Origin of the sequence: Vibrio amylolyticus, assembly GCF_023145695.1 — a bacterium.
Taxonomy (GTDB): domain Bacteria; phylum Pseudomonadota; class Gammaproteobacteria; order Enterobacterales; family Vibrionaceae; genus Vibrio; species Vibrio amylolyticus.
On record NZ_JAJHVV010000008.1, the window covers coordinates 173,014 to 230,684 of the forward strand.

General features: G+C 43.3%; 59 protein-coding genes, 1 pseudogene and 1 riboswitch (1 of these 61 running past the window's edge). Of the genes and pseudogenes, 34 read left to right on the plus strand and 26 right to left on the minus strand.

Features of this window, described 5'->3' with window-relative positions:
• A protein-coding gene (locus KP803_RS14120; protein ID WP_248009487.1) for a DMT family transporter crosses the window boundary here: on the minus strand, nt 1-781 show its 5' portion. The gene continues 119 nt to the left of window position 1, outside the view; the window shows 781 of its 900 coding nt (coding positions 1-781); the start codon lies at nt 779-781; the stop codon falls past the left edge of the window.
• A gap of 127 nt (nt 782-908) precedes the next feature.
• On the opposite strand from KP803_RS14120, the gene KP803_RS14125 reads away from it, so the two are divergent.
• The 8 genes and pseudogenes from KP803_RS14125 (at nt 909) to tenA (ending at nt 8,414) form a co-directional block, all read left to right on the plus strand.
• Nucleotides 909-2,336, plus strand: coding sequence for an aminotransferase-like domain-containing protein (locus KP803_RS14125; RefSeq protein WP_248009488.1), 1,428 nt, complete (start codon nt 909-911; stop codon nt 2,334-2,336).
• 100 nt (nt 2,337-2,436) lie between these two features.
• The gene (locus KP803_RS14130; RefSeq protein WP_248009489.1) at nt 2,437-2,772 is read left to right on the plus strand and encodes a hypothetical protein; all 336 of its coding nucleotides are present in this window, start codon (nt 2,437-2,439) and stop codon (nt 2,770-2,772) included.
• Nucleotides 2,773-2,868: 96 nt separating this feature from the next.
• Nucleotides 2,869-3,792, plus strand: a complete 924-nt coding sequence (locus tag KP803_RS14135; protein WP_248009490.1) for a ParB/Srx family N-terminal domain-containing protein — start codon at nt 2,869-2,871, stop codon at nt 3,790-3,792.
• A gap of 134 nt (nt 3,793-3,926) precedes the next feature.
• Nucleotides 3,927-4,038, plus strand: a riboswitch (TPP riboswitch).
• Between the two features lie 100 nt (nt 4,039-4,138).
• Nucleotides 4,139-5,017: a bifunctional hydroxymethylpyrimidine kinase/phosphomethylpyrimidine kinase gene (gene thiD, locus KP803_RS14140; protein WP_248009491.1), complete on the plus strand. Its 879-nt coding sequence runs from the start codon at nt 4,139-4,141 to the stop codon at nt 5,015-5,017.
• Nucleotides 5,007-5,801: an ABC transporter ATP-binding protein gene (locus tag KP803_RS14145; RefSeq protein WP_248009492.1), complete on the plus strand. Its 795-nt coding sequence runs from the start codon at nt 5,007-5,009 to the stop codon at nt 5,799-5,801. The genes thiD and KP803_RS14145 overlap by 11 nt, the downstream gene beginning before the upstream one ends.
• Nucleotides 5,802-5,910: 109 nt before the next feature.
• Nucleotides 5,911-6,645: pseudogene (locus KP803_RS14150) on the plus strand (ABC transporter permease); the annotation flags it as partial.
• A gap of 108 nt (nt 6,646-6,753) precedes the next feature.
• Complete coding sequence (locus KP803_RS14155) at nt 6,754-7,704, plus strand: ABC transporter substrate-binding protein (protein WP_248009494.1); 951 nt, start codon at nt 6,754-6,756, stop codon at nt 7,702-7,704.
• A gap of 29 nt (nt 7,705-7,733) precedes the next feature.
• Nucleotides 7,734-8,414 carry a thiaminase II gene (gene tenA / locus KP803_RS14160; RefSeq protein ID WP_248009495.1) on the plus strand — a complete coding sequence of 227 codons (681 nt, stop codon included), beginning with the start codon at nt 7,734-7,736 and terminating at the stop codon, nt 8,412-8,414.
• Nucleotides 8,415-8,479: 65 nt separating this feature from the next.
• Here the strand turns inward: tenA and KP803_RS14165 are convergent, their stop codons facing one another.
• Both KP803_RS14165 and KP803_RS14170 read right to left on the minus strand, forming a co-directional pair.
• A complete protein-coding gene (locus tag KP803_RS14165) occupies nt 8,480-9,631 on the minus strand; it encodes a winged helix-turn-helix domain-containing protein (RefSeq protein ID WP_248009496.1) in 1,152 nt (383 codons plus the stop codon).
• A 57-nt stretch (nt 9,632-9,688) separates the two neighbouring features.
• Entirely contained in the window at nt 9,689-10,147 is a 459-nt protein-coding gene (locus KP803_RS14170; RefSeq protein ID WP_248009497.1) for an Lrp/AsnC family transcriptional regulator, read from the minus strand.
• A gap of 133 nt (nt 10,148-10,280) precedes the next feature.
• Between KP803_RS14170 and KP803_RS14175 the strand changes: the two genes are divergently transcribed.
• The 3 genes from KP803_RS14175 (at nt 10,281) to KP803_RS14185 (ending at nt 12,424) form a co-directional block, all read left to right on the plus strand.
• A complete protein-coding gene (locus tag KP803_RS14175; RefSeq protein ID WP_248009498.1) occupies nt 10,281-11,162 on the plus strand; it encodes an EamA family transporter in 882 nt (293 codons plus the stop codon).
• Between the two features lie 126 nt (nt 11,163-11,288).
• Nucleotides 11,289-11,963 (plus strand): glutathione S-transferase, encoded by a 675-nt coding sequence (locus tag KP803_RS14180; protein ID WP_345791563.1) that lies wholly within the window; start codon nt 11,289-11,291, stop codon nt 11,961-11,963.
• Nucleotides 11,964-12,256: 293 nt separating this feature from the next.
• Nucleotides 12,257-12,424 (plus strand): hypothetical protein, encoded by a 168-nt coding sequence (locus tag KP803_RS14185; protein ID WP_248009499.1) that lies wholly within the window; start codon nt 12,257-12,259, stop codon nt 12,422-12,424.
• Between the two features lie 65 nt (nt 12,425-12,489).
• Here KP803_RS14185 and KP803_RS14190 read toward each other — a convergent pair whose 3' ends face one another.
• Entirely contained in the window at nt 12,490-12,708 is a 219-nt protein-coding gene (locus tag KP803_RS14190) for a DUF6500 family protein (protein WP_248009500.1), read from the minus strand.
• A 297-nt stretch (nt 12,709-13,005) separates the two neighbouring features.
• Between KP803_RS14190 and KP803_RS14195 the strand changes: the two genes are divergently transcribed.
• A complete protein-coding gene (locus KP803_RS14195; protein ID WP_248009501.1) occupies nt 13,006-14,025 on the plus strand; it encodes a polysaccharide deacetylase family protein in 1,020 nt (339 codons plus the stop codon).
• Between the two features lie 83 nt (nt 14,026-14,108).
• Here the strand turns inward: KP803_RS14195 and KP803_RS14200 are convergent, their stop codons facing one another.
• From KP803_RS14200 to KP803_RS14210, 3 genes are all read right to left on the minus strand, one after another.
• Nucleotides 14,109-14,510, minus strand: a complete 402-nt coding sequence (locus tag KP803_RS14200; protein ID WP_248009502.1) for a hypothetical protein — start codon at nt 14,508-14,510, stop codon at nt 14,109-14,111.
• Between the two features lie 112 nt (nt 14,511-14,622).
• Complete coding sequence (locus KP803_RS14205) at nt 14,623-15,171, minus strand: outer membrane beta-barrel protein (RefSeq protein WP_248009503.1); 549 nt, start codon at nt 15,169-15,171, stop codon at nt 14,623-14,625.
• A gap of 306 nt (nt 15,172-15,477) precedes the next feature.
• Nucleotides 15,478-16,398 (minus strand): LysR family transcriptional regulator, encoded by a 921-nt coding sequence (locus tag KP803_RS14210; RefSeq protein ID WP_248009504.1) that lies wholly within the window; start codon nt 16,396-16,398, stop codon nt 15,478-15,480.
• A gap of 375 nt (nt 16,399-16,773) precedes the next feature.
• Between KP803_RS14210 and KP803_RS14215 the strand changes: the two genes are divergently transcribed.
• Entirely contained in the window at nt 16,774-17,928 is a 1,155-nt protein-coding gene (locus KP803_RS14215; RefSeq protein ID WP_248009505.1) for a DUF1254 domain-containing protein, read from the plus strand.
• Between the two features lie 88 nt (nt 17,929-18,016).
• Here the strand turns inward: KP803_RS14215 and KP803_RS14220 are convergent, their stop codons facing one another.
• On the minus strand, nt 18,017-18,418 hold the full coding sequence (locus KP803_RS14220) for a MarR family winged helix-turn-helix transcriptional regulator (RefSeq protein ID WP_248009506.1): 402 nt from the start codon (nt 18,416-18,418) through the stop codon (nt 18,017-18,019).
• Between the two features lie 144 nt (nt 18,419-18,562).
• On the opposite strand from KP803_RS14220, the gene KP803_RS14225 reads away from it, so the two are divergent.
• Nucleotides 18,563-20,164, plus strand: a complete 1,602-nt coding sequence (locus KP803_RS14225) for an MFS transporter (protein ID WP_248009507.1) — start codon at nt 18,563-18,565, stop codon at nt 20,162-20,164.
• Nucleotides 20,165-20,303: 139 nt separating this feature from the next.
• On the opposite strand, the gene KP803_RS14230 is transcribed toward KP803_RS14225, so the two are convergent.
• Nucleotides 20,304-20,792, minus strand: a complete 489-nt coding sequence (locus KP803_RS14230) for a type II secretion system protein (RefSeq protein ID WP_248009508.1) — start codon at nt 20,790-20,792, stop codon at nt 20,304-20,306.
• A gap of 85 nt (nt 20,793-20,877) precedes the next feature.
• Nucleotides 20,878-22,524 (minus strand): hypothetical protein, encoded by a 1,647-nt coding sequence (locus KP803_RS14235; protein WP_248009509.1) that lies wholly within the window; start codon nt 22,522-22,524, stop codon nt 20,878-20,880.
• 462 nt (nt 22,525-22,986) lie between these two features.
• On the opposite strand from KP803_RS14235, the gene KP803_RS14240 reads away from it, so the two are divergent.
• Nucleotides 22,987-23,685, plus strand: coding sequence for a response regulator transcription factor (locus KP803_RS14240; RefSeq protein WP_248009510.1), 699 nt, complete (start codon nt 22,987-22,989; stop codon nt 23,683-23,685).
• Nucleotides 23,682-25,025, plus strand: a complete 1,344-nt coding sequence (locus KP803_RS14245) for a HAMP domain-containing sensor histidine kinase (RefSeq protein ID WP_248009511.1) — start codon at nt 23,682-23,684, stop codon at nt 25,023-25,025. The genes KP803_RS14240 and KP803_RS14245 overlap by 4 nt, the downstream gene beginning before the upstream one ends.
• Before the next feature lie 62 nt (nt 25,026-25,087).
• Here the strand turns inward: KP803_RS14245 and KP803_RS14250 are convergent, their stop codons facing one another.
• A complete protein-coding gene (locus KP803_RS14250; RefSeq protein ID WP_248009512.1) occupies nt 25,088-26,236 on the minus strand; it encodes an iron-containing alcohol dehydrogenase in 1,149 nt (382 codons plus the stop codon).
• Nucleotides 26,237-26,407: 171 nt separating this feature from the next.
• On the opposite strand from KP803_RS14250, the gene KP803_RS14255 reads away from it, so the two are divergent.
• The 3 genes from KP803_RS14255 to KP803_RS14265 all read left to right on the plus strand — a co-directional run bounded on the left by KP803_RS14255 (nt 26,408) and on the right by KP803_RS14265 (nt 29,952).
• Nucleotides 26,408-27,271, plus strand: a complete 864-nt coding sequence (locus KP803_RS14255) for an AraC family transcriptional regulator (RefSeq protein WP_248009513.1) — start codon at nt 26,408-26,410, stop codon at nt 27,269-27,271.
• A 245-nt stretch (nt 27,272-27,516) separates the two neighbouring features.
• Nucleotides 27,517-29,472, plus strand: coding sequence for an alkyl/aryl-sulfatase (locus tag KP803_RS14260; RefSeq protein WP_248009514.1), 1,956 nt, complete (start codon nt 27,517-27,519; stop codon nt 29,470-29,472).
• A 9-nt stretch (nt 29,473-29,481) separates the two neighbouring features.
• A complete protein-coding gene (locus KP803_RS14265) occupies nt 29,482-29,952 on the plus strand; it encodes a hypothetical protein (protein ID WP_248009515.1) in 471 nt (156 codons plus the stop codon).
• 100 nt (nt 29,953-30,052) lie between these two features.
• On the opposite strand, the gene KP803_RS14270 is transcribed toward KP803_RS14265, so the two are convergent.
• Complete coding sequence (locus KP803_RS14270; protein ID WP_248009516.1) at nt 30,053-30,967, minus strand: LysR family transcriptional regulator; 915 nt, start codon at nt 30,965-30,967, stop codon at nt 30,053-30,055.
• 151 nt (nt 30,968-31,118) lie between these two features.
• On the opposite strand from KP803_RS14270, the gene KP803_RS14275 reads away from it, so the two are divergent.
• Together KP803_RS14275 and KP803_RS14280 are read left to right on the plus strand one after the other, a co-directional pair.
• Nucleotides 31,119-32,930, plus strand: a complete 1,812-nt coding sequence (locus tag KP803_RS14275) for an alkyl sulfatase dimerization domain-containing protein (RefSeq protein WP_248009517.1) — start codon at nt 31,119-31,121, stop codon at nt 32,928-32,930.
• A gap of 80 nt (nt 32,931-33,010) precedes the next feature.
• Nucleotides 33,011-33,454, plus strand: a complete 444-nt coding sequence (locus KP803_RS14280; protein ID WP_248009518.1) for a hypothetical protein — start codon at nt 33,011-33,013, stop codon at nt 33,452-33,454.
• Nucleotides 33,455-33,504: 50 nt separating this feature from the next.
• Here the strand turns inward: KP803_RS14280 and KP803_RS14285 are convergent, their stop codons facing one another.
• Entirely contained in the window at nt 33,505-34,419 is a 915-nt protein-coding gene (locus tag KP803_RS14285; RefSeq protein ID WP_248009519.1) for a LysR family transcriptional regulator, read from the minus strand.
• Between the two features lie 102 nt (nt 34,420-34,521).
• On the opposite strand from KP803_RS14285, the gene KP803_RS14290 reads away from it, so the two are divergent.
• From KP803_RS14290 to KP803_RS14305, 4 genes are all read left to right on the plus strand, one after another.
• Nucleotides 34,522-35,976 (plus strand): sulfatase-like hydrolase/transferase, encoded by a 1,455-nt coding sequence (locus KP803_RS14290; protein WP_248009520.1) that lies wholly within the window; start codon nt 34,522-34,524, stop codon nt 35,974-35,976.
• A 95-nt stretch (nt 35,977-36,071) separates the two neighbouring features.
• The gene (locus KP803_RS14295; RefSeq protein ID WP_248009521.1) at nt 36,072-37,271 is read left to right on the plus strand and encodes an anaerobic sulfatase maturase; all 1,200 of its coding nucleotides are present in this window, start codon (nt 36,072-36,074) and stop codon (nt 37,269-37,271) included.
• A gap of 102 nt (nt 37,272-37,373) precedes the next feature.
• Nucleotides 37,374-37,934 (plus strand): dihydrofolate reductase family protein, encoded by a 561-nt coding sequence (locus KP803_RS14300; RefSeq protein ID WP_248009522.1) that lies wholly within the window; start codon nt 37,374-37,376, stop codon nt 37,932-37,934.
• Nucleotides 37,935-38,159: 225 nt separating this feature from the next.
• Nucleotides 38,160-38,489 carry a hypothetical protein gene (locus tag KP803_RS14305; RefSeq protein WP_248009523.1) on the plus strand — a complete coding sequence of 110 codons (330 nt, stop codon included), beginning with the start codon at nt 38,160-38,162 and terminating at the stop codon, nt 38,487-38,489.
• Between the two features lie 132 nt (nt 38,490-38,621).
• Here the strand turns inward: KP803_RS14305 and hpf are convergent, their stop codons facing one another.
• The 3 genes from hpf to KP803_RS14320 all read right to left on the minus strand — a co-directional run bounded on the left by hpf (nt 38,622) and on the right by KP803_RS14320 (nt 41,375).
• On the minus strand, nt 38,622-38,978 hold the full coding sequence (gene hpf / locus KP803_RS14310) for a ribosome hibernation-promoting factor, HPF/YfiA family (RefSeq protein ID WP_248009524.1): 357 nt from the start codon (nt 38,976-38,978) through the stop codon (nt 38,622-38,624).
• A 297-nt stretch (nt 38,979-39,275) separates the two neighbouring features.
• Nucleotides 39,276-39,884, minus strand: a complete 609-nt coding sequence (locus KP803_RS14315; protein WP_248009525.1) for a bifunctional 4-hydroxy-2-oxoglutarate aldolase/2-dehydro-3-deoxy-phosphogluconate aldolase — start codon at nt 39,882-39,884, stop codon at nt 39,276-39,278.
• A gap of 114 nt (nt 39,885-39,998) precedes the next feature.
• Entirely contained in the window at nt 39,999-41,375 is a 1,377-nt protein-coding gene (locus KP803_RS14320; RefSeq protein WP_248009526.1) for a GntP family permease, read from the minus strand.
• 180 nt (nt 41,376-41,555) lie between these two features.
• Between KP803_RS14320 and KP803_RS14325 the strand changes: the two genes are divergently transcribed.
• Nucleotides 41,556-42,086, plus strand: a complete 531-nt coding sequence (locus KP803_RS14325; protein ID WP_248009527.1) for a gluconokinase — start codon at nt 41,556-41,558, stop codon at nt 42,084-42,086.
• Nucleotides 42,086-43,882: a phosphogluconate dehydratase gene (gene edd / locus KP803_RS14330; protein WP_248009528.1), complete on the plus strand. Its 1,797-nt coding sequence runs from the start codon at nt 42,086-42,088 to the stop codon at nt 43,880-43,882. The genes KP803_RS14325 and edd overlap by 1 nt, the downstream gene beginning before the upstream one ends.
• A gap of 90 nt (nt 43,883-43,972) precedes the next feature.
• On the opposite strand, the gene KP803_RS14335 is transcribed toward edd, so the two are convergent.
• A complete protein-coding gene (locus tag KP803_RS14335) occupies nt 43,973-45,001 on the minus strand; it encodes a LacI family DNA-binding transcriptional regulator (protein WP_248009529.1) in 1,029 nt (342 codons plus the stop codon).
• A gap of 272 nt (nt 45,002-45,273) precedes the next feature.
• On the opposite strand from KP803_RS14335, the gene KP803_RS14340 reads away from it, so the two are divergent.
• Nucleotides 45,274-45,567: a 4-fold beta flower protein gene (locus tag KP803_RS14340; protein ID WP_248009530.1), complete on the plus strand. Its 294-nt coding sequence runs from the start codon at nt 45,274-45,276 to the stop codon at nt 45,565-45,567.
• Nucleotides 45,568-45,662: 95 nt separating this feature from the next.
• Here KP803_RS14340 and KP803_RS14345 read toward each other — a convergent pair whose 3' ends face one another.
• Complete coding sequence (locus KP803_RS14345; RefSeq protein ID WP_248009531.1) at nt 45,663-46,034, minus strand: hypothetical protein; 372 nt, start codon at nt 46,032-46,034, stop codon at nt 45,663-45,665.
• Nucleotides 46,035-46,426: 392 nt separating this feature from the next.
• Between KP803_RS14345 and KP803_RS14350 the strand changes: the two genes are divergently transcribed.
• The 3 genes from KP803_RS14350 (at nt 46,427) to KP803_RS14360 (ending at nt 48,395) form a co-directional block, all read left to right on the plus strand.
• The gene (locus tag KP803_RS14350) at nt 46,427-46,912 is read left to right on the plus strand and encodes a VOC family protein (protein WP_248009532.1); all 486 of its coding nucleotides are present in this window, start codon (nt 46,427-46,429) and stop codon (nt 46,910-46,912) included.
• 177 nt (nt 46,913-47,089) lie between these two features.
• On the plus strand, nt 47,090-47,782 hold the full coding sequence (locus KP803_RS14355; protein WP_248009533.1) for a DNA-3-methyladenine glycosylase I: 693 nt from the start codon (nt 47,090-47,092) through the stop codon (nt 47,780-47,782).
• Between the two features lie 40 nt (nt 47,783-47,822).
• On the plus strand, nt 47,823-48,395 hold the full coding sequence (locus KP803_RS14360) for a YdeI/OmpD-associated family protein (protein ID WP_248009534.1): 573 nt from the start codon (nt 47,823-47,825) through the stop codon (nt 48,393-48,395).
• A gap of 113 nt (nt 48,396-48,508) precedes the next feature.
• Here KP803_RS14360 and KP803_RS21990 read toward each other — a convergent pair whose 3' ends face one another.
• Both KP803_RS21990 and KP803_RS14370 read right to left on the minus strand, forming a co-directional pair.
• The gene (locus KP803_RS21990; RefSeq protein WP_248009535.1) at nt 48,509-50,164 is read right to left on the minus strand and encodes an ElyC/SanA/YdcF family protein; all 1,656 of its coding nucleotides are present in this window, start codon (nt 50,162-50,164) and stop codon (nt 48,509-48,511) included.
• Between the two features lie 348 nt (nt 50,165-50,512).
• Nucleotides 50,513-51,520, minus strand: a complete 1,008-nt coding sequence (locus KP803_RS14370; protein WP_248009536.1) for an AraC family transcriptional regulator — start codon at nt 51,518-51,520, stop codon at nt 50,513-50,515.
• A 251-nt stretch (nt 51,521-51,771) separates the two neighbouring features.
• Between KP803_RS14370 and KP803_RS14375 the strand changes: the two genes are divergently transcribed.
• Nucleotides 51,772-52,191 (plus strand): hypothetical protein, encoded by a 420-nt coding sequence (locus tag KP803_RS14375; RefSeq protein WP_248009537.1) that lies wholly within the window; start codon nt 51,772-51,774, stop codon nt 52,189-52,191.
• 503 nt (nt 52,192-52,694) lie between these two features.
• Here the strand turns inward: KP803_RS14375 and KP803_RS14380 are convergent.
• From KP803_RS14380 to KP803_RS14395, 4 genes are all read right to left on the minus strand, one after another.
• Nucleotides 52,695-52,952, minus strand: coding sequence for a hypothetical protein (locus KP803_RS14380; RefSeq protein ID WP_248009538.1), 258 nt, complete (start codon nt 52,950-52,952; stop codon nt 52,695-52,697).
• 278 nt (nt 52,953-53,230) lie between these two features.
• Nucleotides 53,231-54,082 (minus strand): glyoxalase III HchA, encoded by an 852-nt coding sequence (hchA, locus tag KP803_RS14385; protein WP_248009539.1) that lies wholly within the window; start codon nt 54,080-54,082, stop codon nt 53,231-53,233.
• The gene (locus KP803_RS14390) at nt 54,045-54,287 is read right to left on the minus strand and encodes a hypothetical protein (RefSeq protein ID WP_248009540.1); all 243 of its coding nucleotides are present in this window, start codon (nt 54,285-54,287) and stop codon (nt 54,045-54,047) included. The genes hchA and KP803_RS14390 overlap by 38 nt, the downstream gene beginning before the upstream one ends.
• Nucleotides 54,288-54,314: 27 nt before the next feature.
• Nucleotides 54,315-55,136 (minus strand): AAC(3) family N-acetyltransferase, encoded by an 822-nt coding sequence (locus tag KP803_RS14395; RefSeq protein WP_248009541.1) that lies wholly within the window; start codon nt 55,134-55,136, stop codon nt 54,315-54,317.
• A 191-nt stretch (nt 55,137-55,327) separates the two neighbouring features.
• Here KP803_RS14395 and KP803_RS14400 point away from each other — a divergent pair, with 191 nt between their 5' ends.
• Together KP803_RS14400 and KP803_RS14405 are read left to right on the plus strand one after the other, a co-directional pair.
• The gene (locus tag KP803_RS14400) at nt 55,328-55,753 is read left to right on the plus strand and encodes a GNAT family N-acetyltransferase (protein ID WP_248009595.1); all 426 of its coding nucleotides are present in this window, start codon (nt 55,328-55,330) and stop codon (nt 55,751-55,753) included.
• Between the two features lie 40 nt (nt 55,754-55,793).
• Complete coding sequence (locus KP803_RS14405) at nt 55,794-55,964, plus strand: hypothetical protein (RefSeq protein WP_248009542.1); 171 nt, start codon at nt 55,794-55,796, stop codon at nt 55,962-55,964.
• On the opposite strand, the gene KP803_RS14410 is transcribed toward KP803_RS14405, so the two are convergent.
• Nucleotides 55,961-56,152, minus strand: a complete 192-nt coding sequence (locus KP803_RS14410) for a YwbE family protein (RefSeq protein ID WP_248009543.1) — start codon at nt 56,150-56,152, stop codon at nt 55,961-55,963. The genes KP803_RS14405 and KP803_RS14410 overlap by 4 nt on opposite strands.
• Before the next feature lie 136 nt (nt 56,153-56,288).
• A complete protein-coding gene (locus tag KP803_RS14415; RefSeq protein WP_248009544.1) occupies nt 56,289-57,587 on the minus strand; it encodes a DEAD/DEAH box helicase in 1,299 nt (432 codons plus the stop codon).
• Nucleotides 57,588-57,671 lie beyond the last annotated feature (84 nt).

Genomic DNA, 57,671 nt, shown 5'->3' on the forward strand with positions numbered 1-57,671 from the left:
CAAACATGAGCCACGCTTGAATAGCGGTTGTCGGTGGAACGAGATAGAAAACAGACGCCACACTCGACGACGCTCCGTGCTCCACCATATACAGCAATAACAATACCGCAACACAAGAAAGCACACCCACCAGCCACACAAGGGTAAAGATAAACTCAGGTGTCCAGTTCACTTGCATAGTCTCAAACATAAAGGCACTAGGCATAAATAACATCGCGGCTGCCAAATATTGAACCATGGCACTTCCTATCATGTCTGCGCCTTTACAAAATCGCTTCTGATAGAGTGTACCCAAGGTAATGCCAAACAAAGAGGAAATACAGATCGCCACAGCTTGCCATTGATGCGCTTTAGACTGCCACTCTATGTTGCCCCCCAGCACCAATGCGATACCGATGAAACCAAGCCCCAGTCCTAGCCACTGTGATGCTTTGAACTTCTCATTGGCCCATACAATCAGCAACACAGCGGTCAAAATCGGCTGAATACCGACTAACAATGAGCTGAGCGCGGCTGGCATTCCAAGCGATATCGCCCAGTATGTACCACCAAGGTAAAATCCATGGATTAATACACCGACCACGCCGCTATGAAATAACATTCGGCCACGAGGAATTGAACGTTTTAAAAGTACTATCAGGAGCATGAACAACGCGACATTACCGATCATTCGAATAGAGAGTAGCGTTGCGGGTTCTGCATATTGAAGGCCGTAACGCGCACCAACAAAACCAGATGCCCACAGCACCACAAAAACAAACGGGATCATTCGAATCAACATAAGTACCCTCCTCTTCCATAAACGGTACTATTTCAATACCAGTACTATTCCATTAACAATGCTGTTACTTTAGTTGGGTACAGAAATTCAAAAAAGGCACACATATAACTATTTTAATGGGTACAGAATGGACGTAATCAATAAGTATGACCAAGTAGAGCAGCATCTCAGACAAGCCATTAACGCTGGGGTGTATCAGGCCAACGATAAACTGCCTTCCATTCGCCAACTGAGTACAGATTTAAAAGTGAGCAAGAATACCGTTATTCGTGCATATCAAGAGTTAGAAGCGGTAGGGGTAATCTATTCCGTGGCGAAATCAGGCTACAGAGTGAAGTCAAGCGAAGCCTCATCTAATCAGAACGGTTCGACTTATCATCCACCAAGTAAGGTAGACCTGCTTTCTATTTGTAAATCAATTCTCACTTATTCCAATGAAACCGAGTTGCTTCCAACTGGTTCGGCGCACCCAAATATAAACTTTCCAGCAATCAAAAGCCTGTACGCTGAGATTGGCCGTCATGCTCGCATGCAAAGCCAGTTGCCAAGTCACTATCAGGTTCCCCCTGGGAATAATTCTCTGATAAAGCAGCTGCTGAAAATCAGCCACGACCTAGGTGTGCCTGCACAATACAAAGACATCGCTGTTACCCATGGCGCTCAACAAGCGATAAGCCTGGCGCTTCGAGCGTTGACAGAGAAAGGGGATATCGTTGCCGTTGAGTCTCCATGCTACTTTGGTAACTTGCTATTAATGGAATCACTCGGGCTAAAAGTGATAGAAATCCCTAGCAGTGTCACTACAGGATTAAACCCAGATGCATTAGCCGAAGCCATTGAACTGTGGAACATCAAAGCCATCATTGTTACTCCAAACTTCGCTAATCCGACAGGTTCACAAATGCCGTTGGATAAGCGTCATGCGCTGCTCAACGTTTCAAAAGAGATCCCTATTATTGAAGACGATGTATTCGGGGCTTTAAGCTTCGATGAAAGCCTGCCAAGTCTTAAGTCTCTGGATACCCAAGATCGTGTAATCTACGTAAACTCCCTGTCTAAAACCCTCGACTCTCGGCTTCGCATTGGCTGGATATTGTCAGGCCGCTATCAGGCGAAAATAGAGAAGTTTCTCATCAGTGACAACATGGGTAGCCTTAACCTGATGCAGTCTGCAGTAGCGGAGTTTTTGACAACAGGTAAGTACCGTTCACACACCAATAAAATGCGCCGTTTGTATCAATCCAATGGGAAAAAGTTATATCAATGGCTCACCTCAGCTCTGGATCAATACTCCTCCTTGAAAGGACATTACCACCTCACCCAATCCAATGGTTCATTCATTATGTGGCTAACCCTTCCTGAATATATCGACACGCATGAGATTCACTTAGAGTGTAAACAGGACAAGATCAGTGTTTATCCAGGTTTAGCGTTCGGCACCAACAATCGATATTCACATTGCTTACGATTAACTTACGCTAATTTCGAGGGCAGAGAATCAGAGCAATATGGCGTTGAACGACTAGCTCAAATCATTGCCAGCCACATAAAGTAGGTGTTAGCGGTGGGGCTTGAAGAAAGAGAGTGATGAAAAAGCAAACCAACAGAGCTTGTCTATACTTAAAACAGTTTCTAAGGTGAGAAAGGATTGGTTTATGAACCGCTTACTGTTGCTATTCTTATTGGTTTCTTCATCGGCTTTCGCGGCAGAATCAGGTTCTCTACCGCTAAAGTGTCAGTTACTTGATACCAGTGATCATTTCTGGTTTTACAACGAACAGATCGTTTACAAAAGTGACCAGTTTGCCGTATTTCAAAACTTCAAAGGTCGAGTTGTGACTCAGATTGACCTGAAAACCAATGAGCTGATACGTACGACCTACATTGGCGACCCCTTTGATCCTGAATATCAGATCTTGCTAGGAAAGTGTGACGATGCCTTACACGTGCTCGATATGTGGGCAATGAATCAATTACCCCTCGACAACTAGTCTCTCCTTTCTGATTCAACAACTTAATTAATGCGTCATTTAGGTGAAATATAAAAGACTTATTTTATTTAAATATTTCAGACTAGGTACTAAATGATGCTCAACACGACTAAAACTGTATTCATAGGGGGCTTTTTCCTGATTGCTCCAACCGCTTTCGCCTCTAATATTGCCCAAGGCGATGTCATTCAAGTCCAGCTCAATGAAGTTATCCCTACTCAACCATCGGTAGGTTATGATCAAGTGTTCTATAAATTAGGACGCTTTGAGCAAGACAAGAAGAAACTGTTCGATGAGATCTGCGAAGCAAATGGTCAACGCGGTTTAGCCTCTTTTGATAAAGAGACATCCAACGCTCATGACGCGTCAAGTTTTGTGTGTAAAGAAACGGTTGGTGAGCGTAAAAAAGACATGAAAACCATCGTCATAGCCCCTAACGGCGATTACTACCTGACCGACGGACACCATACATTTAATGTGTTCTGGACCATGGAAGAAGGCGGTGAAGACTTCCCTGTTCATGTCGTCGTCGAAAAGGATTACCGTAACCTTAACAACATGGCGGCATTCTGGGATGCCATGATTGAAGACGGTAATACCTGGCTATTTAATAGCGAAGGCAAGCAGATTACGCCTGCTCATTTACCGATGTCTTTAGGACTTAAAAACTTTGAAAATGACCAATATCGTTCATTGATGTACTTCTCTCGTGACGTCGGTTGGAACAAGCCTAAACAGCCAGTTCCGTTCCTTGAGTTCTATTGGTCAAAAGAAGTGCGCCAAGCCATCAATCTTAATAATTATGACCTTACCTCTAAGCCTGGTTACAGCAAAGCCATCACTGATGTGAGTCAGTTCCTGCTTTCTTTAGAATCCGATAACGTTGGTGGCTCTGACAAGTCAGCCAAAGAGATGGGGCAATTCGACGCATTCAATCAAAAAGGCTTAGACAAGTTATTACGTGAAGGGAAAGGCAAGGTAAGCTATTCACTGCAATACAAAGTCGCTCAAACCCAATAGATTGAGTGGCTTATAAAATACATCCCTGAAAAGCTGATGAGTCGCTCATCAGCTTTTTTATTGGATCTTATTTCAGTATTCAACGAATCAAAAATAAAACCAGTACACCTAATGTAAAAGTGCTGTTATGATTATTTTAATAGTCGGGGAGCCAATGCAGTTATCTGTGTTTGCTGAGATCGAGATTCGAGACCCGTTGAACCTGATTCAGTTTGTACTGACGTAGGGAACTATAAGCACTTGATCTGCATAGTACTTCAAGGGGGTCTCACTCTCATCAAATCAGTACTTCGCTTTCATCGATCTGTGCCTATTCTCCTGCGTCTTTTAGATAGTAGGAGCGACCATGACACAGCTTACCAATACGCAAGCATCTTCAAATACTCAATTTTCATCCGAAGCCGTAACGCCCAACACGCCAATTGTTTTAACCATTGCGGGCTCTGATAGCGGTGGTGGTGCCGGCATTCAGGCCGACATTAAAGCGATGTCTGCTACGGGTAGCTTCGCCTGCTCTGTCATCACTGCCATCACATCGCAAAACACGCAAGGCGTTTCCGCCATATTCCCGATTCCTTTAGACCATGTTGCTAGCCAGCTTGATGCGGTCTTCACCGACTTAAACATCGTTGCAGTAAAAGTAGGGATGTTAGCGGATTCCGAAATCATCAAAGTGGTTGCTGAAAAAATCAGACAATACCAACCTCAGCATTTAGTCATCGACCCTGTCATGGTCGCCACTAGCGGTGATTTACTGCTAGAAGATTCAGCAATCAGCACACTAAAACGAGAGCTGATCCCACTGGCCGATATTATTACACCTAACTTACCTGAGGGCGCGGCATTAACCGGTAAGTCAGTGCCTGAAAGCGAAACAGAGATGCAAGACATGATTGATGACCTACGAGCGCTCGATGCGAAAGCCGTCCTGTTAAAAGGTGGTCACTTAGAGAAAGATGAGAACAGTAACGATCTACTCATTCTGCCGCAAAGTTCTGCGCTCATCAGTGCAAAACGCTTTCCAACCAAAAACACTCATGGCACGGGCTGTACGCTCTCTTCTGCTATTGCCTCTTTTCTTGCACAAGGGAACACACTTGAACAAGCCGTTCACTTGGGTAAGCAGTACATTACTCACGCCATTGCACACGCTGATGAGCTGCAAGTTGGGCAAGGCCACGGCCCAGTAAACCACTTTTATGCTGGGCATGCTGATGTTAGCTAGTTCAACCGACAGCAATACGGTTACTGCCAAACCCGGTGTCGGGGTTGAGTTAAATAGCGCCAGTTTACGCTACCTCGACAGTGCAAAGGCGACACTCTCAGGGTTAGACCTAACATTCGTTGCCGCTAAATGGACAGTACTCCTCGGCCGAAGTGGTTGTGGTAAAACCACCGTTTTACGTTACCTTGCGGGCCTGCTTGATGATAGAGTGGAATGGCAAGGATCGTTAGTGACATCGGACAACAAGCCGTTACATGATCGAATCGCTTACATGGCGCAGCAAGACTTACTGTTGCCTTGGTTATCGGTTCTCGACAACGTGTGTTTAAGTCATCGTTTTTCTTCAGATGCAGAGCAAGCGATAGAGCAAGTTCGAACTAAAGCCGAGAAACTGTTAAACGACGTGGGCCTCGCGGATTATGCCGACGCTAAGCCAGACCAACTCTCTGGCGGCATGCGACAGCGTGTTGCGCTAGCTAGAACGTTAATGCAAGACAAGCCTGTAGTGTTGATGGATGAACCATTCTCAGCGCTCGATGCTGTTACAAGGCATAAGCTGCAAACTCTAGCCTGTCAGCTATTACAAGGTAAAACAATCGTGCTTATCACGCACGACCCGCAAGAAGCGGTTCGCTTGGCTGACAACCTCTACGTTTTACAAGGTACGCCAGCCAGTGCTCGCGCTTTACCCGTACCGTCCACCAGCACGCCAAGAGTGTTAGATGGTGAGTGCGCCATACTTCAGCAGGCGATTTTAAACCAATTGGAACAAGACTATGAGTGATCTATCGAACCCTCAATTAGCTTCGAATCAAAGGTTAAGCCAAGCTGAAAATGCAAGCTCAGAGAATAGGATCGGGAACGAAAGCAACGGCAAAGAACGCGTGACTCATCCCGCTCTGCGGCTCACTATCAGTGCCGCGTTCATTCTTGGTTTATGGCAACTGGTTGTCGTTGTGTTTGACATGCCGAGCTTCATCCTGCCCGCGCCAATGGAAGTGTTCCAAAAGCTAATTGAACGCCACGACGTTTTGATGAAACACACATGGGTAACGGCGCAAGAGATCCTACTCGGCTTACTACTTGGGCTTTCAATGGGGCTGTTTTTCGCCCTGCAGATGTTGATGTTTGAACCATTGAAACGCTGGTTACTGCCTATCTTAATTGCTAGCCAAGCGATACCTGTATTTGCCATTGCGCCAGTATTAATGCTTTGGCTTGGCTATGGCATTGCCTCAAAAGTGGTAATGGCCGCGATCATTATCTTCTTCCCTGTCACCACCTGTTGTTACGACGGTCTACGTAATACGCCAACGGGATACCTCGACTTGGCAAAAACCATGGGGGCATCGAAGTGGCAGCTATTGCGTCATATTCAGCTTCCTGCTGCCTTGCCTACGCTAGCTTCAGGTATACGTGTCGCCGTAGTGATTGCGCCAATTGGGGCGGTTGTCGGCGAATGGGTTGGGTCTAGCGAAGGCTTGGGCTATTTAATGTTGCAAGCCAACGCCCGAATGATCATTGATGAAATGTTCGCGGCACTATTTATCTTAGCCGTGCTCTCGATTTCACTTTATTTCATTACCGACAAATTACTTAAGAAAGCCATTCCATGGGAGAACAAGTAACACGTTTTCCCTCATAAATTAGCTGAGGCTATTCCCCTATAAACAGAGATCACTTCAGCTTTGCTCAGCAAGACTAAAAATAAAATCATTCAAAAGGACAGAATCACAGTGAAAAACACAAAAATACTCAGTGCCGTTGCACTACTTGCTTCTCTAACTTCAGGCCACGTTTTAGCCGCAGAGAAGAAAATGACATTAATGCTCGATTGGTTTGTTAACCCAAACCACGGACCAATCGTGATCGCCCATGAGCGTGGATATTTCAAAGAACAAGGCATTGAAATTGAGATTCAAGAGCCTGCCGATCCAAGCACACCAGCAAAGCTCGTGGCTGCTGGCCGCGTTGATCTAGCAGTATCTTACCAACCAAGCTTGACCATTGACGTAGCAGCTGGTCTGCCTTTGGTTCGCGCATCAACGCTGATTGCGACACCACTTAACACCCTGATGGTGCTAGATAACGGCAAGAACGATTCATTAGCGGATCTAAAAGGCAAGAAAATCGGCATCGCTATCGCGGGTAACGAAGAAGCTACCATCGGCACCATGCTAGCGCAAGAAAACGTGGCATTTGAAGACGTTCAAACCATCAATGTGGGTTGGGCACTTTCCTCTTCTTTAGCTTCTGGAAAAGTCGATGCAATCTGGGGTGGTCTGCGTAACTTTGAAACCAACCAGCTCGCTCTCGAAGGCTTTAAAGCAAAAGCATTCTTCCCAGAAGAGCACGGTGTTCCCGCTTACGATGAGTTAGTCTTTGTTGCTAACGCCAACAATCACGATGTCGACGCAATCAAAGCGTTCAACAAGGCGCTTGAGCAAGCCACAACTTACATCGTTAACCACCCTGAAGCATCATGGAAAGAGTTTGTAGCGTATTCACCAGATACTCTAAACAACGAGCTCAATGAGCGTGCTTGGAACGATACCCTAACTCGTTTTGCACTTCGTCCATCGGCTGTCGATCTTAAACGTTATGACGATTACGCCGAGTTCATGTTCAACAAAGGCATTATCAAGTCTTTGCCACAAGCAGAAAGCTACGTACCTGCCTTTAACTAGAGCAGGCTCAAATCAATTAAGGAAAAAACATGAAATACCAAGATTTGATTAAGGCTTGCGAGCAAGATTGGCAAGACTACACAGAGCATGCTTTTGTTAAGCAGCTAGCCCAAGGCACATTAACTCAACCGTGTTTTCTTCATTACCTGAAGCAAGATTTCTTGTTCTTAAAACAGTATGCACGCGCTTACGCCTTAGCGATTTACAAGGCAAAAACACTGGCGGATATGCGCCGAGCTTTGCCTAGCGTTCATGCTCTACTCGACTCTGAAATCTCCCACCACGTAACCTACTGTGGTCAATGGGGTTTAACTGAATCTGATCTAGAGAATGAGCCTGAAGACTTTGGTACGGTGGCGTACACCCGCTACGTGCTCGACGCAGGAATGACCGGTGATTTGGTTGACCTGTATGCAGCGCTCGCACCTTGCTCTATCGGCTATGCCGTGATTGGTAAAGCGCTGGGGGAGAGTGAATCAACTGTATTGGAAGGTAACCCGTACGCAAGTTGGATTAACCTCTACGGTGGTGAAGAGTTTCAATCAGGTGTAGCAACAGGCGCTGAGTACTTTAACCAGCTGTTGGCTGAGATTGACATTAACAGCGAACGTGGCCAAAACCTTATCCATATATTTAAAACCGCAACACGTATGGAAGTGGCATTTTGGCAGCAAGGACTAAACGCCGACGAGACGTTGATAGCTAAATAAACACGCTCTTCACATCCTCATAAAAATCAAAACGACCAGCAATTACTTATATTGGCTGGTCGTTTTTATTCCACCGATACTTTATGAATCACATGACTCTCACAACCATTGAAACGGGTAAAGCGAGACAACTCAACGTCTAGATCATCCCAAAATGCATCTGTAGATTTTGAAGCTACATCAACAAACAGGTGAATGACGTTCAATACACCTAACTTCTTATCTACCTTACAATCAGCTCTCCCGACAAGTTCCCCACCCCACAAAATAGGCAGGCAAAAGTACCCATACTGACGCTTCTTCTCCGGCACGTAGCACTCAAGAAGGTAGTCATAATCGAAAATAGATTTCGCTCTTTTTCGTTGAATCAGCAAATTATCAAACGGAGACAGGATCTTGGCGCGCTTTCGGTTTACTCGTTTATCAAGTAACGATAATGCTTCTCGGCTAACGTAGTATGGTGAATTGGCAATCGTCACCTTAGTTACCTCATCTTCTTCCACCAATTCGTTCAGTGCTTGAGTTGCTTGCGTTTTCATGCCTTTTAGCAAGTACGACATTTCTGAGAGATTACCAAAGCCGTGAGACTTCAAGTAACGCATCACCCGAAAGCGCCCATGCTCATAATCACTTGGTAAGGAGATATCGATATCGCTTGGCAAAACACGTTCAGTTAAGTCATAGACTTTATGAAAATTTCGCCGCTCGGAGATCATCAGATCCCCTTGCATGAACAGACACTCCAATGCCTGTTTCGTTGGCTTGCTTCCCCACCCTTGGCTTTTTCGATTCTCTGAAACGAAATCCTTCGCCATTAATGGCCCTTCCTGCTCGATCCGTTTTAGAACGTTAGACATCAGCTCTTTGTCGTGGCGGTACCAATGCGTTTGTTCACCAGTTTTGAACGCCATCTTACGAGGGAGGCTAAAGCGGTATTCCGGCATTGGAAGATAGGCCGCTGCGTGAGCCCAATATTCAAAGACCCGTTTGCTCGAGACGAGTTGATCAAGATGTTTGGTTTGATAATTGGGATTACGGCTCCACAGTGTATGGTGATGCGCTCTTTGTACCACCGAGATGGTATCGATCTGCACGTAACCCAACCGCTCAAACACACGAAGAGTAGTCGAATCACTTTTTGTCTTAGAGGATTTTTCTGGTAGCCCTTGCGAAAGCAGAGCGAGTTTTCGCGCTTGAGGTATTGAGAGTGATTCCATTGTGTTGACGCCTTTGACAGTCCACTTTGTTCAGAAATGAGTACGCTATTTTCAAAGTTAAGGCGCGGGAGGAATGGCGCCGCTCTCTTTTGAATGCCTCATTACCACTAAGGTCTTGAAGTTCTTAACGCTATCATCTTTGTGCAAGACACGTTGTGTAAACTCATCAAACCCTTCCATGTCGGTCGCGATCACTTGCAAAATCAGATCATAATCGCCCGTCACGTACCACGAATCTAAAACTTCAGATTGCTTATTCATGCGTGCCAAAAACTGATTCACGATCGAGCTGTGGTCACGTTCAAGTGTGACTAGCACCATCATACTCAGAGGCCAGCCCATGCTTTTGGGTTTGACTATCGCCACTTCACGTTCAATTACACCGCTACTACGAAGCTGTCGAACGCGTCGATAACACGCGGGTTCTGACAAACCGATCGTATCGGCAATCTCGCCCATTGACGCTTTAGTATTGATCTGTAACTGCTCCAAAATCTTAAGGTCGATGGTATCCATAAATTCAAGGCCTTATTTGTTCAGATATCGATAATTTTTATCATTTAATCGCTAATTATGAGCATATAAAACCCAGCGTAATGATAAATTTTCTCAACCATAACAATAAATCAACCAAATAAAAGTGACATAGATGAAATATCGTTTATTCAATAACGGAACAGCAATAGCCGTACTCGCGGTCATTGCCGCTATCATGTCTATAACCGCGGGTGCCGCGCTTGCAAAATCCATTTTCTCATCACTAAACCCAGAGAGTGTCACCGTACTCAGGCTCTCTGTCTCTGCGCTAATATTGTTGTTTGTGTTAAAAGCCTGGAAAGCACAGTTACGAAAGAACAATCTCATCTCCATTATCCTTTACGGTGCGACCATCGCAGGAATGAACCTATTCTTTTACATGTCGATAAAATTGATTCCCATTGGCGTGGCACTCGGATTTGAGCTCACAGGGCCTTTGTTAGTCTCTGCTCTGTTCTCAAAAAATCGTTTGGATTTAATCTGGGTATTGCTCGCGGCGGGGGGAATTTATCTGCTTATTCCGAGTGCCAACAGTGCAACAACCCTTGACCCTACTGGCATTGTCTACGCATTGATCGCAGGCATTTTCTGGGGCGCGTACATCATCACAGGGAAAAAGGCAGGCAACCAACACGGGCCAAAGGCACCCGCGCTTGGGCTTATCGTCTCGTCTATTTTTATGGTACCTGTTGGCATTCAACACCTCTCTTTTGTAGCGATAAATACCGACTTAATATTGATCATTGTTGCCGTCGCTCTGTTATCTAGCGCGGTGCCTTTAATGCTTGAAATGGTCGCTTTAAGAACGTTGCCTACCAAGACCTATGGCGTATTAACCAGTGGCGAACCCGTGATGGGGGCCATTGTGAGCTTTATCATCTTAGGTGAGCAACTATCAAACAATCAGATACTCGGCATCGTCACCATTATGATCGCTTCAATCGGTGTTGTACTCTCACCTTCACCAAGCAACAGCGAACCAGTCAGCACATAACCTTTTTCAATCTACAAAGGGAGTGAAAGGGCAATTAAATCTGTTGAAGCACGAGTGAACGCGTTAGGCTAAAGCGACGACACCTATCGATATCTTTAGCCATTAGGGAACAAGCCAGTGCAAAATGTGCCAATTCTTTATTCATTACAAAATTGCCCTTATGCCATGCGTGGACGTATCGCACTGTTTAAAAGCCAGCAGCGTGTTCTTATTCGAGCCGTGAAACTCAATAATAAACCGGAAGAAATGTTGTTAGCGTCACCAAAAGGCAGCGTTCCCGTATTGGTGGTGCAAGACACTATCGATAGTGAAAAACGTATGGTGATTGAGGAGAGCCTAGAGGTAATGTTGTGGGCACTCTCTGAGAGCGATCCTGACGACCTATTGGACTCTGAAAATCCACAAAGCCTAGCGACGATGATTCATCTTATTGCCGAATTTGAGCAAGAGTTTATTCCCGCATTCAACGCCTATAGCTGCGCTAAGCGTTACCATGAAGACAACGTGGTCGAGTGCCGCGAAAATTGTGAAACCCACATTCAAGAGTTAGAACGCAGACTAAACCAACACCAATATCTATTTTCAGATAAAGAGAGCCTCCTCGATATTGCGTTAATGCCCTTTATTCGTAAGTTCGCTCGCATTGAAAGGCAGTGGTATCTGCAAAGCCCTTATCCAAAATTACGTCAATGGTTAGACAGCTATTTACAAAGTGCGATGTTCTCTAAGGTGATGGAAAAGCATGAGTTATGGCTAGAGGGCCGAAAAGATATCTACTTTGGTCAGAGGGCTCAACCATAAGTTAACCACGCGTTAAATAAGTTAAATATTTATCAGAATTATCAGATGGTACGTGTTACAAAATCCTCACTGATTTTTGTGAGTTCGAGTCCATTTATATGCACTTAGTGATACAAAATAACCTATGTCACATGAGTTATGTTTACTACACTTAAATAACATAATGATCATTATCACAAAACAGATGAGACGTCGTTTCTAGCTTACTGCTAAGACGGTTTAAAGAATAATGACATTATTGAATAAGTTGCTCTAAGGATTGACACTTTATTTCACTTGTTAAGGAATAACACATGAAAAAGATATTAATCGCACTACTTACTATTGGGTTTTTAGGTGGTTGTACATCAGCCTCTTACACCAATGTCGATCACGATAATGCGATGGACACTAATCAGAATACATTATTCCCCGATAGCCCAGTGACGGATCAGATGACGCTGATACAGACTTTCTTTTAATCACTGATTGCCCGGTAATTCGTTAAACTCCCCCTAAACGTGTTATCGGGCATATTCCAATCCTTTTAGTCTAGTGCTTCAATCATTTCTCTTATCTTTACCGCTTTCTCAAAGTGGTCCAAACGATGGGTTTGAATCCACCACGTCGCCGCTTCCATCAATAATTCTGGATCATCATTTTTGTTAGCAAAAAATGCATAGAATGAAACGCCGACACCTTCACCCTTTTGTGCAATTTTCTTGGTACAGACCTGAATGATTTTTTCTCGTAATAACTGCCGCATGCAATCCCTTATTTGACCTCGGTTGAAAGACTATACTACACACTCAAGAAAGATTAATGGCCGTTTTTTGAATCACTACTGAGAATCGTGGTTTCAAATAAACGGTCAAAGAATTAACGATATCCACTATTTCTTGAATCCCCCATCACTAGCCTAATTCACAAAGAGATGTCTGTTCCAACAAACATTCAGCTATGATTGGGGAGCGTTAGTTTTTACCTGCAATTGTCAATTGGGTGTCATACCTCTTTTACAATAACGGCCACTCTCTTAATGGTTTATTTGGTATTTCTTAAAATGTTGAAAAGTAACTGGCTACTATTGTCTTTGTTAGCAACCCCAGTCATGGCTGCCCCCCTCAATGTAATGCTTTATCATCACATTGCCGATGATACGCCCCATGTTACTTCAACGACCGTTTCGGATTTTGTCGCTCAGCTCGATCACTTCGAGGAACAGGGTTATGAAATCGTTAAACTTGAAGAGGCCGTTCAACAATTTCGACAAGGTAAAACGCTCGATGAAAAGAGCTTAGCATTGACCTTTGATGACGGCTTTGCTTCGGTATGTGACACGGCCTATCCCGAACTCAAAAAGCGAAATCTCCCGTTTACCGTGTTTGTGACGACAGACCCTATCGATAAAGGCTACTCAAGCTACTGCACGTGGGAACAACTTAAAGAAATGGCCGATAACGGCGTGACGATAGCGAACCATACTCTTGACCACACACACTTAGTCAATAACGCATTTAATGATGAGAATTGGTTTGAGGCTGCAACAGGCAACATTGAATCAGCCCAAAACAGAATCATCGACGAGATTGGGTATGCTCCAATGATCTTTGCTTACCCATATGGGGAGTACAACAATGACCTAAAAACTTGGTTAGATGAGCGAGGATATACGTCGTTTGGCCAACAATCTGGATCCATTGGTGTAAGCAGTGATTGGCAGGCACTACCACGCTTTAACGCAGCGGGTAATTACGCAAGTATTGAGTCGCTACGCCATAAGATCACAGCTTCCCCACTACCGCTCAATTATGCGGTTTTAGCGGATCCATTAACCACTGACAGTCAACCAACGCTAACCGTTGAGCTTCTACCATCACGAGAAGCGTATTACCCGCATCTACAGTGTTTTTTGAATGGACAACCTACTGTGATTGATTGGCACTCTGAAACGGGGTTTAGCGTCACTCCATCCAATGGACTCAGTAATGGCCGTCACAGAGTTAACTGTACCGCCCCTCACAGAGATGGATCGCCGTTTTTCTGGATGTCACAGCAATGGCTGGTTGTGCCTAACAAATAGTGAGAAAACAAAGTCACTTAAAAGACTTTGGGCTCGCAGCATTCGTTGTGAGCCTTTTTATATCGAATAACCTTGATTCTCATTTAGAACTCTTCACACTCTAAGCTAACGAGCTCTTGTTCGCCCTTATTTACCACTAAGTTAGCGGTTCTTTCAGATACCCAACCACCCAGTACATATTCTGATCTTGTCGTACGCGAATTAATCACATATGAATAATCACCATTTAAAAAGGTTATAACCCTCTCTCCTCCCCCGCTAAAGGAGTAGTATTCAATGGTATCTTTCGATTCAATTTCCAACTCAATCTTCGACTGAGTACCAAACCGATAAAACTGCCTTTCTCCTAGAGAACAAACAGAAACTTGTTTATTGGAAAATTGGCACGAGAACTCATCAATCTCGGTCTCAAAGCACAAGTTACTCGCTATTGAATGACCACTGCAAAATAAAGCCCAAACAAGCCATGTTTTAACAAATTTCATAGTTAATATTTTCATAGTGGTAAAAGTCAAGCAATTAGGAAACTAAAATTCCAGAATATAAAAAGTAGCGACCAACTAATGTAGCTACTTTAATTTAACTCATGGCTAGAAATTAGAATGAATATTTTATACCAATATTCGCTGAGGCTGTATTGTACCCCGCAATGTTATGAATTTCATACGTAGTCTGAAGTGCAACATGTTCAGTAAAATCATAGCCTAGACCGAAGCCTAGTAGAGAAGCCGTATCGCTTGCCGTCGTTAATGACGCTGGCATTGGATATGTAGAAGTAAGATCAGCTTCAACCTTGTGGAAGCCTAACTTAGCCATTACATGGAAACTATCACCAAGATAAATTTTCGGCAATACGTTAACGCCATAAGAAGACATGGACACTTTAAGGCTGTCAGATAAAATCGTTTCGGTAGTAGAGCCTAAATTTTTATATTCTACCTCTGCAGCTAATACAAAAAAACTGCCCATTGGGAAATCATACCCAGCGGCCAATGCATAGCCATTTTCAACATCATTTGATGCTGCAACGATTGAATCTTGATACATCATTGAATAAGCACCGCTCACATATGCCCCTTCTTTAGCAGCGACACTCGTTGACATAGACGCAACAATCATTGATAAAGCTAATACAGTTTTTTTCATTTCTCATTCTCTGTTATTTGTTTTATATATTTAATCTTCAAGCAATAAATCATCGGTTAATCATTCAGGCTAAAAAGAATATAAATACAAGCTAAGTTAATCGTGGATAACGAGAAAATAATATCATTGCTTATTAGATTTGTTTGTAAGCTCGCGTAAGAGCACGTAAGCGTAACCAGGCTATTTAACTCTGATTACCTTACAAATACACAGATAGGCAATAATATTGAATGGAATAGAAATATATAAGCTACGTTTAGATGCTGAAGACGTCATTTAATGTAAAAAATAATGACGCCAGTGAAGTTACGACTTTGTTAGCGCCGCTTCTTTCGCGCACTCTTTGATACAGCTTAGTAACCAGCTGTGCAAAGGGTGTTTACGCGTTTTGTTCGAGATCACGGCGGCAAACTCCCCATTCGGTATCTCTAATTTATCGCTAATACGCCACATCTTATATTCATCTGAAATGTTGTTCGCTAAACGTTCAGAGCATGGGAACACAATATCGGTATTGTTTATCGCGTCTAAAATGATGTTTAGATGCGCACTTCTCAGTTGGATCTTGGGGGTGATACCAAACGCTTTCAGTCCTTCTGCGGTTCGATTCTGATGTTCATTCCAATTTGGGATCAACTGCGATGCGACAGGGTAACTGATAAAATCCTCAGGCTCGATATTCGGTGACGATAGTGGGTGCTCTTTACGGCCGATCACTACAAAACTATCCATTCCAAGCTTTGCCTGTACTAGCTGTTTAGAAAGGTCCAGTGGGAAATAATTAACACCGATATGGATATGCCCATCCATATCGGCAGCAGGCGTTGAAGCCTCCCAGTTGGTGAGATGGAGCTCAATATTAGGGGCTTGTTTTACAATACGGGTGATGATCTCGGGTGCTAGCCATTGCGCTATAAACCCATTCAAAGCAATCGTGACTTTACCGTGATAAGCACTTGGGTCAAACACTTCCCCACCATTCACCGCATCGTAAAGCAGATCCATCGCCATAGGCAGACGCCCGGCTATTTCTTCCGCTTTAGCCGTGGGTTCTAGCCCGTGTGAGGTGCGGATAAACAACTCGTCATCAAAGTAGTCTCGTAAACGACTCAAGGATCGACTGACCGCAGGTTGGCTTAGGTGAAGGACTTCCGCCGCTTTCTTGGTATTTTTTTGTTCTAGAAGAGCACGCAAAACTTTCAGTAGATTCAGATCAAGCTGTTTCATGCGGGTAACCATGGAGAGGAGGATTGTAGGTAATATATCAGAACTCGGAGTTAGAAAAGTAGGGATAGAACTGGAATAGCAGGGAGAATGGCAAGGATAGCAAAGCTGCCGATGATCAATGCTGCTGCGGTTGTCTTTTTCATAAAATGTCCTCCGATTTAACGTAGGTACATTTTAATTTTCCTAACTCGGTTAATATAATGAGTTGTTGATATTCGAGTTATATCAATAACGCATTTCTTAAATCGTCAGTGATATTACTTTTTGCTATAACACCTTTATCAACGATTCATTATTTTAAACTTCTCTCGCCATATAAAGTGTTCTCAGTCCAATACATTTGCCAGTAGGCATCCACTGATAACGGGTAACACTATGAACGTTCAAACTCTTGCTCTAGCACTTTCAACCTTAATGACGAGCTCTGTCATCGCGCAGAATATCTCTGACCCAACGGTTCCTGAACTCCACACTTATAAGGCCTTTCATCACGCTGAATATATGAAACAAACAGCCGCTCAAGCTGGCGGAACCAATGTCCTGCTTCATACTCTCGCCTTACCAACTGAAGGGACAGACCCAGTCGTTACACCAGCATTAGACCACTTATATACCAAAGCGATAGTTGATCTCACCAATGGCCCTGTTGTACTTGAGATGCCAAAGGTAAGCAGTGATCGTTACTTCTCAATGCATATTACCGATCAAGAGCACTACACCATTTTTGATGAAATCCGGCCGGAAGGTCGATACGTGTTCGTAAGACATGATTACAAAGGTGAAGTCCCAGAAGGAAAAGTGATCGAAAGTCGTGGCGACTACCCTCACATTTTCATTCGTACTCAAGTAAAAACAATTGAAGATCTTAAAAATACGAAAGCGATTCAGCAAAGAATAAAACTAACAGGAAGTAAGGGCGAGCTGAACTTTGATGACGCGATTCAGTTCACTTTGGATACGCACGATACATATCCGCAAAACGGAACCTTACTAGAAGACGCAGTCGGCTATAACAGCGATGACCATAAAGCGATGTTTCAATGGGCGGGGCAATATTTTGCTCAAAACATCATCGACAATACGGGCATGTTTGGTCCAATTGACAGTGAAGAGTTTGGTGCTCAAGACCCTCGAAATCGCGCTGTGGCGATTGTTGGTCACTTAGGATTGCCAGTTGAACACGCCTACTATACGGGCATCTTTAACCAGTGTGATGGCGAGCGTTTAAATGGCGATAAACCTTATGTGGTGACTATGCCTTATGCGAATAATCTTTCAGAGTTTTGGTCAATTACACGTTATAGCGCGTTAACACGTAACACCTTACCAAACGCACAAGATGTGTATAACGCCTACAACACCAAGCCGAATAAAGACGGTAATATCCAAATTACGTTTAGCGTCGAAAATCCTAACGATGACACTTACTGGATGCCAGTAAACGCAGGTGAACCGTATTACTATGTTGAGCGCTTCTACGGGCCTCAAGTGGGCAAGGTTATTACAACTCAAGATTTCTGTAACAATTGAAATTGAGTCAAAAAATGAGGCTCTTTGATAAAACTCAGGCCTCATTCTTCATTGTATTATTTGGCGCACTAACGACACTCGCCCAACGTTAATCAATCAACTTCTTAAACAGCAAATCAAGCATCTCACCGTACTCTTTATTATGTCCTTCAACATAGTCAATTTTCTTATGAGAGGTATCAACAACCTCTGCAACAATCGCATCGGCTTTATCCGTCGTTGATATCATCATTTTGTTTCGATTCGACTCGATGCTGTGCTCAATCAACAGCTCTTCTTCCACCAGTTTTCGGACTAACGGATTTACTCGACTTGATTGTAAAGACATCGCTTTGGCTAGGTCATACTGCGAGCACCCGTCTTTTTCTCTGCCTACATGCAAAAGAATAAAGAACTCTAACGTCGACATCTTTTTAGGGTAAGCCTCTTGTATCAACTTTTTGAACTCCATTGATACGCGATAGATTTTATAAAAGTTTATGACATCCACTTAATTATTCTCATAGAAACAAACAGTTAGTGTGACCGCTAAATATTATAGCTATTGATTGAATAGTCACGTTCCCTATTCTACCCAGTAAATTGAGTTAAATACTTCAACTTTAAACAATTAACGCATTATCAGGTGGAATTAATGACAGAAGTGAGAAAACCAGTAATCACGCATCGAGCAGGCTTTTCTAAGTGGCTCAGCCTCGTCGTACTTATCTTAGCTCAGCTTGGCACACTTCTAGACCTATCAACCATGCAAGTATCTGTAGAAGCATTGACCACTAGTCTCGGCGCCACCATGCCCGAGATCCAATTTGCCAACGCAACCTATGCGATGCTCGCCGCCTCTCTTATGATTGTGGGTGGGTTTACAGGGCTTATTATTGGCTGGAGAAAGCAATTCAAAATTGGTCTCGTTCTCGCCATTTCAGGCTCTGTTTTTGCTGCGTTTTCTCCCAACATGGTTACCTTTATTCTCGCCGGTCGAGGGTTAACAGCAATTGGGGCCTGCCTGCTTATTCCATCGGTGCTGGCGCACATTCCGGCTCTCTACCAAGGAAAAGATCGAGGCTTAGCGTTTGCAGTGATAGCAGCATGTTTGGGGGTTTTAGCCGCTGTTGCACCTATTGTTCAAGGCGTTATTGTTGATGTCGTCGGGTTATCTGCGGCTTACCTTATTGTTGCGAGTTACTTTGCCTTAGTTCTGGTATCAACGCGTTTTCTCGATCCGTTACCTTTATCCAAACAAAAGGTGAAAGTTGATATTGTTGGCATATTACTCAGCGGTACAGCCCTGCTGAGTATTATCATCAGTCTGCTCATGATATCGACTTGGGGTATTGTCCAACCTTTAAGTGGCGTTCAGGTATTTGGCTACTCACCGGTTCTCCCCCTCATTACTATTGGCCTAATACTGCTCAAGCTATTCTTTTCATGGGAAACGAGCTTTGAGCGCAAACACGGCTCAGCCTTAGTGCCTAAGAGTTTCATTCAAAACAAAACCGTGTTGTCAGGTTTCTACATGATGCTGGCATCAAACCTACTCACAGGGTCTGTCGCCTTTTTAGTTATCATTTATCTGCAATTGGCGCTAGGTCTCAGCGCGGCACAATCAGGAATGGTTTTCTCCGTGATTGCCATAGGCCTTATCATTGGCTCTATCATCACACCGAAATTTATGTCTCTACTGTCCCAAAAGCGCTTTAGTCAACTTATCTACGTTTTATTAGCGGTGGGGATTGTCGCTTTAAGCATGGGGGCAAGTGTCGATTCATTCTCATTTATCGCTTATTTTGGCTTACTGTGTATTGGCCTAACTGCTGGATTCTTAATGAGTTTTGCACCCGTCATCGTTACGGGTTCATTAAGCGAGAGCGAAGCCCAGCAATCGGGTGGCGCTCAAGCGACCGCAAAGAACCTAGGTGGCGCATTAGGCATTGCTATCTCAGGCTCAGTGCTTCTTTTTTCGTTAACAGGTAACGTACAATCTGAGGTTGAACATCAATCTCAAATAACAAGTGCCACGCAAGCGTTGATCACGGAACAGATTTCTATTCCTTTTGTAGCTAGCGACCAAAGTATTGAAATGATGGAGCAGGCGAATATCTCTGGTAAGGAAATAGTCTCGCTTTTAGATATCTATGCACAAGCAAAACTTGAGTCGTTTCGTACCGCTTTATATATGATCATTTTACTATCCATCATAGGGCTTTGGATGACGCGCCACATACCAAATAAGGCGTAACTCTCGTGCAGATCAGTCACTTCAATGCTGTCTCTTATTAGAATACTGCAACTGTGGAAAGCACAAAGCCCCACGTTTAACTCTTTCTCGTTAAGCGTGGGGCTCATTAATCAGTGATGCTTCATGAAGGCGTAAGCGATCAACACATCTTCGTATTGGTGTCGATAACGAGCTTACCCTCTTCATGTTTGCGTTGAACCGCTCGAACAAAGCACGACGGTAATGTCCCTGAGCTTTTATACGATTGGTAATCTTCACTGTGCATAACGTAAACGCCATGAAGAATCGCCGTATCCTCATTGCCAATTTGATTAAAGAGCTTGTAATTAACAACTTGCAGGTTTGTCTTTAATGCTCGCTCTAAGTTATTGGCTCTCATTACAATATTCCCGTTCCAAACCTTTACCTCACCGATTTGGGTTCGTCCCTCATCCTTACCTTCAAGTATTGCCTCACCCAATACAGAAGCGTTGGCGCTAATGACAGCTTGCCCAGTATTGAGAATGATGGCCTCTTTCGCTCCGTCTCTTACATTAAAGTAACTCGGAATTGCAGCGGCAGACAAAAGCCCAACAACCGCAATCACGATCACCATCTCAAACAGTGAGAATCCTTGTTTTCGCTTCATAATCCTTCCAAACATAAGCTCACGCAAATACAGACCTAACCGTTCAACCTAATAGAGAGGCCTGTAATAATGACAACCAACCGTTCTACTTTGTCAGGCTAATAACTTGATCGTTGAACTTGATTTTCTCGAAGTTCATCAGCTCATCAATTCCCGTGCTTGGACAGTTCACTGAGTCCGAGTACTTTTGATGAAAAATCGTACAGTTAGAGAAGTCTTCCGAAACGATGTAGGTATCAACGCCATCTTTACCATCGACAACATTATTCTGACTATTTCCCTCAATGGTGTTGTCTTGGTCATTGGCGGTTAAATTCATCGCCACATCCCCAATTATTTTCGCATTCACCAACCAACGAGATTTAAAAGTATACGGTTCCATCGGTGGATGAGTACTCTTCGACATGTGGAACGTTGGAGTTAAACCACCTTGAGGAAAACGGTTGTTGTAATAGGTTTCAACGCCAGCTGAATCGATATGAGCTGTATATTGAAGGTAATCATGGAACATGTTTTCAATCCAAAATGCCGCTTCAAAGTCGTCATTACGCATATCACTGCGAGTTAAGGCCTGATAGCTATCTAAGCCCGATGACGTGTGTTCCCACATTCCCATGTACGCTTCAAACGCAGCCGCTAAATATTCATGAGAATAACTCGGGCCAATCTCTGGATCGATATCGTCTGAAAGCCAATCGTTCCAGCTTGATTGCGTGGGTTGCCAGACAGAGTCTTGCCCTGCTGCATGTCGGTTATAAAGATCAAGAGCACGTTGCTGAAATTGATCCTGAAATGTTTTGAATTTTGGGTTAGGGGCTATACCTTGCGCTTGAACTAAGTGAAGGATCTCTTCAAAACCGGCATCACGATCCGCATGCTTTCCTAAGTCTTCACAGTAGTTCGCAAAGTTACTCATATAGTGACAATCGCCCTCAACCGTTAACTCTCTAAACATTAACGACTGGCTATGAACAAGCCAATCTTGACTGTTCGCACTGGTTTGAACGCCCACTAAGATTTCTTCGATCACCGCTTCAAACTGATCAGGGTATGTATTATCAAAGGCTTCTGATGACTGTAAAAATCTTGCCACTGTCGAGGTATCTAATTCATGACTATTAGGCTGATTTGCATCAATAACCCATTGTTGCAACTGACCTTGGCGGTACGCTTCTGTAATAAAAAGCTTTGTCAGCATCTCTTCATTCGCATCATCATTAGCAGTAAGCATTAACGTCGCATGGCGACTAGCCATCAACTCAGCGATAGAAGACTTATCAACTCCGTAGGTCGATTCTGGAAGATTCGTGAGAAAATGCTGCATGATATTTGCGGCGCGCTGAGTCTTTTGCTTAACAATCTCTCGAGCAGCATCTCGTTCTTTGTCTGTCGAATATAATGTTTCGTCAAAGTACGCGATTATGTGGATTGTGTCGTTACTACTATTTGTACGCACACTCTGCTGAGAAGCCGTATTTATCGACACTGGAATATACATATTAAAGCCTGCGTCTTTTGCAAGGCTTAAGGCTTGTGGAAGCGTATCTGAGATCTTACCAGGAACAACCGTTTGATTAGAATAGGTTTGCCCTGTCGTTGACCCACCCGTTGTACCTCCAGTAGATGTACCACCAGACGTAGTACCACCGGTAGTCGCACTGTTATTATCCGAACCGCAGCCAGAAAGTGCGCCCCCTAGTAATGCCAAAAATATAAATTGTTTTTTAAACATGCCCTACCCCGTATAAGCACTGCGTACCAACTATGAATACCGCTGTACTCAACATAAAACCCAGCACGATCGATATTCCATAAAATGAATGCTGCGCACGCTTCCTTATCGTTCTCGCTGCGCTGGCCATATTAATGTCAACAGTCTCGAAGTCTAGGTGTACAAAAGACAATACATTGACTGCGTCAATAGTTTGTAAGGCAACCGAAGTGGCGTAATTTGTCACATTTATTCATAAGCGATCTTATCTGCAAATTAAATGCTCAAAATTTAACTTTCTGTCCTCTTTAGGGCGACAATAAACAAAATGACATATTGTTAATGAACGCTTTGTAAGCAGATGTAAGCATTGGCTGTAATGAAATAAATACTCCCATTTCAGGATAATTTTCCCACCATTATTGTCGGCGCAATCGATTTCAATATAATGCGACGCAAAATACATCAGCAGAGTGAATGGATATGAGCGGTAACGTTTTATTAGTAGAAGATGACGATGCAATTGCCCAACTAACAAAAATGTACCTAGAAGCAGAAGGCTACCAAGTCTCTGTTATTAGCGATGGGTCACAGGCATTGGATATGATCAAGCGCACTCAACCAGATCTAATTATTCTAGACCTTATGCTTCCTGGTAAGTCAGGCGTTGATATTTGTCGTGAAACGAGAGAGTTCTATCAAGGTATGATCATCATTCTCACCGCTTCTGAAGATGAAATGAGTGAAGTTTCGCTTCTAAAGCTAGGCGCTGATGATTACATGACAAAACCTATCCGTGGTCATATTTTAGTCGCCAGAATTGAAGCACTTCTTCGCCGCTATCATTTCGGTAATCACTCTCAACCAACGAGCGTATTTAATGATGCTTACGGTATCGTTATTAATGGCGAGAACCACACCGCCTATTATCAACAAAAGCCTCTTGAGCTCACTCAATCTGAGTTTGAAATTCTCCAAGTATTAATTGAGCATGCTGGAACAACAGTATCTAGAGAGCACTGCTGTCAAGTGGCTCGAGGGATAGAATACTGCTCAAATAACCGTTCTATTGATATGCGAGTTTCCAGCCTACGCAAAAAATTGATTCAAGCGGAAGTGTTCAGTGCCGCCATTAAAACGGTAAGAAACCAAGGCTATAAGCTAGTAGGTAGTCAAGCATGAAAATAAAAACAAAACCAAAGTCGATGTTCAAGTGCTTATACTTGGAAAGCTTAACTGGTATGGTGCTAACCTTTATTGTTTTTATTCATCTCACTGCCGGTTATGTTCGCCAAGGTGATAAAGAAACCTTTGTTGATACTGCTACGGTTCATTTACAAAACTACATCAATAGCCAGTACGAATCGGATGGTTTATACACGCGGCTTAATGATCATACAGAGCTTTCATTCTATGACTATAAGCTGCAAGTCATTGAGAAAGATATAAATATAGCGAGTTACTGCCTAGATTGTGAGGCATTCACAGAGCACAAAGGGAGAACCATTTACATCAATGGCGACGATCTTTTCGCAATTGCACTACCTATTCCAAACTCACCTCAATTTCTACTGTTTACAGAGACAGAAGATCCGATCACGATTTCAACGCCATGGTATGAAGATAGAGACAACCATTTCTTCTTAATGCTTTTTGTTACCATGAGCTTAGCATTGGCATTACTGCTCTATTTACCATTATGCCGAGTCAATAAGCGAGTAAATAAGTTACTAAAAGTACAAGAAGCTTTCGGTCAAGGGGATCTGAGTATTCGAGCAGAGTCCTATCATATTTCACCAATCAAAGAGATAGCACAGAGCTTCAATGAAATGGCTGAGGATATTGAAACCCGCGTTAAACAATCTCAGATTTTCTCACAAGCCATTCCTCATGAGATTAGAACACCGCTAAGCCGCATTCAAATGGCCAGTGACTTGCTGCGCCGGCCTGATACCATCAACAAAGAGATGCTGCATGATAATATCGATAATTATATTGAAGATATCTCTCTGCTCACGGCCGATATCATCCAACTCTCAAGGTTAAGAAATAAACGCTGTGTACAAAGTATCCCACACACTGAAGAAGTACCTTTAAAAGAGTTATGTCAAAACCGTATGAAAATGGTGGGTGGCGACCACAATATTGCGTTCAACATTGATCCTGAATTATCTAACAAACATCCCTATGGCGCGGCGTGTTTCGCTAAGTTGATCCTCGATAATCTGATTAAAAATGCGATTAATTACGGAAACGGGCTTGTCGAAGTCTCATTAAATGAGTTCGATGACTGCTGGACAATTGATGTAGAAGATAATGGTTTAGGTATTCCTAGCGAAAAACGCCAAGAAATCTTTTTGGCCTTTGCTCGCTTAGATAAAAGCCGCAATCTTAACAACGGTGGTTTTGGTTTAGGTCTTGCTATTGCCAGTCAGGCCGCTAAAAACCTTGATTGGCCGCTATCAGTTGATGATAGCCACCTTGGCGGTGCAAGGTTTACTATTCTTATTCCAAAGATCTAAGGACACAGCAAAACGCCACGATAAGATCGTGGCGTTTTTATTGATTAACGTCTAAATCAGTCCTACTGAATGGCCGCTTCTAGGATTTGGCGGCTTTCTGTTAGGGTGATGGCTTGATGCTCACCAAGCGCCACCATTCCGTGTGATTCAATCTGACCAACGATTTTGTCAACTGCTTGCTCAGTGGTTAAGCCGTGGTCGGTCAAGGTTGTCGCTACTTCTAGGCTTTGGTAGAAAGCTTCGATCGCATCAACAGTGCGCTCTGCAAGATCATCACCTTTCGCTAAACCAAACACGTTAACACCCATCTGCTCTAGCTTCGCACGTTTCGTTGCCATTTGATTGCGCATTAATGATGGCTGAACAATCGCTAGCGAGCGAGCGTGATCAACACCGAATGCCGCCGTTAATTCATGACCAATCATATGCGTTGCCCAATCTTGCGCTACGCCAACACCAATTAAGCCATTGAGTGCTTGGTTCGCTGACCACATTAGGTTCGCACGCCATTCGTCATTGTCACGGTTTTCAAAATCTTGCCCTAATTTTAGCAAGCTACGAAGCAGTGCTTCAGCGTAACCATCTTGTACATACGCATTATTTGTAGTGGTAATGTACTGCTCACATACGTGAACCCAAGCATCGACCACTCCATTCACAAGCTGGCGCTCTGGGAGGGTTTTCATTACGTCTGGGTCCATCACGGCAAACTTCGGTTGTACGAACGGCGATAGGAAAGCCAGTTTTTCTTGAGTCGTGGCGTTAGTTACAACTGAGCCCATGTTAGATTCTGAGCCCGTTGCAGGAAGCGTTAAGATAGCACCGATAGGCAGAGCTTGAGTGACTTGGTGCTTACCAGATGGAATGTCCCAGCCTTCACCATCATACAGCGCTGACGCTGCCACATATTTAGAGCCATCGATAACACTGCCGCCACCTACTGCAAGGATATAATCCACGTTTTCACTGCGAACCAATTCAACCGCTTTATCCAATGTTTCTCTCGTCGGGTTTGGCTCAACACCTGAAAATTCAACCCAATTATGATTCTCTAATGCCGATGTTACTTGATCATAAACACCATTACGTTTGATAGAGCCGCCACCATAAATGACCAGCACTTTGCTGTCTGGTGCGATTTGCCCGCTGATTCCAACGATTTGGTTTTGTCCGAATAAGATTTGAGTAGGATTCACGTAGTTGAATTTCATGGTTATTCCTTAGTTTTATTCACGTAGAGCATAGATTACATTGCATAATACTCCAGATTAGGTTAATAAAAAGGACAGATAGTCTAGTTTTATTGCCTATTTCTGCTTATAAGTATAACTCTAGGCTCTCTCGCTATACATTCAATTCTTTTCTAATTAAGGATGTTGACTATGAAATCACTTGCCAAATCGATGCAAGAGTATGCTATTTCAAACGATCTAAGGTCAAGGGAGGGGGTGTTCCAAACCAAATTAGATGGGGTCAGTTTTTATTACGCACCAACATCAAGCCCTCGCAGACCCTTGTTGTATCAATCTGGCATCATCATTATGGGTCAAGGCAGTAAACGGATTCATTTCGCGGAAAATGCGGTGAGCTATGGCGTAGGTGATTATTTAGTGATTGGCGTGCCTTTGCCGCTAGAGTGCGAGGCGTTCAACGATAACGATGAACCTCTTCTCAGCTTATGTGTAGATGTCGATCTTCCTTTACTCAACAAACTGGTCGATCAACTTAATGTTACGATTCCAAAAACGTCCGCTCGCGGCTTACAAAAAGCTCAGGTAACGGATGAACTGTCAGACGCCTGCATCCGGCTTCTTACCTGCTTACAAGACGAGGCAGAAACCAAAATTCTAGGCCCTGATTTGGTTAAAGAGATCGTCTACCGTGTTTTGATTGGCCCACAAGGAAATACGCTGATGGGGCTGGTTTCTCAAGACAGCCACTATGCCCGCATCGCCAAAGTTTTAAATCGATTACATGGCAACTTTTCATCGCCAGTTAACGTTGATGAATTAGCTCAAGACGCCAATATGAGTGTCTCTGCTTTTCACCGCGCCTTTAAAGAAGTGACCTGTGAATCCCCGATGCAATACGTAAAAAAAGTGCGCTTAGACAAGGCCAAAGAGCTCATCACCATTGAAGGTAAGCGCGCCAGTGAAGCCGCAAACCTTGTGGGTTACAGCAGTCAGTCTCAGTTTTTTAGAGAGTTTAAGCGCCATTTCCAGCTTTCACCTTCACAAATGACGTAGCCAACTTTACCAATATAGTCTCCAACATTAGCAATATAGTTACCAACCATAGCGCCAATATAGGAAGGCTCGTCATTCGGCCTTTCTTAATTCTCCCTTCCAATATTAACGTTTACTCTAGTAACCACCAGCTTCATTGTGAGCCACGACTTAAAAATAAAAACGTCGTAATATTTCTCAGAAAATTAACAAGTTATCTTCTACGCTTTATGTACGCATTGATGTTCATAAAGAGGGAACGAACTATGAAACGAGTCACCATTCCGCTATTAGCAATGGTCATATCAACCTGCGGCATTGCAGCCGAATCAAAGCCTGCCACGCAGGCAACGATTGACACCAACCAAGCACTGTATAAAACCCTTCCATTCAAAGACACCAAAGACTTTGAACGTGCTCAAAAAGGCTTCATTGCAAAACAAGATGTCGTCACGATAACCAACGATCAAGGAAATGTGGTTTGGGATCTCGAAGAGTACAAAAAATTCATCACACTTGACGCAAAAGCCCCAGACAGCGTTAACCCGAGCTTATGGCGTAACGCACAGTTAAACGTTATTAATGGCTTATTCAAAGTCACCGATGGAATCTACCAAGTTCGAGGGTATGACTTAACCAATATTACCTTCGTTGAAGGTGAGAATGGTTGGATTGTCTTTGATCCATTAATTTCACAAGAAACAGCCAAAGCCGCACTCGAATTCATCAATTCAGAACTCGGTGAACGCCCCGTTACCGCGGTTATTTACAGTCACAGCCACATTGATCACTTCGGTGGTGTTCGAGGAATTGTCGATGAAGCGGATGTAAACGCTGGCAAAGTACAAATCATCGCATCACACGGTTTTACGGAGCATGCGGTGTCTGAAAATGTCATCGCCGGTAATGCTATGGGACGACGAGCGATCTATATGTATGGTGCACTACTGCCACGTAATGCTCAAGGCGGTGTTAATGGGGGATTAGGCCAAACAACCTCAACCGGCCTTGCAACACTCATACGCCCGACTCTGATTATTGAAAAGACGGGTGAAGAACACGTTGTTGATGGCATTAAAATGGTGTTCCAATACACACCGGGATCTGAGGCACCAACGGAAATTAACACTTGGATTCCAGAGAAAAAAGCATTGTGGATGGCCGAGAATAGTACCAATACCATGCACAATATTTTGACCCTTCGCGGAGCACAGGTTCGTGACGCGTTGAAATGGTCATACTACCTGAACGAAACAATTGAAACTTGGGGTGATGAAGTCGAAGTTAAATTTCAAAGTCATCACTGGCCAATGTGGGGGCAAGAAGAGATTGTTGATTACTTCAAGCTTCAACGTGACATGTACAAATATACCCACGATCAAACGGTTCGTTTGATGAACCAAGGCTATATCGGTGAGGAAATTTCAGAGATCATTCAATTCCCAGATGAAATTGAGAATAACTGGAGTACTCGTGGTTATTACGGAACGCTTAGACACAACAGTCGAGCGGTGTATCAGCGCTACATGGGTTGGTATAGCGGTAATCCATCGGATCTCAACAACCTGCCACCAACCAATGCAGCGGTGAAATACGTTGAGTACATGGGTGGGGAAAGAGCCGTCATTGAAAAAGCAACACAAGACTTCGATAACGGGAAATATCGCTGGGTCGCTGAAGTGCTCAAACACGTGGTCTTCGCGAACCCTCAAAGTAAAAAAGGTAAGGCATTGTTAGCTGATACCTATGAGCAGCTTGGTTATCAAGCGGAGTCTGGCCCTTGGCGCTCCGTCTATTTACAAGGTGCCTATGAGCTAAGAAATGGTACACCATCCGCTGGTGGGACAAATACCGCATCACCTGACATCATTAAAAATATGCCACCAGAGATGCTATTTGATTACCTAGCAGTTCGATTACTACCAGAGAAAGCGGCAGGCAAGGACTACACCATCAATATCGACTTCACGGATCTTGATGAGCAATACACCTTGTACATCGAAAACTCAGTGCTGAACCATACAAGGATGATCAATGATGATCCAGATGTATCTCTCACTTTAACCAAAGCAACACTTGATGACGTACAACTGGGTGTAACGACCCTTGAGAAAGCTATATCTAGTGGAGATATCAAGCTCAAAGGCGATAAGAAAGTGTTCAGAGACTTTGTCGGCATGCTCGATACCTTCAATTTCTGGTTCAACATCGTGACACCATAGGACGGCACTATGAAGCCAAAACACTCATTGATGTTATTGAGTTTGGCAACTGTGATAGGAATAAGCACGCCAATCCAAGCTTGTTCCTATGATGGGCAATTCAATAACCCTTTTACCGAGAGCTTTCCTGGCTCGCTTGATATCGCAATGGCGACTCAAGAAGCTCTTGAACACAATCACTTACAACAAATTGAAACACTAGAAGGAAAACAAGGGTTAAAACGAGCCAGTTGGTGGTTGACCGTGATGGCAAAAAACCAAAAGGTTGACCTTGAATCTGTCACGTACATTTACCTAGTGGATAGCCACCTATGGACGAAAGTCACCAATGGGAACCGCATTGAGGTTCACGCTACTCCTTCATCTGCAACGCCTTCCTCGGTGATGTTGCTTAGCGAAGCGGCGCTGCAAGCGTTAGTGCAAGACAAGGTGGATTTACAAACCGCTGTAGATTTGGGGGTGGTCCAGTTTTCTAGTTAAATAAATTCCCGCGTCGAATACGAAAAAAGCCCTAATACGTTTAAGTCTTAGGGCTTTTTATTTGTCTAGGCAAACTATGTTGTGGGTAAAGCGTCCCGATTTATAGCTCGTCAATTATCGTTTTAATCAGCGTAAACAGGTATTCATGGTAAGGGTCGTGCCTTAATCGCTGATGAGCGTAAATTCGCACTTCTTCACTTGGAGGCTCAATACTTTCAGGGGCTTCAATTGAACTGAGCTGCGGGAATAGATTCTCTGAAAGCAAAGCTGAACACGGTAATATTGCATCACTTTCCGCCGTCACTTGTACCACTGAACTGAACACCTCTGAGCGATAGTTCATCTGTATAGGTACATCCCTATCTGCAAGTAGTCGACTGACTAGCGTTGTCTGCTCATTCCAACCTTTTACTATGGCCGTCACCCAAGGATATTTTGCTAAATCACCCACAGACGTTGTTTTTCCAACCAAAGGGTGGTCATTTCTCACTAACAATTGGAAGCGGTCCACCGTTAATGGATGACTCAGGATCTCTTTAGGAACGTCCAACGGATAATAGTTAACCGCGAAATGCAGTTCCCCTTTAATCAATTTGCTCACCGTTGACGAGCCCCAACTCTCCACTTCCAATTGAATATCAGGCGCAATAGTTTGCAACTTTAAATGCAGTTTTGCAGGCAATGTTAAGGCCAAAAACGAGTTCATCGCAATACGTAATCGACCCGATTTTTTCGAAATATCAAACTCTTCCAACGAGTCAATTCCATGGGATAACTGATTCAAAGACTCTGGAATGATCAACGCTAAACGAGCCGCCATAGACGTTGGCGTAAGCCCGTCTCGAGTCTTAATAAAAAGAGGATCGTCAAAATGGTCTCTCAATCTCGCTAACGATCGACTCACGGATGGCTGGGCTAGATGCAAACGTTCAGCGGCTCTGCCGGTGTGCAGCTCCTCTGATAGCACTTTAAATACTCTCAGTAGGTTTAAATCCAATTGATGAAATGGTCGCACGTGTCTTCCTCCAAACGTTAAGCCTTTTTGATTATAACCTACACGTCATAATCAAAATAGATATTGGTAATTAGTTTGTTATTAACAATTTAGATAATCTGAATCACGTTAAGCAACACCTCTGATTTCCCGACACCTTATAGGTCTTATTATGATTAAAAAGTCTGTAGTTACCGCTGCGGTTTTATTACCACTATCAGCTTTCGTCTCGGCCATGCCTGACTTGGAAAAACGTCATTATCATGATGTTGAATATTCAGCGGGTAACAGCCCTTATCAAGTAAAGCGTTATGCACCTGAATACTTTGTTAATCACGCGAACCACTTTGAAGAAGCACTGTATCAACACCCAAGTGCCCCTATCTGGACCATTGTTGCCGAAAATGCGTTTGCATCAATTCACGTCATCGACGCACCTGAAGGTCTTATTGTTATTGATACAGGCTTAAACGAAACTCAAATGAAGCCCGTTGCGGAGCAAATCAAAAAGCTCAGTGATAAACCAATCAAAGCGGTGGTTTATACCCATGCACACGCCGACCATACTGGTGGTGTAGGTGCTTTCATCACTCCAGAACAAGTTGAAAGCGGCGAAGTAGATGTCATTGCTGACGGTAACTTCTTAAGTGCGTTTGTCTCAGAAAACTCGGCGACAGGCCCTTTGATGTTCCAGCGCGCAATGATGATGTACGGCGCGGTATTACAGCCTGAAGATCGTGAGCAGTTCACGACTGGCTGTTGCGGTCACCTTACTACAGGGCCAACCTCATTTATTGCCCCAACACGCACCGTTAATGGTAATGAAACTATTAATGTTGCTGGGCTGGAGATTCAATTTTCTCACTCGGGCGGAGAGAACTCAGGCCATATGATTGCCTACATCCCTCAATACAAAACCGTATTTACTGGTGATGAGCTACAAGGCCCAGCGGCGCCTCAACTGCACTCACCTCGCGGCACCAAGTTCCGAGACACCGATGCATGGGTAAACGCCATTGATAACATTCGCTCATTTAATCCTGAACACATGCTGCCTGGTCACGGAAAACCAGAGTACGGCAAAGAAAACGTCGACAAAATCTTAGTGACTTATCGTGACGCGATGCAGTTCCAACACGACCAAGCAGTCCGTCTTATCAACCAAGGTAAAGGCCCTGACGATCTTGCTAATGAAATCGTTATTCCTGACTACCTAACACTCGACCCATTCACCATCCAAACGTACGGCAACGTGAAGACCAATGTGCGTTCTTTCTACACCGGTTACGTTTCTTGGTGGGATGGTAACCCAGCAAACCTTGATCCTCTTCCTAAAGCGGAAGAGGCTCAGAAATTAATTGAAGCAATGGGTGGTCGTGATGCTGTCATTCAACTGGCAGAACAAGCGCTAGAGAACGGCGAAATCAAGTGGTCGGTAACACTATCAGACAAACTGGTTCGTACTGATAACGATGATGTGCAGTCACGTCAACTCAAGGCAGCCGGTTTACGTAGCCTTGGTTATGCAAGCATTAACTCGTCTAACCGCGGTTTTTACTTAGCAGGAGCAGATGAGCTTGATGGCGTTCTGAATATGCAGCTGGTTAACCAAATGGCCAAAGGTATGCTCGCCAATCCAAATATGATTGCTGGATTTTCGACTTCCACGCTACTAGAGGGCTTGCGTTACAAAGTACTACCTGAAGCGGTTGGTGGTACAGAAACAAGCTACCAAATTCACTTCTCCGATACAGATGAGATCTACACCGTTATCCTGCGCAATGGCATTGTTGAAATCGTAGAAGGCAAACAGGGTAAAGACGTTGTCGTCACCACGACACGCCCTCAGTTTGATCAACTGTTTACTGGTGCAGAATCTCAGCTTAACCAAGTCGCAGAAGTAAAAGGCAGCGATGCTGACATTGAGAAATTTGGCCAAGCCTTTGATTTCAACATCTACCCTATCTCGATTGCGATTCAATAATCTGACCTATCAATCATGAAGAGAGTTCAAGGAGTACATCGCGTGCTCCTCTTCTTTGATTCTAATTAAGAGGTAACACTATGACCCCATCAATTTGGCGACTCTTTGTTTCACTTTCAGCCTTTGTATTGCTTCCTATTTCAACCGCACAAGCTTGCGCGTTTCATATGGCTGAGCAAGACAATTTGATGTCATTTCAAACGGCCAATTATCAACACACACTCGCCTTAACCATAGAAACCAATCGCGCCCTAAAAAATGGATTGATCGAACCACTCGCGAAGCCACTCCGTGGCGAAGCAGGGTTTCGACAAATCTCTTGGTGGCTGCATCTTCTCGCTCAAGAGCTGTCGCTTAATGAACTACCCACAAGTCAGGTCGTGATTATCGATGTGCCGCTCTGGAGTGACTACCAGCAAGGCCGTTCGAGAATGGCTGAGATAGACACGCCTATGCCCAGTAGCAGCGAGCCTATCATAGCGCTGACTCAAGCAACGCTTTATTCGCTCGTTTCTAAAAAATAGAATTGGTTCAAGCGATAGAACAAGGGCTAGTACGCGTGAATTAATGACATTCAAATTTCATTCATGATGCCTTTACCAATATCCACAATCGTGTCTTTCATCCAACAGTAAAAAAGGTCGTTAGTTAACCCTCGACTCCAAGACAATACGACGGGCATTAACTTTAGCATTGGTAGCTCTCTACTTTGAAAGTAGCGACTATCATCAATTTCATTAATAAATTTACTAGGGCCAATCAAAAATGCCTCTGTATGCTTCAATGTCTCTAAGGCTAACCAGAGTGTCGCTTCATCTAGCAGCACTTGGTTATTCTTCACGAGGTGACTATAGGTAGCATCATGTTTATGAGAACCCCTTATTTTCACTATCGGATAGTTTTCAATCAGATTTTCTACTTTCTCGCCGCTAAACAAACGATGTTCTTTATTAGCGATCAGCGAACTAGGTAACTCTCCAATCTGCTCACTTTCGTAATCATCGTGCCTCTCTGGCAACGTACCTAACGCAAAGTTGATCTCACCGGTGATGAGCTTATTTATGTTTTCCTGATTCCAGCTTTTGCACGTCAAAGTGACGTTGGGGGCTTCTTGGGAAACTCGTTTTACAATTTTAGTCATCCAATGAGGACTACCATAATCAGAAAGCATGATGGTGACACTTTGATTGACTTCGGCAAGATTCAAGGTATCAGGCGCAATCAAATCTCGAAACTGTTCACATAAGCCCGCTACCTTTTCGTGGATGCTTTTTGCTTTTTGAGTCAGTACCAATTGATTGCCCACTCTAACAAGCAGTGGGTCGTCAAACATCTCTCTCAATTTCGCCAACTGCTTACTTACCGCTGGTTGGGTAATAAACAGCAACTCGGCACTTTTGGTAATGTGCTTCTGTTCAAGAAGAACAAGCAACGTTTTCAATAAGTTGAAATCAAGCTCTCTCAGAGCGGTTAACTCATCATTCCTCAAGGTTATACCCCCAATAAAAATAAATCACTTCAAATTATAGCAAACTAAACTATATTTCCTAGTATAGAAAGAGCAAGCAAGAACCAACCGCAGGAGTTAATCATGCAAAAGAAAACCATACTCGCAACCGCACTAGCAGGGGCGATGCTACCGTCGATTTCAGTTGCCTCACAAGATCAGCCTAACGTTGTCGTTATGATGGTCGATAATTTGGGCTTTGGTGAATTACAGTCTTACGGAAGTACTCGCGGAGTTGCAACGCCAAACTTGGATCAGTTAGCAGAAGAAGGAATCCGGTTAACCAACTTCAATGTAGAACCTCAATGTACACCCACACGTTCCGCGTTCATGACGGGGAGACGCCCACTAAGAACAGCGACAACAGAAGTCGTCTGGGGAATGGAATATGGCATGGTGAACTGGGAAGTTACCATGGCAAATAAATTCAAAGAGCAAGGTTACAATACAGCAATGTATGGCAAGTGGCACTTAGGTGATACTGAAGGCCGTACTCCGTTAGACCAAGGGTTTGATGACTTTTTTGGCGTATTAAATACCTCAGATGAATCCGTTTATTCTTCGCAATTACACTTTGACAAAGAAGATGGCAACATCCCCCAAATTCAAGACACTATCGATGGAAAGATCAAAGATGTTAAAGACTTTGACCTTGAGACACGACGTACCATTGATGGAGAAATCACTGACCGAGCCATTAAATACATCAATGCTCAGTTAGAATCTGGAAGCCCATTCTTTACGTTTGTCTCATTTACGCAGCCACATCTACCAACACTCCCCCACCCTGACTTTATAGGAGTAACAGGAAAAGGAGATTATGCAGACGTTCTTCATGAGATCGATTATCGAGCAGGTCAGGTGATTGATACCATCACAGAAGCAGGCGCTCGCGAAGATACGTTAATTATTTGGCTATCGGATAACGGGCCAGAGTGGCACTACCCTCACCATGGTACGGCTGCTCCATGGCGTGGAAGCTACTTCACGGCTTTAGAAGGTTCAATTCGAGTGCCATTTATTGCGTCTATGCCTGGCACAATCAAAGAGAACAACGTAAGTAGCGAGATTGTACATGTAGCGGATGTCATGCCTAGCCTTGGAGAGTTGGTTGGTTATGAGATGCCAACCGATCGCCACATTGATGGTATTAGTCAGTGGAAATTCTTAAAGGGAGAGATAGAACAGTCAAACCGTGACGGTTTTTACATCAGCAATGGCCAGATTATTCAGGCTTATAAATGGAATGATTGGAAACTACACTTCTACGATCAAGACATCATGCCTGAAGCACCTAAAAAGCGGCAGATCCCGGCAATCTATGACCTATCGAGTGACCCACAAGAGATGTATGACTTACGCGCCGATGGGGTACGTATTCTACCGCCAGTGATCAAGCGAGTAGTAGAGGCTAAACAAAACCTGGCACAAAGTTGCGACACAATTCCTTTCCCAGCTCCAAAAGGATACGTACCCGACTGTAAAGGCGCTGATTTTAGTAACTACGTGCCAGATGGGTATCGTAAGGCTGAAAAATAATCACTTGTAGCGTTCAATGGTTCTTATGAATCGATAATCAAAACATTCTAACCTTAGGCAGGGCTTACTCCCTGCCTAACAACTGGGGCAATAGTATGGAAGTTTCTAAATCAGTTCATGTGATGAGTAAACCCACTGGTTCAGTGTGCAATTTAGATTGCGATTACTGTTTTTATTTAGAAAAAGATAAGCTTTACCCAGATCGAAACAGCAATTGGAAGATGTCAGACGCCACTCTTGAGGTATACATAAAACAGCATATTGAAGCTCAATATACCCAGCACGTCACCTTTGCTTGGCAAGGTGGGGAGCCACTGATGATGGGCATTGAATTTTTCCAAAAGGCACTGCTGTTGCAACAAGTGTACGCCAATGGAAAATCAATAGAGAACACACTACAAACCAACGGCTTATTGCTTAATGATGAGTGGTGCAAACTTTTTAAAGAGCACCATTTTTTAATCGGTATCTCCGTTGATGGACCAGAACATCTGCACGACAAATACCGTACCAATCGTTCAGGAAAAGGCTCATATCAAAAAGTAAAACAAGCTATTCAATTATTACAAACACACCAAGTGGAATTTAATACTTTAACCGTCGTTGGTCGCCATAATGTGGATCATGGGCTAGAGGTCTATCAGCACCTTAAATCACTAGGAAGTCATTATCACCAGTACATTCCATTAGTAGAAAGGTCAGCAACCAAGCCTACTGTTCAAGGCATTTATCTAGTAAGCCCTGAACATGAAATACAAGCACAGGTCACCGAGTGGAGTGTGGACTCACTAAAATTTGGACAGTTCCTATCTGAGATCTTTGAATACTGGGTAAAGCACGATGTTGGCAGCGTCTTTGTCCCTTATTTTGAAAATACTCTGGCAGGCTGGTCTAATGAAAAAGGCTCAATGTGTACATTAGCGCCTCGCTGTGGCAGTGCGTTCGCACTGGAATCCAATGGCGATGTTTATAATTGTGACCATTACGTTTATCCCGAATTTAAACTGGGGAATATTCATAGCAAATCTATTGGGGAAATGAACTTTAGCCAGCAAAACTATCAGTTTGGAATCAAGAAAAAAGACATCAACTCAAAATGCTCTAACTGCAAATATCTGAAGCTTTGCAATGGCGGTTGCCCTAAGCAACGCTTTATTCCAAGAATAGGAGAAAGTGCTCACAACTACCTGTGTGAAGGTTATGAATATTTTTTCTCTCATAGTGAAGTAAAAATGAAACAGATGCGTGATTTATGGGTATCGGGAAAATCGCCTATCGAAATAATGCACATTTAAACGACGTTTTCGATAAGTGATAAGCGTCACTACCCATCACCTATTTCAATTAGTAACGCGATCACGTATCGTCGAGCCACAATTGTGTAGGAGGCTCTTTGTATGAAATGTTCTGTATTTATCGCAACAAGCTTTGATGGATTTATCGCAACTAAAGATGGTGGCGTTGATTGGTTACACTCTTGTGGCAACCAAGTCGCAGAGATGGGTGATCACGCTGATATGGGCTTTTTCAACTACATGGCATCCATTGATTGCATGATCATGGGCCGAAAATGCATGGAAAAAATCGCCAGCATGAACCTGACTGATGAGCAGTGGCCTTATGGTGATACGCGTATTATCGTCCTCAGCAATACACTCTCTGAAGCGCCTGACAACATGAAAAGCCGAGTTGAGATGTACCAAGGCGATATTAAAGCGTTAGTTAACAAGTTAGAGTCTGAAGGTTTTTCTCACGCTTATATTGACGGCGGAACCACCATCCAAGCGTTCTTACAGCTAGAACTCATCAATGAACTGATCATCACTCGTGCACCACTCATTCTTGGCCAAGGTATTCCCCTATTTGGGCCAACAAGCCGCCCAATTAAGCTAGAACAAGCAAGTGCTAAAGCCTTCCCAAATGATTTTATTCAAGTCCGTTACAAGGTCAGTTACTAAGAGTTTTGTGAAGCAATTTCAGGCGTACTTCGGCGTTATTTCAATAAGATGAAACTGGAGAAACGGTTTCATCTTTCAATGAACCGTTTGATATGTACTTGGTTTTGCATTGTTAAAACACATCATTTGGTTCTTATTTGAGCGAAAACAATTCTACGCTAATAGTTATAGGGCATAAAAAAGATAGACCGATAACGCAAAATGCTATCAAAAGGATATCTCACGATGAAAATGAAATTCGACCGACTCAAGTTGCTGATCAATCAGCTCACGGAAACGGAAGTCTCTTCCCCCGAAACACAGGCTGTTCGCATCTATGCTTATGGCCTTTCTTATGAACTGAGTAAGGCCAAAGACGCCTCCGATCTTGATAGTAATACCTTCGAGTACATCTATCAGAGTATGCCGCTAAAAATGATAGAAAGTGCTCAAGGGCAACTTCTTCAATCTGGCCAATACTACCTAGCAGAAAAATGGCAGAAGCTTATTTCACACCTCAACCTTCGCCACCAGCGTCTTGTTGATGCTCAATGTAAGTCTCGTTTAGGTCTGTAGACGTTGCTTTATCAAACCGAGCCAACGGCACAGGCTTTACTCAAATAACTCTCACTAAACCCATCTACAGAGTAAAAAACCAAAAAAGCCAGCAATCAATGCTGGCTCTTTTGGTTTAGGAATCCTATTTATTTAAACAAGCTTCATCTCTTGAATGATGTCTGATGCAATTTCAGGCTTCGTGCTCGTTGGCTTTTCATGAAGGTCTGATTTAAGCTGTCCCTTACGGTTACGTAGACCTGCTTCTAGTTTTTTCAGCGCTGCTGCAATGGCTGGGTACATGACATCGTTAGTTGATTTCGCTGATACACGCGCACCTTCATAGTTTGTGAAAATCTCTACTTGGTGTTGACCGTGCTCTTTAGTGATGATGATGTCGCTGCTAATCAGTTGTGGAAAATGAGAGGCTACCTTGTCGAACTTACTTTCGATTTCTTTACGAGAGTCGTCATTGATTGATACATGATGTGTTTGAACATTTACTTTCATATAATTCTACCTTTCCAATCACTGTGTCACTTAAACGTAGCAAACTAACGGTACTCTCACCAAGTGTAATTTCGTACTTGTGTGATTTACATCAGTGTTATCAATAATAATTATCCTTGCCCCTTGAAAAGCCAGATTTAGACCAAATTTAAGGCCTCGTAAGATAACTTATCTCTCTATCTACTTCTCTTCACACTTTATCCTAACCCATTGAAAATAAAAAAGACCTGAGAAATCCACTTCCTCAAGCCTTTATGTTTCGTTCAATAATTCAGCTAGTTAACTAGTTCTATTTAACTATACCTCACTAACCAGTTTAGCAAGCGCATCCCAGTCACCCGCATCAATTAGGGCATTCGGCACCATCCAAGTACCGCCACATGCCAATACAGATGGCAGTGCAAGGTAATCATTAACGTTACTTGGGCTTACACCACCTGTCGGCATAAATTCAACTGGATAAACCGCAGAGAGCGCCTTAAGCATCGCAATGCCGCCTGACGGTTCAGCAGGGAAGAACTTCAGTGTTTTTAAGCCCAGCTCCATCGCTTGTTCAACCAGGCTTGGGTTATTCACACCAGGTACAATCGGCATGTTCTTTTCTTGGCAATACTTAACCGTCGTTGGGTTTAGGCCAGGGCTCACGACAAAATCAACACCCGCTTCAATAGCCGCATCCACTTGAGAGGCATTAAGTACAGTGCCAGCGCCAATCAACATCTCAGGGTAAGCTTCACGCATAAGACGAATAGACTCAGCCGCCGCGTCGGTTCTGAATGTCACTTCTGCACACGGCAAACCATTTTCAACTAATACTTTTGCTAGCGGAACCGCTTTTTCTGCATCGCTAATAGCAATAACAGGTACAATTTTTATCTCTTTTAGACGTTGTTCAACTGTTTTCATTTTTAAAATACCCTTACCAATTAAAATTGCATAACCGCAGATGCGTTAACTTAGCATCAACGAAAAAGCTAAGCGAATAATCGCTTAGCTTTGTATAAATCTGTTTTTCTACTCTTAAAGAAGGAAGCTCAATACACCCACAATAATAAACGCGATACTACCTAGTAGTGTCTCCATTACTGTCCAAGTTTTCAGTGTCGTCTTCTCATCCATCTCCATTAAACGTGAAACCAACCAGAAGCCAGAATCATTAAAGTGAGACAGTACCGTTGCACCACCTGCAATCGCGATAACAATGAAACATAAATCTAGCTCAGAAAGACCTGCTGTTGCCGCAACTGTTGGAGCAATAAGCGCCGCCGTTGTTGTCAGTGCTACCGTTGCAGAACCTTGTGCGACACGTAAACAGGTAGAGATTACAAACGCAGCCACTATAACTGGCATACCAGTGTCTGAAAGAACGCCGGCTAGTGCTTCACCAATGCCGCTGGCACGTAGAACACCACCGAACATACCACCCGCACCAGTAACAAGAATCACCGCACAGATTGGCGCTAATGAATCACCACACAGCTTCTCAAGCTTCGTCATGCCGTAATCTTTACCGAAGATAAACAGGCAAACTAACAGCGTAACAAGAAGAGCAACGGGTGTTTTACCCATCATGCGCAGAAATTCAACGAATGGCGATGAGCCGTCAATCACACCGGCAACAGCGAGTGTGTTCAAGCCTGTATCCATAAAGATAAGTAAAACAGGCAGAATCAAGATAGTCATTACCGTGCCAAATTTTGGCAGTTTAGATTCATCGACAATCGAATCAGCATTAAAGAACGCTTTAGACAGTGGGATATCAAACTTCTTACCTGCATACAGACCAAATAAGTAAGCACCTAGATACCAAGTCGGGATCGCCACCAGAATACCAACGAACAACAATAGACCAATGTTTGCACCTAGCAACTCAGCTGCCGCAACTGGCCCTGGGTGCGGGGGAACAAACGCGTGCATAACCGCAAAAGCGCCCGCTGCTGGTAACGCATACTTAAGCGGAGAGCCACCAAAGCGTTTTGCTACACTGAATATGATCGGCATCATTACGATCAGGCCCGCATCAAAGAAGATAGGGAAACCAAATAGAAGTGAAGCAATACCCAAGGCTAACGGAGCTTTCTCTTCACCGAATCGGCCAATTAACGTGTCTGCCAGTACCTTGGCACCACCCGTCACTTCAAGGATTTTACCTATCATGGCACCTAAACCGACAAGCAAAGCAACCGATGCCAATGTGCCGCCAAAGCCGCCCATCATTGTCGGCACCACCCGTTCAGAAGGAACACCTGTAACGATTGCTGTGCCCAAACTTACTAACGTAAGAGAAGCAAAAGCATGAACTTTTAATTTAATAATGAGGATAAGCAGTGCAGCGATAGCAAGTACTGCAACAGAGAGCAGAAATGTAGGATCTGCGGTGTGGGCTAGTTGGTCCATAAAAGACACCTTAATGTTTCACAAGTAAGTGTAGTTGTTAGAAATTCAATTTGTGTTTTAGATCACAATACTTTAAGTTACGGGTAACATGTTACCGATAACACCGATAAGATAGAAACCATATTTTTAGTCGAATTCAAAAAATGCGATCTAGCTCAGACTATTCGTAAGGGAGCGTAAATGGCTGGTAAAAGTATTATTGTGATGGGCGTTTGCGCCTGTGGTAAAAGCACCGTAGGCGAGCAACTCGCTAAACGATTAAACGCTAAGTTCATTGACGGTGATGATCTTCACCCAAGAGCAAACATTCAGAAAATGGCAAGTGGCGAGCCGCTGAATGATGATGATCGCTCCCCGTGGTTAGAGCGCATTCGTGATGCTGCGTATAGCTTAGAGAGTAAGAATGAAACTGGCATCATCGTTTGCTCGGCATTAAAAAAGATCTATCGAGATCAAATTCGCGAAGGCAATCATAACGTTAACTTTCTTTTTCTTGATGGAGACATAGATTTAATCATGAAACGAATGCGCGCCCGTAAAGGCCACTTTATGAAAGAAAACATGGTGACAAGCCAATTCGCTATCTTAGAAAACCCGAGCAAAGAGAAAGGTGTTGCGACCGTTGACATTGACGGCACATTTGAACAAGTTCTAGACCGCTCAGTAACCGCATTAGAAAAGCTAAACCTGACCAAGGCAGAGGCGGAATAATGACTCATCAAACCATTTTAGACGTCACCAATCGCATCGTTGAGCGCAGTAAGGAAACACGTCAGAGCTACCTTAAAAAAATCAATGAACAAGCCGGTCAAGGCAAAGGCCGTGGCCAACTTTCTTGTGGTAATTTAGCGCATGGGGTTGCCGCTTCTTGTGCGAGTGAAAAGAATCAAATCCTCGATTTTACGCGCAGCAACCTTGCGATCGTCAGTGCCTACAATGACATGCTGAGTGCGCACCAACCCTATAAAGACTACCCAGATCAAATCAAAGCGACGCTGAGAAAGTCGGGCAACACCGCGCAAGTTGCGGGCGGTGTTCCTGCAATGTGCGATGGCGTAACACAAGGCCAGGCCGGCATGGATATGTCACTGTTTTCCCGTGATTTAATTGCCCAGTCTACGGCCTTTTCTCTCAGCCATAACCTGTTTGATGGCACGCTGCTTCTGAGCATATGTGACAAAATCGCACCGGGGCAGCTGATGGGCGCATTAACCTTTGGCCATTTGCCAACGGCATTTATTCCCGCAGGCCCAATGGCAACCGGCATTACCAACGAAGAAAAAGTGAGCGTAAGACAGAAATACGCCGCAGGAGAAGTAGGCACAGAAGCACTTCTTGATATGGAATGTAATGCCTACCACAGCCCGGGGACTTGTACCTTTTATGGCACAGCAAACACCAATCAACTGGTGTTTGAAGCCATGGGGTTAATGTTACCTGGCTCAGCATTCGTACCACCAAACACAAAACTACGCCAAGCCTTAACCGATCACGCGACCACAAAAATTGCGGCAATGAACGTATCATCATCAAGCCATCGTCCACTACATCAAGTCGTTGATGAAAAGAACATGGTTAACGGCATTGTGGCATTACTTGCTTCGGGTGGCAGCACCAATCACACCATTCATATGGTGGCGATAGCACGTGCCGCAGGCATTATTCTAACCTGGCAAGACATCAGCGATCTTTCTGACATCGTGCCATTGTTGATTCAGGTCTACCCAAACGGCCCTGCTGACATCAATGCCTTTGAACAAGCAGGTGGCGTTCCTGTCTTACTCAAACGCCTTAACCAAAGTGGATTGCTCAATAGCGATGTTTCTCCCGTATTTGGCAGCTTTGAACAACAGATGACATCACCTAAGCTCGTGAATGATGAGTTGGTTTGGGAAGATTGCGGTGAAAGCACCAACCCTGACGTCATATCCTTGCCAAAAGCGAGCTTCCAGGAAACCGGCGGAACACGCATGCTCAATGGCAACCTAGGCAAAGCCGTCATCAAAGTGTCAGCCGTTGCTAAAGAATACCAAGTGATCGAAGCACCCGCGAAAGTATTCACCTCTCAGCATGATGTAGAAACCGCCTACCAACATGGCGATCTCAACTGCGATTGCATTGTGGTGGTGAACTACAACGGCCCAGCCGCAAACGGCATGCCTGAGCTGCATAAACTAATGCCTATCCTAGGTAATGTTCAAAAGGCAGGTTTCAAAGTCGCGCTTGTGACAGATGGTCGTTTGTCTGGCGCATCTGGAAAGATTCCAGCAGCCATTCATGTATCCCCTGAGGCACTGCATGGCGGCGCTATTGGTTTGGTCAGAGAAGGCGATATTATCCGACTAGATTGCCAAACAGGAACGCTAGAGAACTTAACCGATACCAATGCAAGACGCTTTGCTCATATTGATACCGAAACCTCTCAGCAAACATGGGGACGAGATATCTTCAAAGTGATGCGAGAGAATGTTTCAAGCGCCGAGCTTGGCGCGAGCTTTTTGTATTAAGCAATGACAATGGCAATGGCTACATCAATAACCGAATAAGCCTTGTGTCCATTAACTTTGTATGGGAACAATTAATGGATGCAAGGCTCCCTACTCAAGGGTTTGAGCTCGCAATTGTAAGCTTTCACCTTGAGAAATCGTAAACCCTAAGTTAAACACCTTTTGGCCTAATTTTTCTCCAGCCAGTGCTGAAATTAACAGTTCAGCACTTTTTTTTCCTATCTCGTATCGAGGGGAATCAACACTGGTCAATTTTGGCGAAATCGCCTGTCCGATATCCAACGCGTTGTAGCCCACCACACTCAGCTGCTTTGGTACTTCTATATTGTGAGTTTGAGCGTACATCATCGCGCCAATGGCAATATCATCATTGGTACAAAAAATGCCATCAATACCTGGATATTGATCAAGCGCCTTTTCTAACAACTCACCACCAAGGGTATAGTTTGAGTGCGCCTCAGTAAGAATGCATTTCGGCGTTAACCCCGCCTCTTCCATCGCTTGTTTATAACCGTCCATACGTAGTTGAGTACGGCTATCTAATCGGGCACCAAAATACGCGATACTCTTCTTACCGGAATCAAGCATTTGCTTCACCACAGTATAAGAAGCTTGCTTATGATCCAAACCGACGACCATATCGATCGGGTTCTCGGGTAACTCCATGGTTTCAACAACGGGAACACCTGCGGTTTTTATCATCTGTAGAGTTCTTTGAGTATGTTGAGTCTCAGTAAAAATAAGACCATCCACTTGATACGACAATAGCGACGCGACCTTGCTCTCTTCCTCTTCCGGGCTGTATCCAATATGAGCAATCAGCGTTTCATAACCATTGGCTTTGGTAACCTCTTCAATCCCCTCAGCAAAGGTAGCAAACACTTGGTTAGACAACGAAGGCAGCAATATACCAATCGCTTTACTGGAAGATTTTGACAGCATGGCAGGCGCACGGTTTTGAATATAGCCCACCTCTTCAATCACCTTAGCGATCTTTTCTCGCGTTTTAGCCGCAACAGACTCGGGGTTTCTCATATATCGAGAGACGGTCATTTTGGTGATACCAATCTTATCGGCGATGTCTTGAAGGGTTGGGCGTGAGGTTTGATCTAAGCTCATGGTTTTTCTAACAATAAAATACGATTTGGAATGTTACTTGTAACATTATCACCAAATCATAAATGGGTCTATTAAAGCAATTCATTAAGTCGACTCAAAGGCAGACGTAAATGGGCTATATGCGTCGCAAGTAAGGTTAAAAATACCCTAGGGTTTCGCACGATTTAAATTGTAACCAACCAATAACGCGCGGTATTAACCTCAGCATCCTTTCATTGGTATCGATAAAATGTAGGCAGAATTATCAACAAACTTGATTGCGGAGAAGACAAATGGAACCAGTGTGGACTTGGGGTGGAAAATCATTTGGCTATATCGATGGTGAAGACCTTTGGACAAATGAAGGAAAACATGTCGCGAGGTTTTACAAAGGTGATCTCTACTCACCAGAAGGCACTTATTTAGGCGAAGTGATGGATCATGAGCGATTGATCCATTGTCAGGAAAAGAAAAAACTGGTTGGTGCGCCTTTCAAACCTTACGCTGATCAACCGGCAGTCAAAGCGTGTAGTGATTTTGCTGGCTACGCGATGTTTACGGGTTACGAAGAGTTTTCTATAACCTAAAAAAACGCGTTATCTCTATTAATAGAACAGAGAAAACGCGCTTCTATCGTGATGAATCAACAGAGGTTTAGATAACTGTCAATCAAGGCATCACACTAGATCTCTTTCATTGCTGACACAACAGAAGGATCATTAATTAGGTTAAACAGCATACTTTTTGCTGATGAACGCTGCGCGTCAGAAAGCGCCTTCTTCGGGTTCTCTCTCGATTGAGTCAGAATATTCTTTACAAACTTACTGTTTGTTCCCGAAAGTTCATAAACAAATCGTAGAGTATCGAGTAATTCATCTTGAGCCAAACTATAAACTGCCATCTCACAACTTAAACCATCCATAGACAGCAAGTTATTCACCACGACTTTGCGCTCAGCTTTAAACTTCTCTTGAATTTCATAGGCATCAATTAAAGTTTGTACTCTTTCAGCGATCGCAACAGGCACTTCCATTGTTTTAGTTTCATGATTCATTACTGTTTCTCCTCCCCTTACTGGGGTTATTCTTCGGGTCTTTGGTTCCAAACGATGCTCAAAGCCACTTTAATCTTTCTAGTTTATGCACTCGCCGCTCGTTCAGCATTTAGTTTATCCGCAATTCAGCTCAATTGTTACCGGAAATAGCCATTAATTCATTGAAAGAAAGTTCTTTTTCTTCATATGGATAAATTCTTAGAGATCTGTTCATGACTGGTCTACAGATTCTAAAACACTCAACCGAAGTGACTTTCTACGCTTTACCCTTATTTTTAAATAACAAAATATTATTAAAATAATAAAAATTGATAATTTCAAGTAATCACACTAAATCGCTATAGTAGCTCCATCGAAACAAGAATCGAACTAAACAATATTTGGAGTAAGTTATGAAAATGAATCACGTAGGCATCATGGTTGGCGATATGGACAAAGCGGTTGAGTTTTACACTAACGCTCTAGGTCTTAAAGTCGTCATGGGTAACACCAAAGTTGAAGAAGAACGTGAAACGGCGATTGGCAGAATGTGTATTGCTGTATTTGGTGAAGGCTTTAAAGGCTTTAACATTGCACATTTAGTGACGACTGATGGCATTGGTGTTGAGTTATTTGAAATGAAAGAACGCCAAGAGCGCCATGAAGTTGATTTCTCTCGTCTAGGTATTTTCCACTTCTGTCTTCAAACTGATGACTTCGAAGGCGTGATTGCAAGAACTGAACAGTTTGGCGGTAAAGTACGTATGGATATCATGCGTTATCACCCAGAAGATGACAGCAAGCAAGCAAAAATGGTCTATCTAGAAGACCCGTTTGGTAACTTGTTTGAGCTTTACTCGCACACCTATGAAGAGACCTACGCTTCTGATTACGAGTAATCATTAAGCACAATAAAGATTATGGAAGGGCTGGCAAGAGTGCATAACAACACTCTCGCTAGCCTTTTACTGTTTAGGGAGTCCTATTTCCATCACCTCAAGGATGAAAAAATCAAAAGCAAAGTCATTGAAGCTCAGGTACTCTATTTTGATGCTTAACTAAATCAGTAAACCTTCATGAAATACGAATCTTTTGACGACATTTATTATCGAGCTTGCCAACGAAAAGGCGGGGAAGCAGCGCTAGAGTCATTACTGGAAGAGCCGTTAAGCCGAACACAATTGGCCGCTATTACTGATGATCGCTTCTTAGCGCAATTTACCAAATCCATCTTTCAGTCTGGGTTTGTGTGGCGAGTGATCCACAATAAGTGGCCAGCATTTGAAGAGGTATTTTGGGAATTCAATATCGAAAAACTCTTATTGATGCCAAACGATATGTTAGAACGAAAAAGCCAAGATCAACGGATCGTACGTAATTTTACCAAGGTAAAAACCGTTATCGCTAATGCACAAATGATACGAAATATTCAAATTGAACATGGCAGCTTCGCCCAATTCATAGCGAACTGGCCCGAGGACGATATTATTGGTCTTTGGCTCTATCTGAAAAAACACGGGCAACGTCTTGGTGGAAATACGGGCCCTTATGCTCTTCGCCAGTTAGGTAAAGACACATTCATTTTAAGCCGCGATATTGAAAGCTACCTTAGAGCACACAATATCATCGAAGGTGGCCTCTACAGTAAGCGCAGTTTAGAAGCTATTCAACAAGCCTTTAATCACTGGCAAAGTGAATCTGGCCGTAGTTTAAGTGAACTATCACGACTAGTCGCATTTGGCGTTGGCGAGAATACTGTTCAAGCTTAACCTGTTTAAAGCAAAGCACTCTCTTAGAGGAACCAATCTTATGCCTGAGGCTAACCCATTAAGAATTAAAACGTTTGAAACATCCAACGAACTCAACCTGTGGCTTGGCAATCATCACGCCACTGACGATGAATTATGGGTAAAAATATTTAAGAAAAACTCAGGCATTCAAAGTGTTTCTTGGAACGATGTCGTGATTGAAATTCTATGTTGGGGTTGGATAGACGGTGTCAAAAAGTCCATTGATGATCAAGCTTACCTTCAGCGCATCACACCTAGAACAAAACGCAGTAACTGGTCGAAAAGAAACACCGAACATGTTGAGCGTTTAATCCTTGAGGGCCGGATGCAAGAGGCTGGTCTAGTGCAGGTTCGTGCTGCAAAAGTGGATGGACGCTGGGAAAACGCCTACGTCGCCAGTGAAATTGAAGTACCAGACGACTTTTTAGCAGCGTTAGATGATAACCCTAACGCAAAGCAATTTTTTGATACGCTCAATAAATCTAACCGTTATGTCATCGCTCACGGATTAACAAGCGCAAAAAAAGCCGAAACACGACTGCGACGATTCAACAAATACATGACCGCACTTGGCAATCAGCAAAAGCCTTAAACAATGATAAGAATTAAAAAGGCTCGAATAATCATTATTCGAGCCTTTTATTTCAAACCAAAGTATTTAAAACCAGATATTTATACCCAAGATAGTTGAGCGACTGTCTTCAATTATCTGTGTTCGTTCAAGCTAACAACGATACCTTCGTCATTGAAACCCACAAGATCTGGCAGGCCGTTACCTGTCACATCACCTAATAGGCGGAAATGACTCTCACTTGTCCACCCGGCTTGGTAAGCAAAGTTATTCCATTGTTCAGCAATCTCCGGGATTCGACCATCAAGCGTATACACTGCCGTTACGCCGCCCAAGTATTCAAATCGGTCGCCGTTAGAGTGAGCAACCAGTAAGTCTCGGTTGCCAATGTTAGCAAGATCGGCACGACCGTTACCCGTCATATCAATTGCTGTTTTCATGTAACGGCTATTTTGCCAGCCAAGGAAGTCCAATCGATCGCCTTCACCATGATCGTTATCGAGCCAGCTCACTTGCGGTTCAAACGTACCATCGTCATTTTGAAGGGATGCGTAAATACCACTTCGCCCGTAAACAACCACATCTGCTTGACCGTCACCATTCACGTCAGCCAATAGTCGATTGGTCATCTCTAACTCATCGCGGAAAATACAGTTTGTACCATCATCTTCAATTACAGAATCTAAACCAAAGTTTTCACTCACTTTAACCACTGGTGCGAACTGTTCACCATCAGAAAAAGCAACGTAGAGTCCATCATCACCAAACGCTGCTAGGTCTGTCAGGCCGTTGCCGTTAACATCAACCGCTATGAAGTCATGAATAGAAGCGTTCCAGCCGTTATCTGTTGAGAAATCATCACTCCACAGAACCATCTCGCCAAATTTATTGCCTTTTGATTCAGAAACATACACACCGTCCGTCGTTAGTGCAATGAGCTCAGATTTTCCATTGCCGTTTACATCGCCCACAAGGCGAGTCATCTCTTCATTCCAACCTTGTGCGTGGTTTGGCGTGTAGTTAGAAGCCCAAATCTTTTTCTTTTGGAATCGATTATTCTTCGATTCCGCAACATAGACTTCACTTCCTTTGAAGCCAACAATATCAGCTCGGCCATTACCATTAACATCGGCTAGGTAGACCTGGCTATTCGCAGGTGTCCATTCACCCGCCACAAATGAGTCTCCCCACATGGCATCGCCTGCAAACGCACTTGATGTGTAGCTGTTATCGTGACCAAACGTACCTTCACCAAAGAAGTGATTGAAATCACTGATTGCAGAACCGTCGCTTCCATCAATGTTGCCACGATAAATATGATAATGACTCGAGACGAGATGCATTGAGCGAATACGAGTTCCCTCTTCTATCATTTCATCGACAATTTTAATGGCCTGTTCGGCGTTCTGATACGTTGTTGTCGAAATCTCTTCTAAAATGACCTCTTCTTCAGGCCAGCCGTATTTTTCTTTTAAGATAAGTTGAATAGCAGCCGCTTCAGTAAGGCCACCTTGTTCAACACATGTTTCAACAGAGGTAGGGTTACCTTTACCCGTCGCCATAATAACTGGGTTAGGTAGTGATTGAGCAACTTCGTGAACACGATCAACGCGATACTCCATTAACTCACGAGGGGTACATGATGCGTAGTTCACTTGCAAACCAAGGTTAATAACGAGATCAATAGGGCGATTTTGTTGGCCAGAAGAAAACTCATTCTCGACAGCATTGGCTGCGCCGCCAATAACAAACGATCCAAATAAAGATATTGCGATTACATTTTTATTCACAGTACTACCTTATCTCTGTTGACTAATTTCAGCAGAAACTAACACCAGATAGTAATGTCGTATATAGCGTGCCACACTTATTGTGATGCCCTTGCAAATATTAAAATCTCGGACATTTCCATTACATAACCATTAAAACATTGAGTTCTATTAAAAAATATAAAACCAAAATAAATGCAAGTATAAATATATAACCTACTTATCTAAATCAAAGCACCATAAATATGAGTAACAAACTGATAAATAATAAGTTATTGGCTTACTATTATTAAATAGAAATGAGATAGATCACATTAAATAAAAAATCCACTCCCTGAATAAAGTCAGATTTTGTTTTAACCAATCATTTTAATCGTCAATCGGCGTCGTTACCGTCGCTTTATAAATGTTGGGAGTAAGCCCTGAAACTCGTTTAAACGCCCGAGAGAAATGTGCTAAATCAGAATAACCCAATTGACTGGCAACATAGGTAAGAGAATGCTGTTCCTCAATCAATTCACAGGCGACTGAAAACACCAAGTTATCTCTAATTTTACGAAAAGAGGTTTTTTCATGAGTCAGCTTTCTTTGTAATGTGCGAACTGAGTAGCCCAATAACTCAGCCGCGTATTCAATCGACAAGTCACGCTCTCGCACGTAAGGCTTCAATACCTCAAATACATTGTCTGTAAAACTAGTATGCCATTCAACCAGAGAGGGTTTATCACTCAAAGCAGAAGAGCTTAATGAGATGGGATGACTTAACAATTCATTGGGGATTCTAACGGCGGTAAAGTCATGTTCAACAAACAAACGACAACTTTTCGGGATGACCTGTTTTACGATGTCGGCCTCGCTACTTTGAATTTTAACCGAATCCGGTAGCCAATCTTTATTGAGTAACGCGCTCATTAACTGCGTAATGTAGACGATCGCGAAAGACTCAGACCATTGGTAGTAGGGATTGTCTCTACCTTTAGAATTAACACAAAACCAAGTCTGCCCATACTCTTTAACGATGAATACATTACTGCTTGGGGTATCGATCCGAAAAATACGCTCAATGTCATTAAGTGCATCGCCAATCGTCGAATACTGAGCAAATTGATGAAGAATGACTGGAAGTATTCTTTGCCCGATTGCCAATTTCAAAATGTCGACAAAGCTACTCACACCCAACTGGGTAGATGAAAGAAAAATAAGTCGTTTAATAGAATCTGAGGGAATGAACTCGCTATCTGACTGCATCAAGTCAGCAGGCAGCCCCGACTCCTCTAGCAGCTTATGCAAGTCCAGTCCAAAGTCAGTACACACTTGAACCAAGATTTTAGCGTAGTTCGTCTGAATCACCGGGATCTTAAAGTCTTGTGAGGCCACTGAAAAAACTCCTTTGCGTTTATTCCATACGTGACACATTCGTATTTTTAACTCCTGCGCCGTACCTTCACTTTATCACAGTTACTCGGTGGTAAATCTTGGAGAGCTTAACATTTTAACCAACCTTCCCTCCCTAGGTGGCGTAAAATGGCAAGTGCTTGTTTGGTGAATCCGTAGAATCATTTTCATTCGCTGAGGAGCACAAAACGCCAACTTCAGTCATCCAAGTTTATCTAACTAAGTGAGACACTATGAAATCAAATATTCCATTTATTGCTAAATCAGTTATCGGTATCACGGCTGTATTTACGGCAAATCACTTCTGGTCTTGGTTCTCAGTGGACAGCGTTCAGGTAGTAATTCTTGTTGGTATTCTAATGCAAGCGTGTTTGAGTTTCTTTATCTGGTTGGAAGGCTATACAGCAAGTAAGTGGCAGGAAAGAGGCTCATCAAAAATCCATAAAATTGGGCGAGGCATAACCTCTTACATTTCCTTAGTTGGCGGTAAGTTTGTCACTATGGGTATCATTGCCGCACTTTTTGGTGGCTCGGTGGTCATGGAAGGGTACGTTAACGGCGTGGTTGTTTTCTTTGGTCTTATTTTCCTAATCTTAGGTATGGAAAAAGCGGTAGAAAAAGCGTTTTATAAAACAGAGCTAGCGACAGCGTAAGCCGTTAATTAAGGCACTAACCATTCATCTTCGTGCTAGGCGAATAAAATAGGCACGAAGCAGAGTAAAAAGGTGGCAGTTGCGAAAATTCAGTACTTGTCATGAGCCAGAAATCACACGAGCTAGCAATGTCATCTAGCTCGTAAATGGACTTTTCAAAGTAAAATTTAGGATAGATAAGGTCAACACTGGTAATAAAAATGTCGACTGCCAAAAGACTTATCACCATTTCACATTTGGACATTCTTTGGTACAAGCAGTCCTAAAATCAAATCGGTGAATAATCGATACTGTAATTCTTATAAGAATTGAGTAGTTTATTTTCTATTAAGATAATCACTATACTTTTTTGCAATCCACTGATGCAAATGAAGTCCCGTTTTACGCTTGAGGAGTGTATCGACCCCAGCTAAAATCAATAGCCCTATTATTGTTCCCATAATCATCTCCAAGCTTAGCTACAGTTCGTAAGTTAATTTAATTAATACAAATTAACATCATAATTAGTCCATCGATTTCATTAGCTTATCTATATTAAGTCCACCAAGTTCCTCTAGGTTACTTTTAATCTCTTCATCGATTGATAGATGGCGTTCAACTTTCTTGACTTCCTTCTCAAGGAAATTTTCAACTTCCTGAGATACGTTGAACATCAACCCCTGTTCTCGTGCTGCTTTTCTAGCTCGCTTAAGACGAAAATCTAAGTCTGATGAAATTTTAATGTTCAATGATACTTTGGATTGTTTTTTCTGTAATGGCATATCTATTCTCAACTCCACCTTAATAACACTATAAATTTTTCTACCTTTTTAGCAAGAAAAATACACATTAATTGTGACTAAATTGGAATCAATACTAATAACATGAGCGTATGTTAATAAAATGTGTAAAGTACTTGAGAGGAAAAGTGTTTTAGCCATAAACGGCTGAAATGAAGGTTAATATAAATGAGTTAGGGATCCCACCAATGGAAGTAAAGACAGATGACCTCAAAGGTGGAAATAGCACCAAAATTCAACTATTGGTGCCACGTCTCTAATTATGCTCTTGTTGACGTTAATGTTTCTGCCGCTAACTTTCCTAGTGCATTCGCTGCTAATGGGCTTGCGCCTGTAATGAGTAAGCGATCACGACAAACCGTCTTGTCAGCTTTACTATTTACCAAGATAACGCTAAGCCCTCTTAGCTTTTCACTCAATCCCCAAGGCACCTTACCTGGTAAGTAGCCAATCATAGGGCTTTGATCATCAACGGAGTCTGGAAAAACCGCCATCTTATAACCCTGATATAAAAACTCAGAACGATTTGTGTGAGTCGATAAGAAAGCCGCAGGACCATGGCAGATGGAAATGGTAAAAATATCGTTCTCATGTGCCCAGTTTAGAACAGTACCAACAGATTGGTCCTCAGGAAGACCTAACATTGCACCATGACCGCCAGGCACAAATACAGCAGCATAGTCTTCATTATTTAACCCACTGGTGACAAGGTCACTTAGGCTCGTTGGATGATCAAACTGCTCTTTATATTCAGTGTAAATAGAGCTCATATGCTCATCTTTCTGAGGAAATGCCCACATTTCAATGATTGCAGGCTTACCACTAGGTGTCGATATTTCAAACTCATAGCCTGCATTTCTAAGGTGCAACATAGGGACTAACGTTTCAACAGGGTGATTACCTGTTGAAAATAGCTTTCCATTTTTCATTTCCATATTCTTTCGCTCAGTCGCTAAGACTAAGATTTTTCGCCTTGAGCCATCGGCAGGACGGTACGCGACTTCCTCGTAATCTGTCTTATCCACTGTTGCAAGCTTCAACGCAATCTTTGAAGGTGAATATGAACCATCCGATTCAAGCTTTGGCGCTATCCCCAACAATTTCCTTAACATAATTCCATCCTGTTGAATGTTGATAGATAAATACTAGCCCATAACAAATGACATAGATTAACTCTTCCGAGGAACGGCTGTACTGGACAGGGTGCCCCCCCTCCCTAGCACCATCTCTATTTGCACTCATTACTGCAGAATTTTCCGAGCTAAACATCATTCCAATCTTCATGCCGTTGAGTACAGCGGCACAGTTTTTTTGCACAAATCGTCACCCTCTCCACACTGCTGACTACGTTAGCAACGTTTCCTCTACAACCCTTCCGCCTAACGCCATATCATTGCATCTGATGCAATTGTCATCCTCGCAATGAGTGACATCGGGGTTCTCAACAATGATTTTGGCAACTGCATCAATAAACACGTGAAACTCGTAGATTCGCGCCTCGCCGTTACCCAGTGTGATTACGCTTTCAATATTTTGTATTTGCTCTCGTAGCTTTTCGAATCCATTTGAGCAAGAGCCTTCTTCTGTCTCGGTAACTTGCCCATTACTAACAGCCCAACGGCGGAATAATCTTCTCCCTGCCACTTCTTCTGCAAAGTGAATAGGCGTACATGAAGTAAAGTCGACGCCTGCCAACACAATGTAGGCAGGCCTAGGGTTTTGATAGATGTTCTTATAGATTGAGTAGACATTCAGTTCAGATTGATCGGCAATTAACGCCTGAGCGTCTGGGCCTAACACAGCAAAAGAGTTCGATGGATGATACGTTCTTAACGTGCCTTCTTGTTTCAATAGCTGCTTTGGAATCACACCCATGCATGCCTCAATCTGATCAATGCTCCCAGTAAAGCTAACCGTTCGCATCTCGTTCACTGCTTGATAGTCAACACCATTATTTTGGTAGTTTTGCTTAACAGGAAAAGCTTGGGATTCGTAGTAGAAAGCAGGACAAACCAACGTACAGCCGCTTTTTTGAAACGCGTTTATAACGGTTTGAGGGCCTTCTTCTAGTGCACCAAAAGAACGGTATGCTGAATGCAGACAGAGACTGCTATTTGCTAATCCAGCTTCATTGATTTGTTTTATCAGATCTTTCTCAGTTAACACGGATTCACCTTGGCAATAAATAACGTAGAGACTATTTGGCCACTCTAAAGCCATAAGAAAAAGAAGGTCAAATAGTCGGCGGTTATTATGAGACTTGGCTCGATCAAATCATCCAACACAAAAAACTTTTGTCGACGTGGGTAAAGTAGGTTTTAATCGTGGTCTCAACTATCCATCCTCAGAGGTTAGACATGCCGACCATTGAATTCACAGCAGGCTCACTTCCCACTCACCTTCAGCAACAACTGAGCGCTGGGTTCGAATCCCACAGCGAGCAGAAGCAAGCGCCGCCTTACAAAAAAGAACCGTTAAACTGGACGGTTAAAAATGAACAAGGCAACCTCATTGCGGTACTCACCGCCGATTTATTGTGGGACTGGATCTATATTGATGAGCTCTGGGTAGATGATAGCTGTCGGGGAACAGGATTAGGTAAGCAACTCATGAAGAAGGCGGAAGAATATGCAGCTGTTCACAGTTTGTCTGGCCTATGGTTGTGGACTCAAAGCTGGCAAGCGCCGAAGTTTTATCAAAGCTTAGGATATGAAGAGTTTACTCGTTTCGAAAATTTTCCCGCTGGACATTGCCGAATTGGTCTAAGAAAATCATTATCTTAAACTAGCTAGCATTTTACCTATTATTTTATGGAGCGACCAAATGTCGAAAAAGACTGTCCAATTTGAATACGAAAAAGAGACCAAAAATAGCGTTCGTTATAAAGAAGTTCCAGAAGAAGGAACCGCCCCTATTGTTGGCTCTTTGTATGTACAGAAGTGGTTTGCAGGAAACAGTAAAAATATAGAAGTCACAATTGAGAAAAAGGACTAATTTATTACCTTTACACGCCCTACTTCGCCACTCTCTAAACGTACTTTAATTCCGTGAGGGTGGTTAGGGGATTTGGTGAGGAGATCTTTGACTATGCCTGATGTCAGCACGCCGCTACGTTGATCTTTTTTAAGGACAATCTGTACCGCCAACCCTGGATGAATATTTGCTCGTTGAGTTCCGCTCATGTTTGTCTCCTGCTATTTTTTCTAGTTCTGAGGCTTATTTTCGGTTGAATCTTTTGTGTAGTTCGTTAAATAAAAACGAGCCAATTTGTGGGCATTGACTCGTTTTCAATTTCTTAGATAGCGGTAATGGCGAGAATTAAGAGTTCTTTAACCACACATCTGAATTGCCATTATCTTTCTTCTTACGTTTTTTCTTACCTAGGCCAGCAGGCTTCGCTGAAGGTTTATTCGCAGCTAACATCTCTTCTGTCACCACATCATCAACTTCAAAGCCTGCGACTTCTTCACGCTCTAAACGAATTTTGTTTTTCTTCTCAATCACTTTGAAGTGGTGAAGATCTTCATAATCAATCAACGATAACGCCAAGCCAACTTCTCCAGCTCGCCCACTTCGGCCAATACGGTGCATGTAATCTGATGGGCTTCTTGGTAAATCAAAGTTAATCACCACAGGCAGCTTCTCAATATCTAAACCACGCGCGGCAATATCCGTTGCGATCAGTACTTCAATCTCACCCGATTTAAACGCATCTAGTATGCGTGTACGTGAACCTTGTCCTTTATCACCGTGAAACACTTCCGCTTCAATACCACGTTTATACAGTTTGTCTGCTAAATGCTCACAGCTGTTTTTTGCATTCACAAAAACAAGCGCTTGTCGCCAATCGTTCTGTTTGATCAAGTGAGCTAATACTGCGGTTTTTTCACCTTTGTTCACATTGAATACACGCTGAACTAACGTACTGGCATCATCACTTTGCAACTGAACTTCAACCGGATCGTTAAGCAGGTTTTGAGTCAGGCTTTGTACTTGCTCAGGGAACGTTGCAGAAAATAGAAGCGTCTGTTTTTGTTTAGGTAATAGTGCGAGTAGCTGTGATAACTCTTCAGTAAATCCAAGACTCAGCATTCGATCTGCTTCATCCAACACTAACGTTCGAACACGGTCGAGCTTAATAGCATTGCTTGAGATGAGATCAAGCAGACGACCCGGCGTTGCTACCAAAATATCGGTGCCACCACGCAGCGCGAGCATTTGAGTATTAACCGATACGCCACCAAATACACAAACCGTTTTAACCGCACCATTTAGGTGTACCGCATAAGATTTAATGCTGTCTGAAACTTGCTTAGCAAGCTCTCGTGTTGGTACCAAAATAAGGCCACTGACGTAATTGCCTCTGCTACCTTGAGAAGCTTTACCGCCCTTTGATTTTTGAGCAAATAGGTCTTGTAGCAGTGGTAAGGCAAACGCCGCCGTTTTACCTGAGCCCGTATTCGCGCCCGCAATGAGATCTTTCCCCTTTAACACACTCGGAATCACATGCGCTTGAATAGGTGTTGGCTGTTTGTATTCCAACTCTATCAAACGAGCCTCTAAAGGCTGAATAAGGGCAAGTTCGCTAAACGTGGTTGGCGTGGTCGATGTTGTCATTGGGTAAAAAGCTCAAGCAATAAGATTGGCGCGCATTTTAGCGCATTTATGCTCTGTGATGTAGAGTTATAAAAAGAGTTAATA

Coding starts and splice junctions, on each gene's coding strand:
- KP803_RS14305 (WP_248009523.1), top strand. CDS start 38,160: ATGAAAATGAAATTCGACCGACTCAAGTTGCTGATCAATCAGCTCACG.
- thiD (WP_248009491.1), top strand. CDS start 4,139: ATGACACAGCTTACCAATACGCAAGCATCTTCAAATACTCAATTTTCA.
- KP803_RS14210 (WP_248009504.1), bottom strand. CDS start 16,398: ATGAAACAGCTTGATCTGAATCTACTGAAAGTTTTGCGTGCTCTTCTA.
- KP803_RS14125 (WP_248009488.1), top strand. CDS start 909: ATGGACGTAATCAATAAGTATGACCAAGTAGAGCAGCATCTCAGACAA.
- KP803_RS14375 (WP_248009537.1), top strand. CDS start 51,772: ATGAAATCAAATATTCCATTTATTGCTAAATCAGTTATCGGTATCACG.
- KP803_RS14380 (WP_248009538.1), bottom strand. CDS start 52,952: ATGCCATTACAGAAAAAACAATCCAAAGTATCATTGAACATTAAAATT.
- KP803_RS14250 (WP_248009512.1), bottom strand. CDS start 26,236: ATGAAATTCAACTACGTGAATCCTACTCAAATCTTATTCGGACAAAAC.
- KP803_RS14170 (WP_248009497.1), bottom strand. CDS start 10,147: ATGGATACCATCGACCTTAAGATTTTGGAGCAGTTACAGATCAATACT.
- hchA (WP_248009539.1), bottom strand. CDS start 54,082: ATGTTAAGGAAATTGTTGGGGATAGCGCCAAAGCTTGAATCGGATGGT.
- KP803_RS14245 (WP_248009511.1), top strand. CDS start 23,682: ATGAAAATAAAAACAAAACCAAAGTCGATGTTCAAGTGCTTATACTTG.
- KP803_RS14225 (WP_248009507.1), top strand. CDS start 18,563: ATGACAGAAGTGAGAAAACCAGTAATCACGCATCGAGCAGGCTTTTCT.
- KP803_RS14135 (WP_248009490.1), top strand. CDS start 2,869: ATGCTCAACACGACTAAAACTGTATTCATAGGGGGCTTTTTCCTGATT.
- KP803_RS14165 (WP_248009496.1), bottom strand. CDS start 9,631: ATGGAATCACTCTCAATACCTCAAGCGCGAAAACTCGCTCTGCTTTCG.
- KP803_RS14340 (WP_248009530.1), top strand. CDS start 45,274: ATGGAACCAGTGTGGACTTGGGGTGGAAAATCATTTGGCTATATCGAT.
- KP803_RS14325 (WP_248009527.1), top strand. CDS start 41,556: ATGGCTGGTAAAAGTATTATTGTGATGGGCGTTTGCGCCTGTGGTAAA.
- hpf (WP_248009524.1), bottom strand. CDS start 38,978: ATGAAAGTAAATGTTCAAACACATCATGTATCAATCAATGACGACTCT.
- KP803_RS14345 (WP_248009531.1), bottom strand. CDS start 46,034: ATGAATCATGAAACTAAAACAATGGAAGTGCCTGTTGCGATCGCTGAA.
- KP803_RS14315 (WP_248009525.1), bottom strand. CDS start 39,884: ATGAAAACAGTTGAACAACGTCTAAAAGAGATAAAAATTGTACCTGTT.
- KP803_RS14415 (WP_248009544.1), bottom strand. CDS start 57,587: ATGACAACATCGACCACGCCAACCACGTTTAGCGAACTTGCCCTTATT.
- KP803_RS14195 (WP_248009501.1), top strand. CDS start 13,006: ATGTTGAAAAGTAACTGGCTACTATTGTCTTTGTTAGCAACCCCAGTC.
- KP803_RS14230 (WP_248009508.1), bottom strand. CDS start 20,792: ATGAAGCGAAAACAAGGATTCTCACTGTTTGAGATGGTGATCGTGATT.
- KP803_RS14290 (WP_248009520.1), top strand. CDS start 34,522: ATGCAAAAGAAAACCATACTCGCAACCGCACTAGCAGGGGCGATGCTA.
- KP803_RS14350 (WP_248009532.1), top strand. CDS start 46,427: ATGAAAATGAATCACGTAGGCATCATGGTTGGCGATATGGACAAAGCG.
- KP803_RS14130 (WP_248009489.1), top strand. CDS start 2,437: ATGAACCGCTTACTGTTGCTATTCTTATTGGTTTCTTCATCGGCTTTC.
- KP803_RS14185 (WP_248009499.1), top strand. CDS start 12,257: ATGAAAAAGATATTAATCGCACTACTTACTATTGGGTTTTTAGGTGGT.
- KP803_RS14205 (WP_248009503.1), bottom strand. CDS start 15,171: ATGAAAAAAACTGTATTAGCTTTATCAATGATTGTTGCGTCTATGTCA.
- KP803_RS14175 (WP_248009498.1), top strand. CDS start 10,281: ATGAAATATCGTTTATTCAATAACGGAACAGCAATAGCCGTACTCGCG.
- KP803_RS14275 (WP_248009517.1), top strand. CDS start 31,119: ATGATTAAAAAGTCTGTAGTTACCGCTGCGGTTTTATTACCACTATCA.
- KP803_RS14355 (WP_248009533.1), top strand. CDS start 47,090: ATGAAATACGAATCTTTTGACGACATTTATTATCGAGCTTGCCAACGA.
- KP803_RS14255 (WP_248009513.1), top strand. CDS start 26,408: ATGAAATCACTTGCCAAATCGATGCAAGAGTATGCTATTTCAAACGAT.
- KP803_RS14265 (WP_248009515.1), top strand. CDS start 29,482: ATGAAGCCAAAACACTCATTGATGTTATTGAGTTTGGCAACTGTGATA.
- KP803_RS14190 (WP_248009500.1), bottom strand. CDS start 12,708: ATGCGGCAGTTATTACGAGAAAAAATCATTCAGGTCTGTACCAAGAAA.
- KP803_RS14235 (WP_248009509.1), bottom strand. CDS start 22,524: ATGTTTAAAAAACAATTTATATTTTTGGCATTACTAGGGGGCGCACTT.
- KP803_RS14400 (WP_248009595.1), top strand. CDS start 55,328: ATGCCGACCATTGAATTCACAGCAGGCTCACTTCCCACTCACCTTCAG.
- KP803_RS14405 (WP_248009542.1), top strand. CDS start 55,794: ATGTCGAAAAAGACTGTCCAATTTGAATACGAAAAAGAGACCAAAAAT.
- KP803_RS14145 (WP_248009492.1), top strand. CDS start 5,007: ATGTTAGCTAGTTCAACCGACAGCAATACGGTTACTGCCAAACCCGGT.
- KP803_RS14240 (WP_248009510.1), top strand. CDS start 22,987: ATGAGCGGTAACGTTTTATTAGTAGAAGATGACGATGCAATTGCCCAA.
- KP803_RS14200 (WP_248009502.1), bottom strand. CDS start 14,510: ATGAAATTTGTTAAAACATGGCTTGTTTGGGCTTTATTTTGCAGTGGT.
- KP803_RS14260 (WP_248009514.1), top strand. CDS start 27,517: ATGAAACGAGTCACCATTCCGCTATTAGCAATGGTCATATCAACCTGC.
- KP803_RS14320 (WP_248009526.1), bottom strand. CDS start 41,375: ATGGACCAACTAGCCCACACCGCAGATCCTACATTTCTGCTCTCTGTT.
- edd (WP_248009528.1), top strand. CDS start 42,086: ATGACTCATCAAACCATTTTAGACGTCACCAATCGCATCGTTGAGCGC.
- KP803_RS14360 (WP_248009534.1), top strand. CDS start 47,823: ATGCCTGAGGCTAACCCATTAAGAATTAAAACGTTTGAAACATCCAAC.
- KP803_RS14280 (WP_248009518.1), top strand. CDS start 33,011: ATGACCCCATCAATTTGGCGACTCTTTGTTTCACTTTCAGCCTTTGTA.
- KP803_RS14295 (WP_248009521.1), top strand. CDS start 36,072: ATGGAAGTTTCTAAATCAGTTCATGTGATGAGTAAACCCACTGGTTCA.
- KP803_RS14300 (WP_248009522.1), top strand. CDS start 37,374: ATGAAATGTTCTGTATTTATCGCAACAAGCTTTGATGGATTTATCGCA.
- KP803_RS14335 (WP_248009529.1), bottom strand. CDS start 45,001: ATGAGCTTAGATCAAACCTCACGCCCAACCCTTCAAGACATCGCCGAT.
- KP803_RS14215 (WP_248009505.1), top strand. CDS start 16,774: ATGAACGTTCAAACTCTTGCTCTAGCACTTTCAACCTTAATGACGAGC.
- tenA (WP_248009495.1), top strand. CDS start 7,734: ATGAAATACCAAGATTTGATTAAGGCTTGCGAGCAAGATTGGCAAGAC.
- KP803_RS14410 (WP_248009543.1), bottom strand. CDS start 56,152: ATGAGCGGAACTCAACGAGCAAATATTCATCCAGGGTTGGCGGTACAG.